The 47745-nt window shown below is 44.5% G+C and carries 42 protein-coding genes and 1 pseudogene; 28 read left to right on the forward strand and 15 right to left on the reverse strand.

Annotation, left to right across the window (positions count from 1 at the left end):
- Positions 1 to 561: 561 nt before the first annotated feature.
- From ACED45_RS15825 to ACED45_RS15850, 6 genes are all read left to right on the forward strand, one after another.
- Positions 562 to 936: a c-type cytochrome gene (locus tag ACED45_RS15825; RefSeq protein WP_048660315.1), complete on the forward strand. Its 375-nt coding sequence runs from the start codon at positions 562 to 564 to the stop codon at positions 934 to 936.
- Positions 937 to 973: 37 nt separating this feature from the next.
- Positions 974 to 2398, forward strand: a complete 1425-nt coding sequence (ccoN, locus tag ACED45_RS15830) for a cytochrome-c oxidase, cbb3-type subunit I (protein WP_371714433.1) — start codon at positions 974 to 976, stop codon at positions 2396 to 2398.
- The gene (locus tag ACED45_RS15835; protein WP_146490171.1) at positions 2399 to 3013 is read left to right on the forward strand and encodes a cbb3-type cytochrome c oxidase subunit II; all 615 of its coding nucleotides are present in this window, start codon (positions 2399 to 2401) and stop codon (positions 3011 to 3013) included. It begins immediately after the preceding gene.
- Positions 3010 to 5166 carry a c-type cytochrome gene (locus ACED45_RS15840; RefSeq protein ID WP_371714434.1) on the forward strand — a complete coding sequence of 719 codons (2157 nt, stop codon included), beginning with the start codon at positions 3010 to 3012 and terminating at the stop codon, positions 5164 to 5166. Before ACED45_RS15835 ends, ACED45_RS15840 begins: the two co-directional genes overlap by 4 nt.
- Before the next feature lie 297 nt (positions 5167 to 5463).
- On the forward strand, positions 5464 to 5691 hold the full coding sequence (locus tag ACED45_RS15845) for a PAS factor family protein (RefSeq protein WP_004730426.1): 228 nt from the start codon (positions 5464 to 5466) through the stop codon (positions 5689 to 5691).
- 226 nt (positions 5692 to 5917) lie between these two features.
- Positions 5918 to 6100: a hypothetical protein gene (locus tag ACED45_RS15850; RefSeq protein WP_004730424.1), complete on the forward strand. Its 183-nt coding sequence runs from the start codon at positions 5918 to 5920 to the stop codon at positions 6098 to 6100.
- A gap of 108 nt (positions 6101 to 6208) precedes the next feature.
- Here the strand turns inward: ACED45_RS15850 and ACED45_RS15855 are convergent, their stop codons facing one another.
- The 7 genes and pseudogenes from ACED45_RS15855 to ACED45_RS15885 all read right to left on the reverse strand — a co-directional run bounded on the left by ACED45_RS15855 (position 6209) and on the right by ACED45_RS15885 (position 15752).
- Positions 6209 to 7501 (reverse strand): alpha/beta fold hydrolase, encoded by a 1293-nt coding sequence (locus ACED45_RS15855; RefSeq protein WP_371714435.1) that lies wholly within the window; start codon positions 7499 to 7501, stop codon positions 6209 to 6211.
- 383 nt (positions 7502 to 7884) lie between these two features.
- Positions 7885 to 8622: a DUF3726 domain-containing protein gene (locus ACED45_RS15860; protein WP_048660319.1), complete on the reverse strand. Its 738-nt coding sequence runs from the start codon at positions 8620 to 8622 to the stop codon at positions 7885 to 7887.
- Positions 8619 to 10423, reverse strand: a pseudogene (locus tag ACED45_RS15865) (hypothetical protein). Before ACED45_RS15865 ends, ACED45_RS15860 begins: the two are co-directional and overlap by 4 nt.
- A 227-nt stretch (positions 10424 to 10650) precedes the next feature.
- Positions 10651 to 12258, reverse strand: a complete 1608-nt coding sequence (locus ACED45_RS15870; RefSeq protein WP_371714436.1) for a BCCT family transporter — start codon at positions 12256 to 12258, stop codon at positions 10651 to 10653.
- A 230-nt stretch (positions 12259 to 12488) separates the two neighbouring features.
- Positions 12489 to 13484, reverse strand: a complete 996-nt coding sequence (locus ACED45_RS15875; RefSeq protein WP_371714437.1) for a membrane dipeptidase — start codon at positions 13482 to 13484, stop codon at positions 12489 to 12491.
- A 209-nt stretch (positions 13485 to 13693) separates the two neighbouring features.
- Entirely contained in the window at positions 13694 to 15154 is a 1461-nt protein-coding gene (locus ACED45_RS15880; protein ID WP_285954672.1) for an aldehyde dehydrogenase family protein, read from the reverse strand.
- A 199-nt stretch (positions 15155 to 15353) separates the two neighbouring features.
- Positions 15354 to 15752: a RidA family protein gene (locus ACED45_RS15885; protein WP_017060835.1), complete on the reverse strand. Its 399-nt coding sequence runs from the start codon at positions 15750 to 15752 to the stop codon at positions 15354 to 15356.
- A 157-nt stretch (positions 15753 to 15909) separates the two neighbouring features.
- Here ACED45_RS15885 and ACED45_RS15890 point away from each other — a divergent pair, with 157 nt between their 5' ends.
- From ACED45_RS15890 to ACED45_RS15935, 10 genes are all read left to right on the forward strand, one after another.
- Positions 15910 to 16791: a LysR family transcriptional regulator gene (locus ACED45_RS15890; protein WP_146490164.1), complete on the forward strand. Its 882-nt coding sequence runs from the start codon at positions 15910 to 15912 to the stop codon at positions 16789 to 16791.
- 718 nt (positions 16792 to 17509) lie between these two features.
- The gene (locus ACED45_RS15895; protein WP_371714438.1) at positions 17510 to 17911 is read left to right on the forward strand and encodes an ATP synthase subunit I; all 402 of its coding nucleotides are present in this window, start codon (positions 17510 to 17512) and stop codon (positions 17909 to 17911) included.
- Position 17912: 1 nt separating this feature from the next.
- Positions 17913 to 18683: a F0F1 ATP synthase subunit A gene (gene atpB / locus ACED45_RS15900; RefSeq protein ID WP_048608583.1), complete on the forward strand. Its 771-nt coding sequence runs from the start codon at positions 17913 to 17915 to the stop codon at positions 18681 to 18683.
- A gap of 45 nt (positions 18684 to 18728) precedes the next feature.
- Complete coding sequence (gene atpE, locus ACED45_RS15905; protein WP_004730405.1) at positions 18729 to 18965, forward strand: F0F1 ATP synthase subunit C; 237 nt, start codon at positions 18729 to 18731, stop codon at positions 18963 to 18965.
- A 54-nt stretch (positions 18966 to 19019) separates the two neighbouring features.
- Entirely contained in the window at positions 19020 to 19490 is a 471-nt protein-coding gene (locus tag ACED45_RS15910; protein WP_017060839.1) for a F0F1 ATP synthase subunit B, read from the forward strand.
- An 11-nt stretch (positions 19491 to 19501) separates the two neighbouring features.
- The gene (locus ACED45_RS15915; RefSeq protein WP_048608584.1) at positions 19502 to 20053 is read left to right on the forward strand and encodes a F0F1 ATP synthase subunit delta; all 552 of its coding nucleotides are present in this window, start codon (positions 19502 to 19504) and stop codon (positions 20051 to 20053) included.
- 9 nt (positions 20054 to 20062) lie between these two features.
- Positions 20063 to 21604, forward strand: coding sequence for a F0F1 ATP synthase subunit alpha (gene atpA, locus ACED45_RS15920; RefSeq protein ID WP_371714439.1), 1542 nt, complete (start codon positions 20063 to 20065; stop codon positions 21602 to 21604).
- A 46-nt stretch (positions 21605 to 21650) separates the two neighbouring features.
- A complete protein-coding gene (gene atpG, locus ACED45_RS15925) occupies positions 21651 to 22520 on the forward strand; it encodes a F0F1 ATP synthase subunit gamma (protein ID WP_371714440.1) in 870 nt (289 codons plus the stop codon).
- Positions 22521 to 22563: 43 nt separating this feature from the next.
- The gene (gene atpD, locus ACED45_RS15930) at positions 22564 to 23949 is read left to right on the forward strand and encodes a F0F1 ATP synthase subunit beta (protein WP_019820615.1); all 1386 of its coding nucleotides are present in this window, start codon (positions 22564 to 22566) and stop codon (positions 23947 to 23949) included.
- Positions 23950 to 23963: 14 nt separating this feature from the next.
- Positions 23964 to 24407 (forward strand): F0F1 ATP synthase subunit epsilon, encoded by a 444-nt coding sequence (locus tag ACED45_RS15935; RefSeq protein ID WP_048660327.1) that lies wholly within the window; start codon positions 23964 to 23966, stop codon positions 24405 to 24407.
- Between the two features lie 184 nt (positions 24408 to 24591).
- Here the strand turns inward: ACED45_RS15935 and ACED45_RS15940 are convergent, their stop codons facing one another.
- The 5 genes from ACED45_RS15940 to ACED45_RS15960 form a co-directional block, all read right to left on the reverse strand.
- Positions 24592 to 25128 carry an RNA-binding S4 domain-containing protein gene (locus ACED45_RS15940; protein ID WP_371714441.1) on the reverse strand — a complete coding sequence of 179 codons (537 nt, stop codon included), beginning with the start codon at positions 25126 to 25128 and terminating at the stop codon, positions 24592 to 24594.
- Positions 25129 to 25245: 117 nt separating this feature from the next.
- Complete coding sequence (yejF, locus tag ACED45_RS15945) at positions 25246 to 26868, reverse strand: microcin C ABC transporter ATP-binding protein YejF (protein WP_371714442.1); 1623 nt, start codon at positions 26866 to 26868, stop codon at positions 25246 to 25248.
- A 9-nt stretch (positions 26869 to 26877) separates the two neighbouring features.
- Positions 26878 to 27900, reverse strand: coding sequence for an ABC transporter permease (locus ACED45_RS15950; RefSeq protein ID WP_048608646.1), 1023 nt, complete (start codon positions 27898 to 27900; stop codon positions 26878 to 26880).
- A gap of 31 nt (positions 27901 to 27931) precedes the next feature.
- Entirely contained in the window at positions 27932 to 29020 is a 1089-nt protein-coding gene (locus ACED45_RS15955) for a microcin C ABC transporter permease YejB (protein ID WP_371714443.1), read from the reverse strand.
- Between the two features lie 12 nt (positions 29021 to 29032).
- Positions 29033 to 30928, reverse strand: coding sequence for an extracellular solute-binding protein (locus tag ACED45_RS15960; RefSeq protein ID WP_371714444.1), 1896 nt, complete (start codon positions 30926 to 30928; stop codon positions 29033 to 29035).
- Between the two features lie 384 nt (positions 30929 to 31312).
- On the opposite strand from ACED45_RS15960, the gene ACED45_RS15965 reads away from it, so the two are divergent.
- Positions 31313 to 32356 carry an endonuclease/exonuclease/phosphatase family protein gene (locus ACED45_RS15965; RefSeq protein WP_371714445.1) on the forward strand — a complete coding sequence of 348 codons (1044 nt, stop codon included), beginning with the start codon at positions 31313 to 31315 and terminating at the stop codon, positions 32354 to 32356.
- A gap of 150 nt (positions 32357 to 32506) precedes the next feature.
- On the opposite strand, the gene ACED45_RS15970 is transcribed toward ACED45_RS15965, so the two are convergent.
- A complete protein-coding gene (locus tag ACED45_RS15970) occupies positions 32507 to 33124 on the reverse strand; it encodes a porin family protein (RefSeq protein WP_048663435.1) in 618 nt (205 codons plus the stop codon).
- 405 nt (positions 33125 to 33529) lie between these two features.
- On the opposite strand from ACED45_RS15970, the gene ACED45_RS15975 reads away from it, so the two are divergent.
- The 8 genes from ACED45_RS15975 (at position 33530) to ACED45_RS16010 (ending at position 42984) form a co-directional block, all read left to right on the forward strand.
- On the forward strand, positions 33530 to 33844 hold the full coding sequence (locus tag ACED45_RS15975; RefSeq protein ID WP_285954605.1) for a winged helix-turn-helix domain-containing protein: 315 nt from the start codon (positions 33530 to 33532) through the stop codon (positions 33842 to 33844).
- Between the two features lie 200 nt (positions 33845 to 34044).
- On the forward strand, positions 34045 to 34464 hold the full coding sequence (gene rbsD, locus ACED45_RS15980; protein WP_146490154.1) for a D-ribose pyranase: 420 nt from the start codon (positions 34045 to 34047) through the stop codon (positions 34462 to 34464).
- A 62-nt stretch (positions 34465 to 34526) separates the two neighbouring features.
- Complete coding sequence (gene rbsA, locus ACED45_RS15985; RefSeq protein ID WP_371714446.1) at positions 34527 to 36032, forward strand: ribose ABC transporter ATP-binding protein RbsA; 1506 nt, start codon at positions 34527 to 34529, stop codon at positions 36030 to 36032.
- Positions 36029 to 37015, forward strand: a complete 987-nt coding sequence (gene rbsC, locus ACED45_RS15990; RefSeq protein WP_017060855.1) for a ribose ABC transporter permease — start codon at positions 36029 to 36031, stop codon at positions 37013 to 37015. The genes rbsA and rbsC overlap by 4 nt, the downstream gene beginning before the upstream one ends.
- 127 nt (positions 37016 to 37142) lie before the next feature.
- Positions 37143 to 38021 carry a ribose ABC transporter substrate-binding protein RbsB gene (gene rbsB / locus ACED45_RS15995; RefSeq protein ID WP_371714447.1) on the forward strand — a complete coding sequence of 293 codons (879 nt, stop codon included), beginning with the start codon at positions 37143 to 37145 and terminating at the stop codon, positions 38019 to 38021.
- A gap of 239 nt (positions 38022 to 38260) precedes the next feature.
- Positions 38261 to 39205, forward strand: a complete 945-nt coding sequence (rbsK, locus tag ACED45_RS16000; protein ID WP_371714448.1) for a ribokinase — start codon at positions 38261 to 38263, stop codon at positions 39203 to 39205.
- A 95-nt stretch (positions 39206 to 39300) separates the two neighbouring features.
- Positions 39301 to 40302 (forward strand): substrate-binding domain-containing protein, encoded by a 1002-nt coding sequence (locus ACED45_RS16005; RefSeq protein WP_108208732.1) that lies wholly within the window; start codon positions 39301 to 39303, stop codon positions 40300 to 40302.
- Between the two features lie 222 nt (positions 40303 to 40524).
- Positions 40525 to 42984, forward strand: coding sequence for a CHASE3 domain-containing protein (locus tag ACED45_RS16010; RefSeq protein ID WP_371714449.1), 2460 nt, complete (start codon positions 40525 to 40527; stop codon positions 42982 to 42984).
- A 93-nt stretch (positions 42985 to 43077) separates the two neighbouring features.
- On the opposite strand, the gene ACED45_RS16015 is transcribed toward ACED45_RS16010, so the two are convergent.
- Positions 43078 to 43869 carry a carbon-nitrogen hydrolase family protein gene (locus ACED45_RS16015; RefSeq protein WP_371714450.1) on the reverse strand — a complete coding sequence of 264 codons (792 nt, stop codon included), beginning with the start codon at positions 43867 to 43869 and terminating at the stop codon, positions 43078 to 43080.
- Between the two features lie 332 nt (positions 43870 to 44201).
- On the opposite strand from ACED45_RS16015, the gene ACED45_RS16020 reads away from it, so the two are divergent.
- Positions 44202 to 45773, forward strand: a complete 1572-nt coding sequence (locus ACED45_RS16020) for an EAL domain-containing protein (RefSeq protein WP_371714451.1) — start codon at positions 44202 to 44204, stop codon at positions 45771 to 45773.
- A gap of 96 nt (positions 45774 to 45869) precedes the next feature.
- Complete coding sequence (locus ACED45_RS16025) at positions 45870 to 46268, forward strand: hypothetical protein (RefSeq protein WP_248641684.1); 399 nt, start codon at positions 45870 to 45872, stop codon at positions 46266 to 46268.
- 184 nt (positions 46269 to 46452) lie between these two features.
- Here ACED45_RS16025 and ACED45_RS16030 read toward each other — a convergent pair whose 3' ends face one another.
- On the reverse strand, positions 46453 to 47148 hold the full coding sequence (locus ACED45_RS16030; protein ID WP_248384366.1) for a 2'-5' RNA ligase family protein: 696 nt from the start codon (positions 47146 to 47148) through the stop codon (positions 46453 to 46455).
- A 247-nt stretch (positions 47149 to 47395) separates the two neighbouring features.
- Here ACED45_RS16030 and ACED45_RS16035 point away from each other — a divergent pair, with 247 nt between their 5' ends.
- Positions 47396 to 47725, forward strand: a complete 330-nt coding sequence (locus ACED45_RS16035; RefSeq protein ID WP_371714452.1) for a hypothetical protein — start codon at positions 47396 to 47398, stop codon at positions 47723 to 47725.
- The last annotated feature ends 20 nt before the right edge of the window (positions 47726 to 47745 follow it).

Genomic DNA, 47745 nt, shown 5'->3' on the forward strand with positions numbered 1-47745 from the left:
ATAATCACCCATACTGGCCGTTTCTATCTGAGATCCAATTAGGAAACAAAGCCCCTAGATGGTCAAATACAGTGAGTTGCGATGCAGCGAAAATAGAAAATGAACACAATGAAAGTACAAACAACAGTGCAGTTCTCATTTTAAACTCCGTTTTAAAAAGGTCACTAACCTGAGTTTAGTCCATATTGGCCATTTGACTTGCTTAGACATTGCCTTATTTTTGATTCGTACAACTCAACCCTGACTAAATAACATTTCACCTTATAATCCAGCGCGAACACAACCTTTGCTCCTTCCCAGATAATCATTCGCTCACGTTTATCTAGTAGAAATCTCTGCTTTTTAAACACCTTGAGTAATCCAATCCAGCCACTGAATACGTAGTGACCAATAAAAATGAGTCAGCAAGTAGCGAGAATGCCTGTCGCTGCATAACCTTTAATCGAACGTAAGCAGTTTTAAGAGCCTGTTTATCTGGTATCTGTCGCTTCATATTACGCCAGCCGATATCGAGCGTCGCTCTTAGAAAGCTAACTCACTTCATAATCAAGGGAATCGATAATGAGTTTATACAAGCGAAAATTTAACCCCATGACGACACTTTCTACCTTAGTAATGACGCTGGTCATGTTTCCTGTTTCTGCTGAAGTTGATCAAGAGCAATTCGAATTGGGTAAGCAAAAAGCCAAAGTGTGTATGACCTGTCATGGCGTTGATGGTATTTCTACACAAGACCCTTACCCCAACCTTCGCGGCCAAAAAGTGGGTTACCTAATCTCTTCACTGAAAGATTACCAGACTCGAGAAAGAACCAGTGGTTTAGCGATTCTCATGCAGCAACAAGCCGACACGCTCTCAGACCAAGATATCCGCGACATTTCCTATTTCTATTCAATGCTTGGTAACGATTCGAGCGAAATCGGCGATTCAAATTAAGTCAGCGGTTCAAACCCCCTAGGCAAGGAGCCTTGTTATGGAACAAGTGACAACGCAATACAGCATTAAGGTCGTGAAGTACTTCATCGTCGCATCCTTAGTGTGGGCGATTGTAGGTATGATCATCGGCGTGATTCTCGCCGCGCAATTATATTGGCCAGTCTTAAACTTTGATTCTCAATACTTCCAATTTGGTCGACTGCGTCCGCTACATACATCAGGAGTGATTTACGGCTTCGTCGTGAATATCTTGATGGGGACCTCATTGTACATTGCCCAACGAACGGGCCATTGTGACTTGTTCAATAAAAGCCTTTCATGGATGGTATTTTGGGGCTGGCAATTCATCCTGTTGCTTGCAGTCATTTCCTTACCCGCAGGCCACACTACTTCAAAAGAGTATGCGGAGCTTGAATGGCCAATCGACTTAATGATTGTGCTGGTTTGGGTGCTTTATGCGGTGTTGTTCTTTGGCACCCTTGCTAAGCGGAAGGTCAGCCATATCTTTGTGGCAAACTGGTTCTTTGCTGCTTTCATTATCGTCGTTGCCATGATTTTCATCGTCAACAACCTCGCGATACCAGTGTTGGCGATGAAGTCCTACTCTGTATTTGCTGGGGCTCAAGATGCAATTGTTCAGTGGTGGTGGGGACATAATGCCGTCGGTTTCTTACTGACCGCTGGTGTGATTGGTATGAATTACTATTTCATACCCAAAGCGGCGGATCGACCTATCTATTCGTACCGTTTGTCTGTGATCCATTTCTGGGGCTTGGTTGGCTTCTACACATGGGCCGGAACGCACCATTTAGTTTATTCTTCCGTTCCTATATGGATTCAGAACATCGGTATCGTGATGTCATTAATCCTATGGCTCCCTTCTTGGGCCGGTGCGTTCAATAGCGCAATGACCCTTTTACAAAACAAGGAAAAGCTGAAATCCGACTACATTCTTTTATTCTTTTTCTCAGCGATTCTTTACTACTGTTTGGCGACATTCGAAGGTCCACTGCTTGCCATTCGTTGGTTCAACATGGTGGCACACAACACCGAGTGGATCATAGGACACGTACATTCCGCAGCTCTTGGATGGGTTGGGATGTCAGGGATAGCGGTTTTTTACTATTTCATTCCACGCTTATGGGGCCAAACCGACCTTTGGTCGCGACGACTGATTAAATGGCACTTTTGGCTCGCTCATGCTGGCGTCGCCATCTATGCAATAGCACTTTGGATCGCAGGCATCGGTGAGGGTTATATGTGGCTCGCTCAAAATGAAAATGGCGAACTGATTTACAGTTTTGTAGAAGCTATGGACTTTAAAGCACCTTGGCTATTCATGCGTTTCTTTGGCGGTGCGCTGTTTGTACTTGGATTGTTCTTAATGGCATTCAACTTGTACAAAACGGTTCGTATGCCAACCGTACATGACGCTAAACACACCGTTAATGAGGGGGCTTAAATGATGAGTAAAGACTTTACACATTCAATCGTCATTTTAATTTTGACCACCGTTGTTGTCGCCTCCTTCTCTTTATTAGTTTGGGTAGTACCAAGCATTGTCCGTGGAGACGATATTGCCAAAGGCAGTTTAGCGATGCCGCTCACACCTATTGAGTTAGCAGGCCGAGACATCTACATCAGTGAAGGCTGCCATGTTTGTCACACACAAATGGTTCGCCCTCTTGAGCCAGAAGTGAAACGAAATGGTCGCCCGAACCAAGAAGCAGACGATATCTATGAGTTTCCTAACTTGTGGGGCTCTAAACGTACTGGCCCAGACCTCACTAACTTAGGTAGAAAGTATTCTGACCAATGGCATGTTATTCACTTAATTGATCCTCGAAAAGTCGTACCGACATCGATCATGCCCTCTTACCCGTGGCTGTTTGAGCAGACTCTGACTGGCGATGATATCAGCGCCAAAATGGAAGTGTTACGTACCTTAGGAGTGCCTTATACCGATCAAGAAATTGGTGAAGCCCGTTTGCAAGTAAGAGGCAAAACCAAAGGTGAAGCGCTGATTCGCTATTTACAAAGCCTGGGTAAAGATACGTCACAGGAGGTATCACAATGAGCACATTCTGGAATCTATGGGCGGTACTCTTAACCTTAATATTCTTTGTTCTGATGGTGTCTGTTGTCGTTAAATACTGGCGTAGCAATCACAAGGCCGATCACGACCACACCATTGGCACCTTTGATGGCATTGAAGAGAAAGACGCACCACCACCTAAACTGCTGTTTGTCAGTTATGCGGTCGCGTTCTTACTCTCAGCCGGTTACTTGGTGCTATACCCGGGGCTTGGTGAATGGGAAGGCTTGGTCGATTGGGAGCAGAGCGACGATAAGCTCAGTTCACCATCTACCACTCTCAATGAGCAATTTTCACAAACCAGTGACACCACGTTAGAAGGATTAGCTGCGGTCCCAGAGATTGTGAACAGCGGTAGGATTCTGTTCCAAACTCACTGCGCCGCTTGTCACCGAGATAATGCTCAGGGACAAAAGCACTTTCCCAATCTGATAGACCAAGAATGGCTTTATGGTGGCAGTGATGAAGCTGTGATTCATTCGATAGCTAAAGGTCGGAACGGTGCTATGCCGGGTTGGAGTGAAATCATGCGCCCAGATGAGGTGGCAAAAGTCTCCTACTATCTAGCCTCTCTCAACCAACGTCATACCGATGTGCCGGAGATTAAAGTCGAGCTCGGTAAAACCTTGTTCGTCAAATACTGTTCGTCTTGTCATGCCGATGGTGCTGTCGCTAATCCAGCGATTGGCGTACCTGATCTTTCCGATGATATCTGGCTTCACGGCGGAAGTATTGAAGAGATTCAGCACACCATCAATTACGGTTTGAACAACCTAATGCCTGCGTTTGATAAGCAGCTCACCGAGAACGAAATACTCGCGCTTGGGGCTTATATACGACACGCTGGTGAAGTAGAGCAACAAAGGCTCGCGAGTTTGAAAGCATCATCTGTTGAGCGCGGAGAATATCTCGCTTATGCCGGTGACTGTGTGGCTTGTCATAGTGCAGAAGGTGGAGAACCCTTTGCTGGCGGCCTGCCCTTTGTTACCCCTTTCGGCACCGTGTATTCAACCAACATAACGCCACACACCACCGAAGGTATTGGGACTTATGACTTCGATGATTTCCGAGCCGCGTTAGTTGCAGGTAAAGGTAAGAATGGTTACCTGTACCCTGCAATGCCTTACACCTCTTATCAATACCTCACCGACCAAGACATGGTTGATTTATGGGAATACATGCAGTCAATCACCGCCGTGCCGCGACGCAATGATGACAACAGCATGATGTTTCCATCCAATATTCGCTTAGGTTTGCTTGGCTGGAACATCGTCTTTATGGATACAGACCCTATTGATTACGAAGTACCAGAGGAACTTAAGGGAGAAATTGATGATGTCGATAAATGGCAACAAGGCAAATATTGGGTCGCAGGTCTTGGTCACTGTTCTGAGTGCCATACCCCACGAAATATTGCCCAAGCTCTAATACCAGAACGTATTTTCCAAGGTAACTTAATTGATGGTTGGAATGCGCCTGATATCACAGCCAATGAGCTCTATATCGATGGTTGGGATGAAGCAATACTCACCGACTTCTTACACACAGGTCATTCAGACAAAGGAACTGCTTTTGCGGGTATGGCTGACGTAGTAAAGAACAGTCTGAGTTTGATGACGCGTGAAGACGTTGAATCGATGTCTTATTACCTTCTCAGCGGAGACGTCAACAACACCATCGCTAGTGACGCAGTACCGTTACAACCTAAAGGGTTTGATGAGGCCGCGTATAACAGAGAAATCTACGCCACATATCGTCAAACCTGTGGGGCGTGTCATGGTGACGATGGTAAAGGTCGCGACCCTATCGCCCCTACTCTGTTGAACAACGGTATCATCATGCACAGCGACCCATTCAACACCATTGCGGTAACTGTTCGCGGTTTACAACCGACCTACCTTGACAAGGATAGAAACTTCATGCCAATGGCAAGCTTTGAAGATGTCCTATCGGATCAGAGACTGGCTGAGTTGATCACCTTCGTCCGATTGTACCTTGGAGACAGGCAAGAACCAGTAACCGCAGAGCATGTTCGAGAGGTAAGAGAAACACTTGAAGCAGCAGGTTATGCGGGCGGATTACACACCACGCCTGAAATGTACGAAAATCGAGATAAGAACATTAACATTCGCTAGGTTCTCGACGTATTCGATTAGCTCAGCAAGTAGCAAGTAGCAAGTAGCAAGTAGCAAGTAGCAAGTAGCAAGTAGCAAGTAAGTTTAAATATTGATTAATAAACCCAAAGGAGACCAGTGCGTCTCCTTTTCTTTTTGCCATAACCCGAGTTTTCGATACCTTGCCGTACAACACAATTGTAACTAACTGATTACACAATTAAGCAGAGCTGCACATAATGCGATCAATCTCGCAGAACAAAGATGACACCAAGTGCATAATATGCAAAATTTTCTAAAGATGTACTAAGGACAGTTATGGATACAACTACACTCATCTACGATACGTTGGAAGGCCTGTCGAGCGCAAAGCCACAGCAACACGCTCAAATCCGCCAAAATCTATATAACCAATTAGATTTATCATTTGAGAAGCAGTTGGCTTTATATTCATCAGTTCTTGGTCCAGCAAGTGCTGGTAGATTGACCGACTTGGATAGTGCAGTGATGTCTGCACGCAAGATTGTTGGCCTAGAAAACAGCTAATCAATCTTCAACCTATCTCTACTTTAACGCTGCCATTGTGCAGCGTTTTTTTATGGACGCGATTTACGATAAGGACGGTTGGTTACGATAAGTGCAATAGGGCCTTTTTTTCAAGTTACTCGCATTCTCATTTGGTTAATCTTATGTTCCATTTTTAACAGGTGTGCAACCTCAATAATGGCGCTAATGTTAGTAGCACGTTAACCACACATCCGATGGAAGAATCATGAGAGTACTAATTGAATATACACAAACAGGCAAATATCGTGACCATGCGTGGGAAGCATTAACGATTCGTTCAAAAGGCGAAATTCAAGCTGTGACTCCCTCTTATGCGGCTCAGCTTATCGAACAGAACCGCGCCAGCTTATCGACCACTGAAAATCAAGATATCGTCATCCAACCTTAATGGCTTCAAGGGCTACCCCTCCTAGTTCCTTAAATCGAATAGTTCGATGACATAAAAAAAACGCTGCACGGATGCAGCGTTTTCTTGTTTCTGGCAGGGAAAAATTAATTATTTTGGCAAGTTTTCTAATGCATCAACCATCGTCATTAACTTATCGACGATTCGTTCGCCATCCACTCTCAAACCATTGTGCTCATACTCGTTGGTAATCCACGCTTTCGAGTTTGGAATATTAGCCAGTGTTTCGCGGCTGTAATCCAGTTCTACGTACATGTCATCTGCGTAAACTGCACACGCCATTGGAACCGTATTCTTACTTAGCTGTTCTGCGTTGTACAAAGTGCCCCAGTCCGACTTTTCAGCCAGCATGTTCGCCGCTTCACGCAGTGGCTTCAGTGTTTCTAATTGGTCGAACATCCATGGATAAACCATTTCGCCAGTAAACCAGAATTCACTGCCCGATTGATAGTTGAAATGCGGATACTGCTCACGCACGCGATGTGCCGACCAGTTAGACGCTGTGCCTTGGCAGTAAATCGATTCATGCAGAATCGCGTAAATAGGGTTTGTTAGGTAGCCCTGCTCTTGCTGCATTTGATTTAGGAAGCTGTAGCTCAGCTGCTTGTTACCGTTCACTTCAACAAACGCACTCTCTAGTGTGAAGTACATAGGAAGGTTTGCTTCACCGCCACCAAGGTTAATACCAATCAATTGGAACTGTTCAACCGTAAACACCTGACCGTTTGGCAGTCTCACGTCGTTGTTAAGCAGGTAATCAGAGATCTCACGACACATAGCTTGCGCTTGTGGGAACTGAGCAAAGAAGGCTCTGTTTTTGTCTTCTACACGCTTGTAGGTCGCACGATACACATCGTCAGCTTCGCGTTCGATAGAAGGTATACCGCCCGTGACATAACAGCACTTTAGGCTTTGTGGGAACAGCGACAAGTAGCTCAATGTGCAGAAGCCACCAAAGCTCTGGCCAATCGTCGACCACTGTTTAACACCGAACTGCTCACGAATCGCTTCCGCGTCACGAACGATGTTATCGGCTCTGAAATGAGTTAGGTATTCAGCTTGCTGCTCTGGAGACAGGTGCGCCAATGTTTCGTGGCTGATCACCGTACTGTTGCCTGTACCACGTTGATCAAGAAGCAGAACACGGTAGTTTTGCAATGCACGCTTTAGCCAACCTGATTGGCCGCTAACACGTGGAGAAGGAAAACCCGGGCCGCCTTGAAAGTAGATCAACCACGGCAGCTCTTGCGCATCTTTAGCGAGATCAACCAGCTCGCGTGCGAAGACTTGGATCTGTTGTCCATCTTTTGCTTGGTAATCGAGTGGCAACTCAAAAGAGTGCTGACGATACAGGGTGGTTCCATCAATAAAGTTAGCTTGCACGCTTCATTCCTTTTTATCTGATTCTAAAGTCATCGGTACGAATAAAAACGGCGCCCATTGGCACCTTTAGTTAGCAAGATACGCATAGTGGCTTGTAAAAGAAACCGTTTGTTTAACATGAATGTGAAGGTGCTACATCTAATCGCTTAATTTACCTTCAACGCGTAACAACTTGTGTCAAAACAGAGAGTTTAAGGTTTGATCTATTGAGAGGAAGAATAAAAAATGCGGCACAAATAAAAAGAGCTTAACGAGGTGAGGATACGTTAAGCTCTTTGGTTTTATCTGTTGTAGATGATGCTTTTAAGTTCAATAAGCTCAGGCTTTATAGGCTCAGTTTCTATAAGCTAAATATCTATAAACTTAGTTTCTATAACTTATAGCTAAGAAGCTTCTAGTTCACCTGCACCTTGAATTGAACGTTGGCTGTTTTCAACAAGGATAGCCGTCGCCGTTTCTTTCAACGCGCCCCACTCTCCATCGTCAACTTCAATGCCTTCATTCCACGCCTTCTCTTGAGTTTTAAAAAGCGCTTCCGATTCAATGTGTGTTTGGTAGCCATCTGACAAACGTTCGATATCGAAATCCTGGACGGAAAGCTCGATGGTCATATTGTGGATATGATCGTCCGATGCCAGAGGCAAATCTGATAAAAACAGTTCTGGTGCAACGCAACCACGGTTGAGCACATACAAAGTGCTCTTAGGGTTGGATCCGTTGTCCCAACGTGCAGTACACGCGATGCCTTTCGCGGCCAGTTTCACAAGCTCGCTATACGCTAGCCAGCGGTTATGACAGTTGTTGAGCTCAATTTTCAACGTCTTCTTGCCGACCATTTTTTCAATCGCGTAATCCATCACCACTGGAAGGTGGCACGCCAAACTTGCCTTGTGCAGATCAACTTCAACCGTGTTATCACTAAGCACTTGAATGTCCACTGGGCAATCGTCTTCTAGCCCAATGAAGTTGCTCGCATTGTTAAAATGACGAACACCATCCAAACCGACCATTTGTAAATCTGCCACCATGTTCGCTATCACATCGGCTTCACCACATGTACGACGCATACCCAGAAAGGCTTTATTGACGGCCGCTACCAGTTCATTGTGAGAAACGATCATAACGATTTACCTCCATGTTGAGCGTTGATGTGTGTAGTAGATTTTTGAGAGTCAGCAAGCTCCGCTTCACTTGGTAAGACTGGGAACACCCATTCGTCCTGATGAATTTCATCAAGCAGTGGTGCACCTTGGAAAAACGTCACTCGTACCCAACGGTCTGAGCGAGGATCAAACTTAGTCGCGCCAAACATCGCAAGCTTGCAACGCAGTAAATGCATTGGTGGCGAATCTTGATGCAGCACATTCATTTGAATGTCGCCCATCGCCTTGTTGCCTAGCGTCCATACACGACGAGCTATCGCACGGTGCTGAGGTTGCTTAACAAGGAACTCAGCTAATGAAAGCTCTGGCGCAAACTGCAATAAAGCATGGTACAAACGGTAAGCTTGACGACCTATATCCAACGGCAGTTCACGCTCTTCACCTAGCTCCTCACCTCGCACTCCAAGCCTTGGCTCTTCTTTGTCTTGAGAGCGATACCAAAACCAGTAGTTGTTCTGTGCTTTGGTAAAATCAGTCGTGATCGCCCAACGGTACTTTTCTTCTAATACAACAAGAAGGTCTTGAATCTTTTTGCCACTAGGAAGCGACAGTGTTTCGCTGCAATTCATATGCTCTTGATGGGCGTCCACTAATTCTGGGTACAATTCCATCAAGCATGAGATAAGGATTTCTTGGGCTTCCATACTCATGTGCTTAGATTGTTCAACTAGCTGCGCCCATGTATCACATTGGCTGACAGACTCTTCTAGCGATTGCTCTGCGTGTTTCAACTCATCCACAGCTTCTTTGTTCAGATCTTGCTGGTTTTCATTGATGGTAACGACTTGTTCTAAATGACAAATCGCTTTTTTAACTAATGTACGTAGTGGTTCAATCAATGCCTTCTCCGTGTGACTAGCTAACACGTCAGCTAATGCATGTTCACGAGTAGTCATCCATTGATCGACAATACTTGGGTGGTTAATCAAATATGGCGCCATGCCTAAACCAGTAGCATTACCCACACCTAGGTAGCGTTGTAAACCTCTGTGCAAGGTAATCGCCTGTTCTCCGCCTTGTTGCTCCGCTAGGTAATGAACCCAATCTAGGCTGAACTCACGCAGCATATAAACCGCACACATTTGCGCACTAAACGACTGATTAAAATCTTCATTTTTCTCTAAGACTTTAAAGTCAGCAATTCCAAATTTTCCATTGCCGTATACCGCTGTCGTTCGCAGGATGTAACCCACTTCAGCCAGCTCTTTTGGTGTTGGTTGAACACCTTTAGCCAAGTGACTAACGATATGTTCAAACACACGTACACTTTTGTTTGCACGCGCTAAAACAAGCACATTGTTAGGATTACGGCCGGCTTCTTGTAGCGGTACATTCGCACGAAGTCTCTCAAGTAGGGTGACATCAACATCACCAAGAACAAGAGCAAACGTTACGTCCCACTTTTCAGCAATTACACGGTCATTTCGTTCGTCGTCTGCAATCTCATCGCAGAAAACAACCAAATGATAAACATGATTTGGCGTCTCTAGCTTATAGATAACATGACCAAATCCTTGAGTGTCTAGTTGCCACTCATGCTTAGTCACTTTCCATTGCTGTTGTGCCATTTTACGAATCAGAGTTCTTACGAAGCTGATGCGTGTTTGGTGCATTGCACCTAGCCTTTCCGGTGCCATGACGACCGTTGCGTCACGTAGTGCTGATTCAGTGTAGGTAGAACGATGTGCATCCATTTTGCTCACCACCTTTGTAGTTATAAGGGTTTTGCTAGCCATTCAGAACCGATCGTTGCCGTCATTTGAAGCATTGTTGCGACAGTATGTTGGTTAGCTTTCACGTTTTTTGAGGCAAGCGAACTCACCCCTTATTATTTGTCCTGACTAGATCGATTGACCTAAATACGTGCCGCCCGGTGTATCTTCACCAGTACGGTTTTTCTGTTCCTTTCGGAATCTTGCATCAGCCTTCTTTCAAAGGCTGATTTGTTCTTATTTAATCAGTTTCTTGTTTTACAGAGCCTTATCTTTAGAGTCCCTGCTCTTTTGCCATCTTGATTGCGATTTGAGGCGCATTCCAAAGTGATGGCAGCAAGATTAAGGACACCGGTACCGCGGTGATAACAATGAACGATTGCAGCGCTGAAATACCGCCGGCTCCTAGGGAAATCAGAATTAACGCTGTTACCCCCATCATCACCCCCCAAAAGGTACGAATAATTGCATTCGGTTCTGTCTCACCACTGATCACCACACTGATGGTGTAAGTCATTGAGTCACCAGTCGTTACGATGAAGATCGTGGTTAAGATCAAGAACAGAATTGAGATAAGCATTGGCATTGGTAGCTGCTGAGTTACCGCCAGTAGCGCACCTGGTAAGTTAAAGCCTTCGAACGCCTTACTTACGCTGCCCGGATCTGCAATCTCAAACGCAAGGCCAGAGCCGCCAACAATTGTGAACCAGAAACAAGTTACAAACGGTGCGATAAGGCTAATGGTTGATACCAATTGGCGAATACTACGACCGCGTGAAATACGAGCGATGAAGATAGCCATCATTGGGCCGTAACCTAAGAACCAACCCCAGAAGAACACTGTCCACCAGCTCAACCAACCTTCGTCACCACGGTATGTTGCCATTGGGATGAAGTTATCAATCATGCTGCCTACACCTTGGATGTAGCCATTGAAGATGAAGTTTGTTGGGCCGAAGATCAGGATGTAGACCATCAATGCCATTGCCAAAATTACGTTGTAACGGCTTAGCATTTGCATTCCGCGGTTAAGACCACTTAATGCCGATAATGTGTATAGAACGATAGCGAACAGGATGATGATCAACTGCGTTGAGAAGCCATCTGGAATATCAAACAGCGCGTTCAGTGCATAACTCACTTGCAAGCCTAGGAAACCGATAGGACCAATGGTGCCCGCCGCTACTGCGACAATACAACATGCATCAATCAGTGCACCGGTGTGGCCTTTCAGTGCTCTTTCGCCTAATACAGGGTAAAGCAGAATACGAGGTTTAAGCGGTAAGCCTTTGTCGTAGTGAAGGTGCATAACCACTATAGACGTTAAGCTACCCACAATAGCCCATGCTAGGAAACCCCAGTGCATGAATGATTGCGATAAAGCATTCACCGCGCCTTGCTGCGCATTTTCTTGCGCGCCATACAATGGTGGTGGGCTAACGTAGTGAGCGATAGGCTCTGCTGCGGCCCAAAATACACCACCGCCTGCAAGTAGCGTACAGAAGATGATAGCCATCCAACGGAAACCATCCATTTCCGGTTTAGCGATGCCGCCTAGGATAACCTTGCCTGTTCGCCCTGCAGCTAAGCCAAGACCAATAAGAAAAGTCAGAAGAAGAAGCATTTGCCAGTAAGGACCAAATACTTTTACAGACCATGCAAAGCCCGCATTTACTAGGCTTGATAACAGCTCGCCATCAAATAGAGCAAGTGCCACGAACAGAGCGATAAAACCGCCGCTGTACCAAAGTGCTGGGTTGGATAGTCCTAATTTGTCTGACGTAGACTCAGACTCGTTTGTGTTGCTTTTTGCATTAATTGCTGTGTGTGCTTGACCCGCATTTAAGCTAGAAGATTTCACGCTATTGGTTAAATCAGACATACTCTGACTCCAGAGGTTTCTTTGCAGCTGTCATTTAAATGATGACTACAAGGGTGTATTTAACACCTGCCCTATTATTTTTTGTGTTGGGCAGGCTAATCCATGTTTGGGTTACCGCGTTGCGAAATAGACCGTTGTTCCTTTTGAATAGTGAAATTGGTGTAAGCAGCACTTGCTCATTGAACGTTTGTTACAAGGCTGCTAATTCGATGATGGCTCGCGAGAAACCATTAACCCTTGGTTTGAGGCTCTAGGCCATCTTTCAAGAAGTTAAACCAGTTTTCTCCCAAGACTTGCCCAGCTTCAGACTCGCTGAAACCATGACGCATCAATCCGTTATATATGTTTTCCATACCCGCACTACCGCAGAACCAAGGCAACGCATCTGGCCAACCTGAGTTGTTCGCAGAGCCTTCGCCATAGTCCATTGCTTTAGACCAACGACCATTTCTCATCCATTCAAGAACGGCTTGAGGTTGGTTTAAGCATAGGTCACTACCAATACCGAGGTGCTCTACGCCGACCATGTCAGCGGTAGTCGCAACCATTTGGCAGAAGTCTTCCAACGTACATTGGCTGCCGTTTGGTAGGTGAAATGGGTATAAGCTGAATCCGATTAAGCCACCGCGTGCAGTTAGGGCTTTAATCACATCATTTGATTTGTTTCGTAGCGCATCATGAGCAAACGTTGGGTTCGCATGGCTGATACAAATAGGACGAGAAGACAAGTCAATCGCCTCAAGCGTTGAACGCTCGGCACTGTGAGACATATCGATGATCATGCCCACTCGGTTCATCTCTTCGATAGCTTGTTTACCAAAGCGAGTAATACCGGTGTCGTTCTTTTCGTAGCAACCCGTTGCCAATAAGCTCTGGTTGTTGTACGTCAGTTGCATGATCAAAAGACCTTGCTTACGCATCACTTCGATAAGACCGATCTCATCGTCGATTGGAGAACAGTTTTGAGCACCAAGGAAAATGCCGACTTTGCCAGTCGCTTTTGCAGCCTCTACATCAGCCATTGAGTGAATCGGCATGATAAGGTCTGCGTTCTGCTCGAATCTTAAGTTCCACTCTGCAAAGCGAGATAAGGTTTCACGAGCTGTCTCGTGGTAAACCGCGGTAGCGTGAACTGCTGTAATGCCGCTCGCCTTTAGTGTTTGGAAATATTCTCTGTTCCAATTGCAGTATTGCAATCCATCTATAACAATCCGTTGCTGGTACATAACCACTCCTATTGAAAGCTCAGTGTTCTAGCTCGGTTTTGAAAACACGCTCAAATAACATGTTTTCAAAAATGGGTTAAATCACTTATATAAGTTCGTTGCTGCTTTGGTTTTAATGTTGGCCTGACTCTGTGAATCAGGCCAATTCGATAGCTGGATAGCTAGGAAGTTAATATCTTCAGCTATCCAATTCTTATTTAGAAAGTGGATTAGTAAGGACGCTGGTAAGCTGTCTTCACTACTGTGTAGAACTCTTTCGCGTATTGACCTTGCTCACGAGGACCGAAGCTAGACTCTTTACGGCCACCAAACGGTACGTGGTAATCCGTGCCTGCTGTTGGTAGGTTCACCATCACACAACCGGTTTGCGCTTGTTGCTTGAACATCGCGCTAGTACGTAGGCTCTGAGTGATGATGCCGCCCGTTAGACCAAAGCGAGTATCGTTGGTTGTCGCGATAGCCTCTTCTAGGTCAGCAACACGAATCACACTTGCCATTGGTGCAAACACTTCTTCTTGGTTCACTTCCCAATCGTTCTTAGTGTTCAAGAACAGCGTTGGAGACATGTAAAAACCTTCGTGTTGCATGCTCAAGCGTTCACCACCAAATGCCAGCTCACCGCCGCTTTGACGTGCTTTCTCAACCCAACCTAGGTTTGCTTCAAGTTGGTTGCCGTCAACAACAGGCCCCATGAACACGCCGTCTTCTAGTGCGTGACCGACTTTCAGTTCGCTCATACGTTTGATCAGTGCTTCAACGTATTGGTCGTGAATGCCATCCATAACCACTAGACGAGAAGATGCTGTACATTTTTGACCCGCACCAGAGAACGAACCTGCGATAGTCGCATCAACAGCTGTTTGGATATCAGCATCATCAGCAACCACAAGTGCGTTCTTACTGCCCATTTCTAGTTGGCAACGAACGAAGTTTGGCGCTGTAGCAGCTGCAACCTTACGACCTGTATCAACAGAACCAGTAAAGCTCACACCGTTCACTTCTTTAGAGTTGATCAGTGCATCACCTACCGTTGAACCGCTACCTAGTACAAGGTTAAACGTACCTGCAGGGATACCTTGGCGGTGGATGATCTCAGTAAGCGCAACCGCACTTGCTGGTGTTAGGTTTGCTGGTTTCCAGATAACGCTGTTACCGAAAGCCAATGCAGGAGCAATTTTCCAAGCAGCCGTTGCTGTCGGGAAGTTCCAAGGAGAGATGATGCCGATAACGCCTACCGCTTCACGAGTCACTTCTACAGAAACGCCTGGGCGTACTGAATCCGCGTTGTCACCAATTTGACGAAGCACTTCAGCCGCAAAGTATTGGAAGAACTGACCAGCACGGTAAATCTCACCACGACCTTCAGGAAAAGGCTTACCTTCTTCACGAGAAAGAAGCGTGCCTAGCTCATCACAACGTGCAATCAACTCATCACCAATCGCTTGAAGCACCGCTTGCTTGCGTTCAATCGGCGTTTTTTCCCACTCTGGTTGAGCGTGCTTCGCCGCTGAAATCGCTTGTTGAACTTGTTCCGCACTTGCTTGTGCAAAGTTACCGATGTTTTCAGAAATATCTGATGGGTTAATGTTCGCAACGGTACTTACACCCGCTTGCCATTCGCCGCCGATGTAAAGTGCATTTTCTGCTTGAACATTCTGTAATTGAGTCATCATTCTGTCCTTGTAACGGTTAGGTTGCGGTTGAGTCTGGCAACCATCTGGTTAATTAATAAACTGTTAATATTCAGGTAATTAATTGCTAAAATAAGTCGTACATTTTGTATCTAAAGTAAACCCGATCGCTTGTATCAATAAACCGCTTTAATTCAAAAGAGTTTTGATCCGCAAATAGCCTTAGTTCACAGTCGAATTATTCAGGTTGAGACGCCGATGCATAAACCACAAACTCGACTAACATCTCTTCTCTTGCTAGCCCTGCAACAACGACTGCTGCACGATTTGGATAAGGTGCGTTGAAGTATTCTCCGTATACGCTGTTTACCGTTTTCAGGTATTCACGGTCAGTCACGTAAATCAGAACCTGCAGCACAGAATCCATCGATTCGCCTGCACACTCCAAGGTATGAACAAGGTTGTTAAAAGTCTGACGCGTTTGCGCTTCAATACCGCCTTCTACTACCGCGCCCGTTTCATCGATTGGAATCTGCGCAGTGTATAGAGTGCCGTTATTAACGATTGCCCACTCTAGTGGTGCTTTTGAAGCAAAAAGAGAGGTTTTTACTGGGTGTTTTTTAGTTTGTGCGTTCACGATTTCATCCAACTTTGTAACAACTATGTTTCAAGATGGTTAAATACTGCACCTTGACGCCTGATAAATCTAACGGTAAATTTTGTGCATTTGATAAATAAAATCTATCACCTTTCAAAAAGTAAGGTATAGCAAGAGCTAGAGAAGGATCAGTGCCATGAGTATTAAGCTACAACAGTTAAAACATTTTGTTTTAGTGGTCGAAGAAGGGGGATTTCGAGCAGCATCTCACCGAGCAAATCGCTCGCAAGCGGCACTTTCTACATCGATAAAAGAGCTGGAAAAAATACTCGGCCAACCTCTGTTTGAAACAGGCAACAAATCGACACTGACGCCTTTTGGAGAAATATGCTTGCCAAAAATCATTCAATTCTTGAATGTTTACAAAGCATTAGACAATGACCTACGCGCAGCGGCGGCTGGACAACAAGGAAGAGTTCGAATAGCAAGCGTGCCTTCGGTAGCCGCAAAACTAATCCCTAGTGTTTTAGGGGCTTTTTGTGAACAGTACCCAAATGTAGAAGTGAGTTTGATTGATGATAATGCGGCAGGTGTAGAAGCAAGATTACTCTCTGGAGAGGTGGATGTTGCCCTCGGTAATAGCTCCCATTTAGAAGAAGAGAACATCGACTTCACGCCTTTGCTTTCTGATCCGATCGGTGTGGTGTGCCTAAAAGACAATCCTATTGCCTCTCAACGGGAAGGAATCGAATGGCAAACATTGTTAAAACAACCCTTCATTCGTAACGGGACTTGTACCCTACTTGACCCAACACCCGCACGCATGCTCAGCGAACAAGCTTTGTATTCAGTAGAGAACATTACCTCGCTGTTTTCGGTGTTAGAGCTCGGAATAGGCGTAACTACGCTACCTAAACTGGCTTTCCCAACCAACGAAACCCGCTTAGTGTGGATTCCATTAATTGACCCGCCCTTGCAACGACAAATTGGTATTTTCAGATTGTCTGATCGTACGATCTCACCACAAGCACAGGCTTTCCATGACTTATGTGTTCAATACCTCAGTTATGAAGAGTAATAAGAGAGCCTAGATTAAGTAAATTAGGCAGCACTTTGCTGCCATTTACTTCCTCAAAACTCGGTGTCTCTTCTCCCAACCATGCTTCTCACACACCCAATCATCACCATCACTCCTATAACATCAACATTTAGGCGCTGAATTTTCACGCTCGCGTACGCAAATAATGACAAAGTGACAACAATATAAAAAATATTCATTTATTGATAAGGAGCGACGTACGTTTAATATCCCAGACAAACGAAACCTTCCATCCTTGCCTCAAACAAGCGTAATCTCTCTCAAACCACACTTGGCAATTCAGCTTACAAATGAGCCTAAGTGTTTGAATAGTCTTAATTGATAAGATCATAAGTTGATAATTTCGCTCGCAGAACCCTTCCCAAAAGTCCCTCTTTTCCATATGGATAAAGCATCTTAAATATTCATGAATAAAGTAATAAAACGATTACTTTCATAAATGAAAAACTCTCATTTCAAAAATGGAATTATTGATATCAATATTTGTCGTTTTGATCACATAATTTTAGGCGTAATTTATATTTTGTCGAAACGATAGCGAATTAGCTTAATTCGTTTAATTTCGTCAGGAGATATAAAACCAGCAAGGGTTTTTCTTTAAAGCAAATCAAGTGTTATTAACAAGTGAAATGTAGTAACAAGTTAAATTTAAACTGTGTTTTATATTAACTTACACTGTTTAACATAAGGTTTTATTATGAGGCTTAATGGGATTAGTAGCGACATCCTTGTTGCCGCTAAAAGAGTTGTTCTCTGCCAAATAGTATTAGCCATCGGTGTAGTTTTATATGAAGTGTTTTTTGGTAATAAAGTAGATATGGAATCATCAGCTTTGGGCATCGTAATTGCGATGTTGCCACCGCTGTTTGGATTTATATATGCAAGCCTAAAGGTGCGTAAGAATCCTAATTATAGTTTACGTGACTTAATGCAAATGAGTCGTGTCGTAAAAATAACATATACGTTTTTAATGTTTATCTTGGCGTTCCAGTTTTTCAAATTGGATAACCCAGTAATATTATATGCGTACATCTTTACTATGGTTGGATACCTCTTAACACCGTTTATTACCGCCTCTAATAGATCGGAGTACGCGTAGTATGGATCAAGTAACTACCGCTCACGAATACATAGAGCATCACTTAACCTTCTTAACTACAGGTGATGGTTTCTGGGCGTTTAACATTGACTCGATGTTGGTATCTTGGATTACAGGTTTACTTTTCATCGGTGCATTTCGGTATGTAGCCACTCGTGGCACTAGCGGCGTTCCAGGTCGTTTTCAATGTTTTATCGAGCTTGTCTTTGACTTCGTCAATAATCTCGTCAAAGAGATTTTTCAAGCGGAAGATAAATTAATAGGACCACTGGCATTAACCACTTTTGTTTGGGTGCTGTTAATGAATGCAGTCGACCTATTACCCATTGATTTAATCCCGGGGTTAACTCGAGCTGTGGGTCTAGAGCACTTTAGAGACCTACCAACGGCAGACGTAAATATACCAATGTCGATGGCACTCGGTGTGTTTATTCTACTGTTAACCTATACATTTAAAAATAAAGGTTTGAAAGGCTTTATCAAAGAGCTAACTACTCAGCCATTTGATAACCCTCTTTTATATCCTGTTAACTTAGTTCTTGAATTAATAACATTAATTTCAAAGCCAATATCACTAGGCTTACGATTATTCGGAAATATGTATGCAGGCGAGATGATATTCATCCTTATTGCACTAATGCCTTGGTGGATGCAGTGGGCACTGAGTGTACCTTGGGCCTTATTCCACATATTAATCGTATTCTTACAAGCATTTATATTTATGGTACTGACCGTTGTTTATTTAGGAATGGCAACAGAAGAACACCACTAATTAATAACTAAAAAATTAACTAACAAATTATTTTCGGAGATACAAATGGATATCGTAAGCGCAGTTTTATATGTAGCAGGTGCATTACTGATCGGTTTAGGTGCAGCAGGTGCAGCATCTGGTATTGGTAACTTAGCAGGTAAATACCTTGAAGGTGTTGCGCGTCAACCAGACCTTACTCCAATGCTTCGTACTCAATTCTTCATCATGATGGGTCTTGTGGATGCAGTACCGATGATCGGTGTTGGTATCGGTCTATACATCATCTTCGCCGTGGCTTAATCAAACCGCTTTGAAAGATCGATTTATACATAATCAAGATTTAGTGAGGAAGGTATGAACTTAAATGCAAGCATGTTTGGACAAGCAATCTCATTCGTGATTTTTGTTTGGCTGTGCATGAAATATGTATGGCCCCCTCTCACCGCGATGTTAGACGAGCGCCAAAAAGAAATCGCTGATGGTTTACGCCACTCAGAGAACGCTGCGAAAGAGCTAGAACTAGCAAAATCAAATGGCGCGCAACTCATCGAAGATGCAAGAAAAGATGTGACTGAACTGGTTGAGCAAGGCCGAAAACGCCGTAACGAAATCATCAGCTTAGCGCAACAAGAAGCCGAGCAAGAAAAGGCACGCATCTTAGAACAAGGTAGAGCTGAGCTAGAAGGCGAACGCCAAAAGATACGCCGTGAACTTCAGGCGGATATGGCAGATGCAGTGATTCAAAGTGCACAGAAACTGATTAGCAAAAACCTAGATTCCGCAACGAACCGAGCGCTAGTTGACCAAATGATTAGCGAACTCTAAGGAGAGGCAATATGTCAGATTACACCAATATTGCTCATCCCTACGCCAAAGCATCGTTTGAATTTGCTTTAGGTGAAAACCAGTTACAAGAGTGGCACTCAATGCTGTCCATTCTTGTGGCTGTCGCGGAAGAAGAAACGATCGCTAGTCAGATTTCTTCAGCTGAAGGGGCTTCTACACACCAAACAGAAGAGCTGGCAAACCTCATCATTCATATTTGCCAAGGACTCGTTGATGACCACGTCATTAATCTTATTAGAGTCTTGGCCGAGAACGGCCGTCTTTCTGTTGTAAGAGACCTGTTTGAATTGTTCTGCGAGCTAAAGGACGAACATGAGCGTGTAGTGCCTGTCACTGTCACCAGTTCTGAAATGCTGACACAAGATCAAGTTACGTCATTAACAGCTGCACTTGAGAAGAAATTAGAGCGTCAGGTTGAAATGAAGCAGGTTATTGATGACACGTTAGTGGGTGGAATGGTCATCAAGGCGGGTGAAACCGTTATCGATGGTTCTTTAAACACATCAATTGACCGATTGGCTCATCAACTTCACGCGAGATAGGTAACAATTATGCAATTAAACTCAAATGAAATCAGCGATCTAATCAAAGAACGCATCTCGAAATTTAATGTGAGCACCGAGGCTCGCAACGAAGGCACTATCGTATCGGTTCGTGATGGCATCATCACAATCAATGGCCTTGCTGATGTTATGCAAGGTGAGATGATTGAGCTACCAGGTGGCAAATACGCACTCGCACTTAACCTCGATACCCATTCAGTAGGTGCGGTGGTTATGGGCCCCTACACTGACCTCTCTGAAGGTATGAAAGTGAAAGGTACAGGTCGTATCTTAGAAGTACCTGTAGGTAACGGACTTCTTGGCCGTGTCGTGAACACATTAGGCGAGCCAATCGATGGCAAAGGCCCAGTGAGTTGTGACCGACTCGACCCTGTAGAAGTGATTGCACCCGGTGTAATCGAACGTAAGTCTGTTGATCAACCTATTCAAACTGGCTACAAAGCGGTTGATACCATGGTGCCAATCGGTCGTGGTCAACGTGAACTTATCATCGGTGACCGTCAGACGGGTAAAACAGCGTTAGCTATCGATGCGATCATCAATCAGAAAGATTCTGGCATCAAATGTGTGTATGTAGCGATTGGCCAAAAAGCCTCCACTATCGCTAACGTGGTTCGTAAACTCGAAGACCACGATGCGCTTAAAAACACCATCGTAGTCGTGGCATCAGCATCAGAGTCTGCAGCGCTTCAATACCTAGCCCCTTATGCGGGTTGCACCATGGGTGAATACTTCCGTGACCGCGGTGAAGATGCACTGATCATCTATGATGACCTATCAAAACAAGCCGTTGCTTACCGTCAAATCTCATTGCTATTGAAACGCCCACCGGGTCGTGAAGCCTTCCCTGGCGACGTATTCTACCTTCACTCACGCCTACTAGAACGTGCAGCACGAGTGAATGCAGAGTATGTAGAGAAGTTCACTAACGGTGAAGTGAAAGGCCAAACAGGCTCATTAACGGCGCTTCCGATCATTGAAACTCAAGCGGGTGACGTATCAGCGTTTGTACCAACCAACGTAATCTCAATCACCGACGGTCAGGTTTTCCTTCAAACCCAATTGTTTAACTCAGGCTTACGTCCTGCAGTAGATCCAGGTATCTCGGTATCTCGTGTGGGTGGTGCGGCGCAATGCAAGATCATCAAGAAACTGTCTGGTGGTATCCGTACTTCATTAGCTCAATACCGTGAGCTAGCGGCATTCGCTCAGTTCTCTTCTGATTTAGATGAGATGACCCGAAAACAACTCGACCATGGTGAGCGTGTAACCGAATTAATGAAACAAAAGCAATACTCTCCTATGTCGGTCGCTGAGCAAGCAACGGTTATTTACGCAGCAGAGAAAGGCTATCTCGCGGGTGTTGAACTAAACAACATAGCCCGTTTTGAAGAAGAGCTGATCGCTTACGCCAAAGGTCAAAACCCAGCATTATTCGACAAAATTAACGCGACTGGCGATTACAACGACAACATCGAGAGTGCTCTTAAAGAGATTCTAGATGGTTTTGTTGGAATGAAAGCTTGGTAAGTGCTCCGGTTTGTTAGCTGGAAATCAAAACAAATAGGAGCAGATTATGGCAAGTACTAAAGAAATTCGCACCAAGATAGCCAGTGTTAGTAACACTCAGAAAATCACCAGTGCAATGGAAATGGTTGCAGCAAGTAAGATGCGCAAAGTTCAAGACAACATGACGCAAACGCGGCCTTACGCCGAGAACATGCGCCAAGTTATCTCTCATGTCGCATCGGGTTCACTGGAGTACCAGCACCCATACCTGCAACAGCGTGAACCAAAGCGTGTTGCTTACATCATTATCTCGTCCGATCGAGGCTTGTGTGGTGGCTTGAACTCAAACTTGTTCAAGAAAGTGTTAGAGGAAATGGAGCAATGGCGCACTAAAGGAGTCGAGGTAGAGACAACCTTAATTGGCTCGAAAGCTATCTCGTTCTTCCAACGCGGCGGCAATGTCATCGCACAAACGTCAGGCCTTGGCGATACACCTAAACTAGAAGACATTTTAGGTACGGTAAATGCGATGTTAGGGCATTACGACGAAGGCAAAATCGATAGCTTGTATCTCGTTTACAACCAATTCGTCAACACCATGGTTCAAGCGCCAACGACGTTACAATTGCTCCCCCACCCTTCAGAAGCTGAGGCTGGTAGTGAGCCTAAAAAAGCGCGTCGTTGGGACTACATCTATGAGCAAGCGCCCAAAGACATACTCTCAGAACTGTTACATCGATACATCGAATCACAAGTGTATCAAGGCATCGTTGAGAATGTAGCCTGTGAGCAAGCAGCCCGAATGGTCGCCATGAAAGCGGCAACCGATAATGCAGGCCAACTGATTGATGATTTGCAGTTGGTATATAACAAAGCGAGACAGGCTGCGATTACCCAAGAGCTGAGTGAAATAGTCTCAGGTGCCCAAGCTGTATAGGGGCAGAAAAGAGTGGGTCAGAACAGAATTTGAGGATTTAAGAATGAGTGTTGGAAAAATAGTTAAAGTAATCGGCGCTGTGGTTGACGTCGAATTCAGCGGCGGCAACAGCCCTCGCGTTTATGATGCATTGAAAGTCACCAGCGACGAAGCAAGCTCGTTAGTATTGGAAGTACAGCAACAACTGGGTAGCAATATCGTTCGTTGTATTGCAATGGGTACTTCAGATGGCTTACGTCGTGGCCTAACGGTTGAAAACACAGGCTCACCAATCACGGTTCCTGTCGGCGAAGAAACATTGGGCCGTATCATGAACGTGCTTGGTCAACCTATCGATGAGTGTGGTGAAATCGGTCAGAAAGAGAACTACGAGATTCACCGTGAAGCCCCTTCTTATGAAGAACAAGCAAACAGCACTGAGCTTCTAGAAACAGGCGTGAAGGTTATCGACCTTATCTGTCCATTTGCTAAGGGTGGTAAAATTGGTCTGTTCGGTGGTGCCGGCGTAGGTAAAACCGTCAACATGATGGAGCTTATCAACAACATCGCTAAAGCTCACTCAGGTCTTTCAGTATTTACCGGTGTTGGTGAACGTACTCGTGAAGGTAATGACTTCTACTACGAGATGAAAGAAGCCGGTGTACTAGACAAAGTAGCCATGGTTTACGGCCAAATGAACGAGCCACCGGGAAACCGTCTACGTGTAGCACTTACAGGCCTAACTATGGCTGAGCGCTTCCGTGATGAAGGTCGTGACGTACTGTTGTTCATTGATAACATTTACCGTTACACACTTGCCGGTACTGAAGTATCAGCTCTGCTAGGTCGTATGCCTTCTGCAGTAGGTTACCAACCAACACTGGCTGAAGAGATGGGTGTGCTTCAAGAGCGTATCACTTCGACTAGACAAGGCTCTATCACGTCTATCCAAGCAGTATACGTACCTGCGGATGACTTGACCGATCCATCGCCAGCAACAACCTTTGCTCACTTAGATGCGACCGTTGTACTGTCTCGTAATATCGCGGCATTGGGCCTCTACCCTGCGATTGATCCATTGGATTCAACCTCTCGCCAGTTAGACCCACTTGTGGTTGGCCAAGAGCACTACGACATTGCACAAAAAGTACAAACAACACTGCAACGCTACAAAGAGCTAAAAGACATCATCGCGATTCTTGGTATGGATGAGCTTTCAACTGAAGACAAACAGACCGTATCTCGCGCTCGTAAGATTGAACGTTTCTTAACTCAGCCTTACCACGTAGCCGAAGTGTTTACCGGTCAGAAAGGTGTCTTTGTACCGCTAAGCGAAACACTAAGAGGCTTTAAAGGTCTGTTAAGCGGTGAGTATGACGATATTCCAGAGCAAGCGTTCTTGTACTGTGGTTCTATCGACGAAGTGCTTAACAAAGCGAAATCACTCTAACAGGTAGGTGCACAATGGCTATCGGAATCACAGATAATACATTTCAACTTAATATTGTAAGTGCGGAAGGTACGCTGTTTTCAGGTCCAGCGTATGCCCTAGCCGTTTCTGGCGCTGATGGTGAACTGGGGATCCGCCCCGGTCACTCCCCGCTTCTCAGTAAGATCAAACCGGGCGTAACCGTGTTTGTCACGGACCCTAAATCAGAAGGCCAAGTGCTTTATGTCTCGGGTGGGATGCTGGAAGTTCAGCCAGATGTGGTAACGGTTTTGGCCGATACTGCCTTGCATGGTAAAGACATTGACCGCGCTCGCGCAGAAGAGGCGAAATATGCGGCTCTAGAGAACATCAACAAGGGCAACATAGACATTAACTTCGCACAAGCTCAGCTTGAATTGGCGAAAGCCGTTGCTCAGCTTCGCGCATCAGAACTGACGTCTTCTCGCACTCGACACTGAGAATAAGCGTTATTGGCCGTTAGCTGTGCTAGCAAACAAATACAAAAAAGGCTCACTAACTAGTGAGCCTTTTGATATCTGCGTAACGTAAAACCTAGGTCTAACGTTGCTTGATGTTCAAACGAATAGTTTTAAAAGATTCGTTTTAGAAAAGCAGTTTAGAGCAGTCGTTTAGAACTGTAGTTTAAAAGAATTCAATCGAGTTACGGCCGCTTTTGTCGTCACGAGTTGGCTTTGGCGTATCCGCTTTCTTTTTCGGTTTCTTCTCTTTTTTCTCTTTCTTCGGTTCAGCCTTTGCGCTTAGCATTTCAGCTTTGCTTTTCTTAGACTCTTTCTTCTTAGAATCCTTTTTAGACTGGCCTTTCTTCGCCTTGTTATTTTGTTTAGGCGCTTCTTTCTTTTTCGGCTTTTCTGATTCTTCTTGTACTGGCTGATCACACACTACTACATAGTATTCTTGGTTGAATTCAAAGAAGTCGCCATCGTACATTTTACGACGCTTACGCGTTTCCAGCTCACCATTTACCGCTACGTAGCCTTCAGAGATGATGTGCTTAGCTTCACCGCCACCACTCACTAGGTTAGCAATTTTAAACACTTTGTAGAGCTCGATTGGCTGTGATGAAACATCAATACCAATTGCTTCAATTTCAATCTCTTCGCCTTCTTCGCCCAGGTCTTGGCCTTCGTAATCAGCGTCTTCGTAATGTTCTTGGTCCATGGTGACCTCTACCTAAATATGTACTTCTGAAATATTGGGCGCAGTGTAATCTTAAAACAACTAAATGACCATGTTGAATTGATCAGGTCATCATTTACTTTAGTGCTAACACCTACGCTATAGAGCACCACCAACATTCGAGAGGCTGACAAGTTGCTTGGTATATTCATGTTGCGGATTACCAAACAAAGTCTCAGTGTCACCCTTCTCAATCACCTCGCCAGCTTTCATGACAATGGTGTAATGACACAAGGATTTCACGACATTCAAATCATGACTGATAAACAAATAGGTCAGGCCATACTTTTCTTGAAGTGACTTGAGTAGATCTAACACTTGCGCTTGTACCGTTCTGTCTAATGACGATGTTGGTTCATCTAGCAAGATAAACTCTGGCTTAAGGATCAGAGCTCGTGCAATGGCGATACGTTGCCTCTGCCCGCCAGAAAACTCATTCGGGTAACGGTGGCGAGTTTCTGGGTCTAAGTCGACCTCTTTCATTACGTCACAGATACGTTGGTCGAGTTCGTGCTCATCCAATTGTTGATGCACTAACAAACCTTCGCCAATCACCTGAGCGACCGACATTCTCGGGTTTAGCGCAGAAAACGGGTCTTGAAAGACTACTTGCATACGGCTTCTAAACGGAAGCATCTGTTTTCGATCTAAACCTTGAAGCTGTTCACTCGAGTAGGTGATTGACCCTTCACTATCTACCAGCTTAAGTATCGCCATACCGGTCGTCGATTTACCAGAACCACTTTCGCCAACCAAACCGATTGAGTGCCCTTTCTTCAAATTGAACTCCATGTCGGTCACAGCTTTAACATGAGAAATTGTGCGCTTGAATAAACCGCCCGTGATCGGGAACCAAACACGAAGTTGATTTACATCGAGTAGCGGTTTGCTTTCGGGTGACACAGGAACGGGCAAACCTTTCGGATCAGAGTTAATAAGTTTTTGAGTGTAAGGGTGAGCAGGCGCGTTAAACAGGGTATGACAGTCGTTACTTTCGACCAAGCGACCATCTTTCATTACTGCTACTCTGTCGGCAATCTTACGAACGATACTCAAGTCATGAGTAATGAAAAGCATTGCCATACCCAGCTCTTGCTGCAGGTCTTTTAGAAGGTCGAGGATCTGCGCTTGCACCGATACATCCAAAGCCGTTGTCGGCTCATCAGCAATAAGCAGCTCTGGTTCATTGATCAGTGCCATCGCGATCATCACGCGCTGGCGTTCTCCACCAGATAGCTCGTGCGGATAGGCTGAAATCTTTTGCTCAGGATAGCGAATGCCAACCTTTGAAAGCCACTCTATCGCCAAGGCTTGTGCTTTGTTGGTTCGCATACCACGATGAATTGCTAAGGTTTCAACCAGCTGCTTACCGACTCGATGAAGCGGATTAAGCGAAACCATGGGTTCTTGGAAGATCATGCCGATGCGACCACCACGAATCCCGCGCAGTTGCCTTTCTGAACAACTCAGAATATCGGTACCAGAGAAGTTAATCTTACCGTTTAAGTAGTGCGACGAGCCTTTAGGCAGCAGTTTTAACACTGAATTAGCGGTAACCGATTTGCCTGAACCACTCTCGCCCACCAACGCTAATGTCTCACCTTTGTATATTTCTAAAGAGACATCTTGCGTCACTTGTTCTATCGAGTTTTTCCGTCCGAAACCGACAGACAGTTTGTCTATCGTCAAAACTGGAGAAGCAGGAACTGTATTTGAAGTCATAACCTATCCTTACTTCTGTTGATGTGGGTCGAAGGCATCACGTACTGCTTCACCAACGAAGACAAGTAACGTCAACATCAGTGAAAGTACGACGAAAGCAGAAATGCCAAGCCAAGGCGCTTGCAAGTTAGCTTTACCTTGCGCCAATAGCTCACCTAATGAAGGCGAACCCGCAGGAAGACCAAAGCCCAAGAAATCTAACGAAGTTAACGTGGTCACTGAACCTGAAAGAATAAACGGCATCATGGTTAACGAAGCGACCATCGCGTTGGGTAGCATGTGACGAAGCATAATGCGTTTGTCATCAACACCCATCGCTTGCGCGGCTCGTACGTAATCAAAGTTTCTACAGCGTAAGAATTCAGCTCGAACAATCCCAACCAAACTCATCCAACTGAATAGCACCATAATTCCAAGCAGCCACCAGAAGTTCGGCTCTATAAAACTCGACAGAATGATCAACAAGAATAAGGTCGGCATACCAGACCACACCTCAATGAAGCGCTGCCCGAATAGATCAACCCAGCCACCGTAGTACCCTTGTGTTGCACCGACAACCACACCTATCACGCTCGACACAATCGTCAGAATAAAACCAAACAAAACAGAGATACGGAACCCATAAATGATGCGAGCCAATACGTCTCGCCCTTTATCATCAGTTCCGAGCCAATTCACTGAATCAGGTTCCGAAGGCACAGCGCCTGAAATATCGAAATTTATCGTGTCGTAGCTAAAGGGAATGATTGGCCACACGATATAACCACTGTCTTCAATGAGTTCGATAACATACGGGTCTTTGTAGTCGGCCTCGGTTTCAAACTCACCACCAAATTCCGTCTCGGCGTATTCATTGATGACGGGCACAAACCACTGATTATCATACGAAACCAATAATGGTTTATCGTTGGCAATGATCTCAGCGAACAAGCTCAATCCAAACAATATGGTAAATATCCAAAGGGAGATAAAACCACGCTTGTTTGCTTTAAAACGTAACCAACGAGCTTCAGCTAAAGGGTTGTTAAACATTTATTATCAATACCTTGTTATTCATTCGCCATTAACGCGCTTCAAAATCAATTCGAGGATCAACCCAGGTATAAGTCAGGTCGGAGATAATGCTCAGCACCAAGCCAAGTAAGGTCATAATATACAAAGAGCTAAATACCACTGGGTAATCACGTTGAATAGTGGACTCAAAGCCAAGCAGACCAATGCCTTCGAGTGAAAACATTACCTCAATCAACATAGAACCCGTGAAGAAAATACTAATAAATGCGCTCGGGAAACCGGCAATAATAATCAACATCGCGTTACGGAAAACGTGCTTGTAGAGAATGCTGCTCTCGTCCAAACCTTTCGCTCTCGCGGTCACCACATATTGCTTATTGATTTCATCAAGGAAGGAGTTTTTGGTCAGCATGCTGAGCGTGGCGAAGCCGCCGATGACCATGGCGAAAATAGGCAACGCTAAGTGCCAGAAGTAGTCGCCAATTTGCTGAGACCAGTTAAGCTGGTCGAAGTTACTCGAGACTAACCCGCGCAATGGGAACCAACTGAAGTAGTTACCACTCGCGAATAAGATAATCAGAATAATCGCAAACAAGAATCCCGGCACCGCATAACCAACAATCACCACCGCACTCGACCAAATATCAAAGCGCGAGCCGTGATGTATCGCCTTCATGATGCCTAAGGGTATCGAAATCACATAGATGATTAACGTACTCCACAACCCTAAGGAAATGGAGACAGGTAAACGCTCAATGATCAAATCAATCACGTTTCCGCCCTTAAACAGGCTTTCACCAAAGTTAAAGGTCGCGTAGTTTTTCAACATATCAAAGTAGCGAACGTGAATCGGCTTATCAAAACCAAACTGCTTTTTGATCTCTTCAACCACTTCCGGATCAAGCCCTCGAGAGCCTTTATAACCACTGGCAGACGCTTGGTCACTTTCGCTTAAATCAACTTCTTGTCCACCACCAGAAAAGCGCTCCATGATACCGGAGTTGTGCCCTTCTAACTGAGCCACGGCTTGCTCTACCGGACCACCTGGCGCGATCTGAATAATAAAAAAGTTGATGGTGATGATCGCCCACAGCGTGGGGATCACCAACAGTAAACGCCGAAATATATACGCGGCCATGCTAACTAACTCCTAGCGACGTTTTTCAGGAAGCAAAGCCGCCTTCTCTTCTGAAATCCACCATGTATCGATGCCTAAATCGTATTTAGGTAATACATCCGGACGCTCAAACTTGTCCCACATCGCTACGCGGTATTCGCCAACGTGCCATTGAGGGATGTTGTAAAAATTCCACTGCAACACACGATCAAGCGAGCGACCCAGCGTAAGTAGCTTTTCAGGGTTCTGCTGGTTACGTGCGATTTGTTCTGTTAACGCATCAACCACAGGATCCATCACACCTGCCGTATTGTAAGTAGAATCAATGTAGTTAGAGTTCCAAACGATCATTAAGTTCGGGCTTGGATAAGGGTTTGCAGAAAATGACGACGAAACCATGTCGAAATCACGATCACGCAAGCGCTTAATGTATTGCGTCGTATCGATGGTACGGATCTTCATCTCAATACCCATACGCTTCAGGTTCTTTTGAACTGGCGTTGCAATACGCTCCGTGGTTGGGCTGTAAATCAACAACTCGAAAGACATCGGCTTGCCAGTCTTTTCGTTGGTCATGACTTTGTCTTTCAGAACCCAACCCGCTTCCTTCAAGAGTTTGAAAGCTGTACGCATTTGGCTACGAATACGGCCACTACCATCGGTGACCGGAGGTTGGAATTCTTCTGTGAAAACTCTCGGTGGAATCTGATCTTTGTATTGAGACAGCAACTCTACTTCAGCTTCGCTTGGTAAGCCTTTCGCTTCATAGTCTGTGTTTTGGAAGTAACTACGAGTACGTTTGTATTGACCGTAGAACATGTTCTTGTTCATCCACTCAAAGTCCATCGCGTAGGTTAATGCTTCGCGCACCTTAGGATCAGAAAACACAGGAGATTGAATGTTGAAGACAAAACCTTGAGTCGTTTCAGGCTTCTCATGGTTAATCTCTTCTTTGATGATGTAGCCTTTGTCGAAGTTCGCGCCTGTATAAGAGTTTGCCCAGAACTTAGCGGAATTTTCAGTTCGAAGGTCGAACTCCCCAGCTTTGAAGGCTTCCAGCATTACGGTGTCGTCACGGTAGTAATCGTATTGCACTTGCTTGAAATTATTACGACCAACGTTAACGGGTAAATCGGCTGCCCAGTAGTTTTCATCTAAACCGTAAGTCACGCTTTGACCCGATTTATAGCTGATGATCTTATATGGGCCACTTCCCACAGGCGGTTCACTTAGAGGCTCAGACAGTTTTCTGTCTTTCCAATAATGCTCTGGTAATACGCGGGTACTTTGGGCAAAGCTAAACAACTTCTCGCGGTTTGGCTTCTCCATCTCAATACGAACCACTAAATCAGAAACTGCGGTAACTGATTTAATTTCTTTGTAATACACACGGTATTGAGGAACACCCTCTGTTGAAAACTTATTAAAGGTAAATGCCACATCATGAGCCGTAATAGGCTCGCCATCATTGAATCTAGCTTTTGGGTTGATATCGATTTCCATCCAAGTGAAATCACTGGCGTAGCGAACCTTTGAAGCGATCAATGGATAATAAGCATCAATCTCGTCGCTCGGAGAAAACATCAAGGTATCGTAGATCTCTCCAGTATAACTTGCAGCAACGCCGCGAGAACCGAATCGATTAAAGCTATCGTAAGTACCTATGCTGCCATAAGTCACTTTGCCCTGCTTTGGCGCATCAGGATTAACGTAATCAAAGTGAGTGAAGTCGGCTGGATATTTTGCTTCGCCAAAACCAACCAGTTGTGTGGTTTCAATTACGGTGACAGCAGGTGTTGATTGGGTATCAGAAGCGTAAGTAACGGAGGGTTGTAAAGCAATAAGCGGCAACATGATTGCACATGACTTCAAGTTAAACCTGAAAAACTGAGTGCGTTGCGAGGCTTTGCGTCGAAAAACTGTTCCCATTTGACTCTCCCTTCAAATGTCATGAATTCTATATTCAAGTTGATTAATCGGCTTTGAATGCGCACCGCTAAATCAAGTATAGGTTCAAATCTAACATCATGTAATAACTAATAAAACCATCAGCACTCTATCTCTGACGGTTTATTTACAAATTACTCGTCACCGCTCGAAGTTATTGGATGCCGTTAGCTTTGATTGCGTTGATTACTTTAGTGGCATTGGAAAGTACAGAAGCACGGAGATTGCTCTAGCGTGAATGACACAAGCCTCCACGGCTTAGATTCTCTTTAATTCACTTCTAAAGTGAAATTTAGGTTCTAAATAATCAACAAACTATACTTTACTGGAGTATCCTTGCTGCCTAGGTCTAAATGGAATGACACTTTGAACAAACCAAACCAAATAACATTCGCAACGTTCAACCTTTTGAACTATCTCGAGCCACCGAATGCTTATTATGATTTTGAGAACATCTACAGCTTCGAAGAATGGCAAAAGAAGCAACATTGGATGGCTGAAGCGATTCGTTCATTAGATTGCGATGTGATTGGCTTCCAAGAGATATTTAGCCCTGAGTCTTTAGAGCAATTAGTGAAAGAACTGGGTTACCCTTACTTTGCAGTGGTCGATAGCGCACATGTTGAAGATGATTACCTGTACACCTCTCCTGTCGTTGGTATTGCATCGCGCTACCCAATTGAAAACGTGGAGCCTGTGGCACCAGATTCAGAGCTACTTTCAGCCTTCAACCTTAGCGACAAATTTTCATTCAACCGAACGCCTGTCCACGCGACCATTACTCTGCCTCACTTAGGCGCGACCGATTGTTATGTTGTGCACTTCAAATCTCAGCGTCCGACCGAACCCAAATCTGAACCGCTAGATTCCAGTGGCAGTTCAACAGATAAAAAGCCGCAAAGCGACGCCTTGGTTAAGCTTCATCAGGAACAACTAGGATCGTGGTTATCGAGTGTTCAACGTGGTCTAGAAGCTCAAATGCTGCATAAATACATCACCAATCAACGCTACCAAACTGATCAACCAGTTGTATTGATGGGCGACTTTAACAAGCCCCTATTCAACGATGAGTTCAAAGGGTTACTCAGCTATTCATTGAATCGAGATGAAGCGAGCAGACATTGGCTATCACATTTCCGATTAAGAGACAGTTGGGATCTTTACCATCAACTGCATGAGGAAGACTTGCTTGAGCAGCGTAAACCAACCCATTACTACGGTGCTTCAGGGTCTGTACTAGATTACATTTTGATGTCGAACGAGTTTGATTGCCAGAACTCATCAAGCTTGATGGAGATCTCGAGCTACACAGTGTTAGACCATCACCTGACCAATCCAAGCTTTGAACACGACCAATTCAGTACTGATCATGCCGTCGTCTCTGCTACTGCGCATATCCGTGAAGCCTAGCGATTCGATGACGTTCTCACTCAAGATTCACCAAAGATAAGCATTAAAAAAGCCGCAGTTCAAAACTGCGGCTTTCCACTTTAGCCAAACGGGTTGAGCCAACCGACGCCCCATTTAGAAACCGATTTACCGTTTAACAAAGTGTGAAACTTAGAAGGTGTACATCGCACCAAGGTAGAACGAATCAAGTACAACTGTCTTTTCAGTTTTATATCCATAGTCATAACTATCAACATTAAAAGCATCAGCCTCATACGCTAATCGGAAGCTCAACGCAGACATGGTTGGTGGCGTGTATTCAACCCCAACTCCCATGCGGATTCCATCACCAGTATCATCAAATCCATTACCTGATGGTCGCGATCCATCTGCAAGCTCCATATCTAAGTCAATCGTAGATAAACCAATCGTACCAAATGGACGCACGCCATTATCAAACGTGTAGCCAAGGTTAGCCGTTACAGAAAAGATTTGAGGTGTCCAAGTGAAAACCTTGTCTCCAGAATTGGTTTTAAGAGCAATATCACCAAAGTCTGTATATTGAGCCTCAATCGACACAATGCGGTTAAACTTGTAACCAGCAATTAATCGGTAAGTATTGTCTTCTGCTTTAAAAGTAACAGGAGCTTGAGAATCAATTAACCCTCCATCATCAATACCAGAAGTACCGATTGCACCACCTAGATAAAAACCACTATCGGATGCCATTACATTGCTTGCCGCCACGGCTGACATCAGCGCGATGCTTAAAATTAATTTGTTGTTCATTACTGCTTGACCTTACTTATTGCAAATCAAGATTGTTACGCCTTCCTCTGCTGCACAATCTTGTTAGAGTTATCCGACACCCCGTCGAATTCGCAAGCAGGTTAAGCTCACAGAAAACAAAAAAATAAATAAAAATGTAATCACTTTGTCATTTCAAACAACACAATCAGTAATACCCAAATAAACACATGAATAATAAAGAAATAAAAATACGTCTTTTCTAAATAAAACCTTCAACTCAATTTTCAAACCATCCCATTTTTAGATTTTATTTGCGCAGACTTACGAACGCTTACTTTCAAGAGTGGTGTTATTTCGCATAATCCGCGCGCTTTGAATTACTAGCACCCCTAACGAACTACCCAATCAATCTCCACCATTCAAAAGAAGACGAATAGAAACACGATGACCCACACCATAAACCTCAACGGCTTAACCCTTGATATCGACGCTCGAACTATCACTAACTCACAGGGAAACAAAATAACGTTGCGCCCTCACCTTTTGGCAGTGCTCTGTTTGCTGATAGAAAATATTGGAAGGCCGGTTTCAAGAGAGCATATTGTTGATGTGTGTTGGGACGGGCATCTCTCGTCACCTCATGCTCTGGCTAATGTGGTTTATAACCTACGCAATGTCTTCGCGCGATTGAGAACACCAAATGTCCAGATAATAACCATCAGTAAGTTTGGCTATGTGCTATCAATTGAACCCACGTAGCCAAATTTATGCAATCAATGGCGTTGACTGAGATCACTAAAAAACGCCCCATCGAAACGTTTCGATGATCGTTATCACACTCTAAAACAATCAAACGTGCAAATGATAAATCAGACACTATTATCACTATCGAAACGTTTCGATGGCTTTTCTTGAGTTGTTCTCAACCCATCAAACGTTATTTTTCGATAGGTCGTGATATGAAAAAAAGTACTCTAATAAACTCTGAACTCTCTTACCTAGTGGCGACTCTTGGCCACACAGATGAAATCACGATTTGTGACGCAGGCTTGCCGATTCCAGACCACGTAACTCGCATTGATCTTGCACTGACTCATGGTGTACCGAGCTTTCAACAAACAGTAAAAACCCTATTAGATGAATCTCAAATTGAAGGCGTTGTGATTGCAGAAGAGTTTGCGAAAGTAAGCCCAGAACATCACGCATCACTGATTGATTTAATCAAGACAGAAGAAGTACGTTGTGGCAAATCGCTTTCGATTACTTACATCACTCATGAAGAATTTAAACAGCGCACCCATGATAGCCGTGCAGTGATTCGCACTGGGGAGTGTACACCATACGCAAATGTTATTTTCCAAGCTGGCGTAACGTTTTAAAAAAAAGCTAAACCAAACACAGACACAACCAAATACAACTGGCCCCGAGTAAAGGAACCGACATGACTCAAGCCATTTTAGAACTTAGCTCAATTGAGAAAGCCTTCCCTGGTGTTAAAGCACTGGATAAGGCAAGCCTCAACGTTTATCCAGGACGCGTAATGGCGTTAATGGGTGAAAACGGTGCGGGTAAATCAACACTAATGAAAGTGCTTACGGGTATCTATCACTTGGACGGCGGCACTATCGCCTACCAAGGAAAACCTGCAGCATTTAAAGGGCCGCGTGATTCTCAACAAGCAGGTATTAGCATCATTCACCAAGAACTGAATCTAATCCCTGAGTTAACCATCGCCGAGAACATCTTCTTAGGTCGTGAAATCACGAGCACCATGGGTCGCATCTTGTGGAACGAGATGTACCAAGAAGCCGACAAACTACTTAAACGCCTTAACGTAAAACACAGCTCCAAAACACCACTAGGCGAACTGAGCCTAGGTGAGCAACAAATGGTAGAGATTGCGAAAGCCCTATCGTTTGAGTCTAAGGTCATCATCATGGATGAACCAACAGATGCCCTAACCGATACTGAAACCGAATCTCTGTTCAAAGTAATCAACGAACTGCGCGATGAAGGCTGTGGCATTGTTTACATCTCTCACCGTTTGAAAGAGATCTTCGAGATTTGTGATGACATCACCGTGCTGCGTGACGGTAAGTTCATTGGTCAGTGTGAAGTAAAAGACACCGACGAAGATGGCCTAATCGAAATGATGGTTGGTCGTAAGTTAGACGAACAATATCCACGTATCGGCCAGAGCCATGGTGAAACTTGTCTTGAAGTGATTGGCCTGACGGGTTCTGGTGTTCACGATGTGAGCTTTACGCTAAAACGCGGTGAAATCCTGGGTGTAGCTGGCCTAATGGGTGCTGGCCGAACTGAACTGATGAAAGTGATTTACGGTGCCCTTCCAAGTGAACGCGGCGTCATCAACCTAGAAAATAAAACCATCAACCCTGTAAGCCCGAAAGACGGCTTGGCCAATGGCATTGCTTACATCTCTGAAGACCGTAAAGGCGATGGCTTAGTTCTAGGGCTTTCTGTTAAAGAAAACATGTCGTTATGTTCACTAGACCTACTAACAAAGAGCGGTCAAATCCAACATAAAGACGAAGTGATTGCAGTAGATGACTTCATCAAGCTATTCAACATCAAAACCCCGACGCGCGAACAGATTATTGGCAACCTTTCTGGTGGTAACCAACAGAAAGTGGCTATCGCTAAGGGCTTGATGACCAAACCAAAAGTACTGATTCTCGACGAGCCAACCCGTGGTGTCGATGTCGGTGCTAAGAAAGAGATTTACCAACTCATTAATAAATTTAAAGCCGACGGCATGAGCATCATTTTAGTCTCATCTGAAATGCCAGAAGTGTTAGGAATGAGTGACCGCATCATGGTGATGCATGAAGGCCGTGTAAGCGGTGAATTTGATGCTAAAGAAGCAAACCAAGAATTATTACTGGCGTGTGCGGTCGGTAAAAAGATCAACGAGGACGCAGCATGAGTACTAAAACCATGAGCAAAACAACTGAAGCTCCAAAGAAAAAACCGTTAATCAGCAAAGAGTGGCTGATTGATCAAAAGTCATTGATTGCTTTGCTCTTCCTGATTGTTGTCGTTTCTTTCTTAAACCCGAACTTCTTTACTGTCGACAACATCCTAAACATTCTGCGCCAAACCTCGGTTAACGCAATTATCGCTGTAGGTATGACGCTGGTTATCTTAACCGCGGGTATCGACTTGAGTGTTGGTTCTGTACTGGCGCTTTGTGGTGCGTTCGCAGCCAGCATGATTGGCATGGAAATCCCTGTGATGATCGCAGTACCAACCGCTCTTGTAGCAGGTGCAGCATTAGGTGCGATTAGTGGTGTGATTATCGCTAAGGGTAAGGTTCAAGCCTTCATCGCAACGCTTGTCACCATGACACTACTTCGCGGCGTAACCATGGTTTACACAGATGGTCGTCCTATTTCAACAGGCTTCACAGACACAGCAGACGCATTCGCTTGGTTCGGTACTGGCTACGCAATGGGTGTACCGGTTCCAGTATGGATCATGGTCGTGGTATTCGCAGCAGTATGGTACCTACTTAACCACACACGCTTTGGTCGCTACGTTTACGCACTGGGTGGCAACGAATCAGCAACTCGCCTATCAGGCATCGACGTAGACAAAGTAAAAATCGGTGTTTACGCAATCTGTGGTCTGCTAGCTGCAGTGGCAGGCATCATCGTGGCATCGCGTTTGTCATCTGCTCAACCAACCGCAGGTATGGGTTATGAGCTAGACGCTATCGCAGCCGTGGTTCTTGGCGGCACAAGCTTAGCCGGCGGTCGTGGCCGCATCATGGGCACATTGATTGGTGCATTGATTATCGGCTTCCTAAACAACGCCCTAAACCTATTAGACGTATCTTCTTACTACCAGATGATTGCAAAAGCAGTGGTTATTCTTCTGGCGGTATTGGTCGACAACAAAAACAAATAAAACCTATCCACACTCTAGGTTAATACAAGTAACACCCTGCTTTACCTTTAAATATTAGAATCTATAAATAATGTAACTACGAGCTAGGACTCACCTCCTAGCTCACCCTACACAAAGGACTTACACCATGAAAAAATTAGCGACTCTTATTTCTGCTGCTCTTCTTTCTACAACAGTATCTGTGTCTGCACAGGCGCAAGATACAATGGCAATCGTTCTGTCTACATTGAACAACCCATTCTTCGTAACCATGAAAGATGGCGCAGAAGCGAAAGCTGAAGAGCTAGGCTACAAGCTTATCGTTCTTGATTCTCAAAACGACCCAAGCAAAGAGCTTTCGAACATTGAAGATCTAACCATTCGTGGTGTTAAGGCAATCCTGATCAACCCAACGGATTCAGACGCTGTGTCTAACGCAATTCGCATGGCTAACCGCTCTAACATCCCAGTACTAACACTAGACCGTGGCGCAAGCCGTGGTGACGTAGTGAGCCACATCGCATCTGATAACGTAATCGGTGGTGAAATGGCGGGTCACTTCATTATGGAAAAAGTGGGCGAAAAAGCGAAAGTAATTCAACTTGAAGGCATCGCAGGTACTTCTGCAGCTCGTGAACGTGGTGAAGGCTTCATGAACGCGGTAAACGGCAGCGGCCTAGAGCTTCTAGCAAGCCAACCTGCTGATTTTGACCGTACTAAAGGTCTGAACGTAATGGAAAACCTACTTGCAGCGAACCCAGATGTACAAGCAGTATTTGCTCAAAACGATGAAATGGCACTAGGTGCACTTCGCGCAGTTCAAGCATCTGGTAAAGACGTAATGATCGTTGGCTTCGACGGCACTGAAGACGGCATCGCAGCAGTTAACCGTGGCCTACTTGGCGCAACCGTTGCACAACAGCCAGACCTAATCGGCTCTCTAGGTATCGAGATGGCAGACAAAGTGCTTAAAGGCGAAACAGTAGACGAGTACGTACCAGTACCTCTAAAAATCATCGCTAAGTAACTCTATTTAATCACTCAGTTTAGCGCTGGAATCTAATTTAAGCAGGGAGTCCCCTATCTCCCTGCTCATTAGCTCGCTGGCTCAAGACCAAAAACAAAAATACCGACAGTGCATCGCTGTTTCTCATACGCCGTCTAACAAGGCGAGCGATTTACGTAACGAGAATTAACGTAATGTGAATTAACGTAATGAGAAAGACCCATGCATTTTCAAATACGATATATCATAAGGCTCGTATCATGACTCAACTGATTGTTTTAGGTAGCGTTAACGCAGACCACGTACTACAAGTTCCTTCTTTCCCTCGCCCGGGTGAAACCTTGATTGGCGGTAACTATCAGGTCATTCCTGGCGGTAAAGGCGCAAACCAAGCGGTCGCGGCTGCGCGCTTAAACGCAGATATCGGTTTTATCGCCTGTGTTGGTGACGACCCATTTGGCATCAACATCCGTCAAGACTTCGCTAAAGATGGCATCAACATCGACGGTGTTATCGTTGCAGACAACACACCAACTGGCATTGCAATGATCCAAGTATCCGCAACCGGTGAAAACAGCATTTGTCTTTCTGCAGAAGCCAACAACAAGCTGACTTGCGATCAAATCGAACCGCATCTAGAGAAGATTCGCAGCGCTAAATACCTGCTGACTCAGCTCGAAACGCCAATTGAAGGCATTGAATACGCAGCAAAAACCGCAAAAGAGAGCGGAACTCACGTAATTCTAAACCCTGCACCTGCTCGCCCTTTGTCAGATTCACTGCTTGCTTGTGTTGATATAATTACGCCAAACGAAACCGAAGCGGAAGTACTGACGGGCATTACCGTAACCGACAGCGCATCTGCTCACCAAGCGTCTTTGGCTTTGCATGCTAAAGGCATCGAGACTGTGATGATCACACTTGGCGCTAAAGGTGTTTGGGTAAGTCATCAAGGTCAAGGGAATGAAGCAGGTGAAGGCGAGTTGATCGCAGGCTTCCGTGTTGAAGCGACTGACACCACCGCTGCAGGTGACACCTTTAACGGCGCATTAGTTACCGGTTTGCTTGAAGACATGCCGCTAGAGCGCGCTATTAAGTTTGCTCATGCAGCGGCTGCAATTTCTGTGACTCGCTTTGGCGCTCAAACGTCGATTCCAAGCCGAGCTGAAACAGACGCGTTTTTAGCAGAACGTTTATCGGCTTAGTAATTAGCTCTCAAACTATAAATAAGTAAGCATAAGCCCCTGTTTTCAGGCAGAATATCGCGCAACGTGGCAAGTTACTCCCACAAGGATTTTTTATGGCAACAATGAAAGACATCGCTCGGGTTGCAAAGGTTTCAACGTCTACCGTGAGCCACGTGATGAACAAGTCACGTTTTGTCAGTGAAGAGATTGCTGAGCGTGTTAACAGTGCGGCTAAAGAACTCAACTATGCGCCGTCTGCATTAGCTCGCAGCTTGAAAATGAAGCAAACCAAAACCTTGGGCATGCTGGTTACTACCTCTACCAACCCATTCTTTGGCGAAGTGGTGAAAGGTGTTGAGCGTCGTTGCTACGAAAAAGGCTACAACCTCATCTTATGTAACACCGAAGGCGACAGCGAACGCATGAAATCCTCTATCGATACCTTGCTACAAAAGCGTGTCGATGGCTTGATGCTGATGTGTTCAACGCTTGAAGGTCAACATATCGATGTATTCGAGCGCTACCCAGAGTTACCTGTCGTGGTAATGGACTGGGGCCCAATGCTGTTCGCAAGTGATAAGATCCAAGACAATTCGCATCAAGGTGGCTACATGGCAACCAAACACCTGATCGATAATGGTCACTCGGATATTGGCTGTATTACTGGCCCACTGCATCGCAACCAAGCTTCTTCTCGTTATCAAGGCTATAAACAAGCAATGGAAGAAGCGAATTTAGAGATCAACCCTAAGTGGATTGTTGAATCAAACTTCGAATGCGATGGTGGCTTTGATTCTTACCAAACATTGAAAGCTCGTGGTCAAATGCCTTCGGCCTTGTTCGTTAGTAACGACATGATGGCGATGGGTGTGATTCATGCGGCAGCTCAAGATGGCACATTGATTCCAAATGACCTGTCTATCATTGGCTACGATGACATCCACTTATCTAAGTACATGACACCCGCTTTAACCACAATCCACCAGCCAAAGCACCGTTTAGGTAAAGCGGCGGTCGATACCCTGTTAAGCCGACTACAAACGCCAGACGCCTACCCGCAAGTCGTTGAACTAGAACCGACTCTTGTAGAGCGAAGCAGCGTAAAAGCGATTTAGGGCTCAACCCGCCCATGATACAGTTGAAAGCTAGCTTATTCGGGCTAGCTTTTTTGTCTTTGAAACATAATAACGCCGCTTAATCGCCCCTAAAATGCCGTTAATATACGAAACTTACACGCTAAAATATGTATTTACGCACTCAGCAACTATTTGCGCACTTAACGACTGATTATCATCTACACTAACAGTGAATAACAACGACATGGAGAGCGCTGTTTTATGATCGCGGGTTGGTTTGACAATATATCCCTACAGAAAAAGCTATTAGTCAGCTTTTTGATTCCTATCGCTTTGATGCTTATCGTGGCTTTTTCTGTCCATGAAAACACCCGAACGGTTGTAAAAGACAATAATTGGGTTGTACACACACATAAAGCCATCGCTCGGGCTCAAGAACTTCTCAGCTTAACGGTCGACATAGAAACGGCTGAACGTGGTTACTTGATCACGGGAGATCCTGTTTTTTTAGAACCCTACCATTTAGCGCTTGATGTATGGCCTCAAAAACTCCAAACCCTTGCGACTCAAGTGAGTGATAACCCACCTCAAGTAGAACGCCTATATAGAATCGAGGATATTCATAAAACATGGCTGAAACAGTCTGGAGAGAAAGAGATCAATCAACGCAGCCTTGTCAATAAAGGCGAAGCTGGAATACAAAGTGTCATCGACCTCACTCAGCAGCAAACCGGAAAAAAATTGATTGATGAGGTCCGTCAAGAGATTGCTCAATTTATTGAAATTGAACAACAACTTATCAGTGTCAGAGTCGCCAAGTCCGAAAGCTCAGCCAATCAAACCAGTTATGTACTCATTCTGGGAACACTGTTTTCGGTGTTTATCTCACTCCTTGTCGCTACGTGGTCGTCCAAGCGAATTAAACGAAGATTACACACTCTACTTCAAGCAGCGAACCAAGTTGCCGCTGGCCATTTGACACAAGGTGCTGCGACTCTCGAACTTGGTTCAAAGAACGACAGCCAAGACGAAGTGGCTCTCCTCACACAAAGCTTTCAAAAAATGACAACAAACCTCGTAAAAAATGACAGCGAAATGCGAGAGAAAAATCAGGAGTTAGTCGAAGAAAGAACCAAAGCAGAAGCGGCGGTAAAGGCTAAGAGCGAGTTTCTGTCGACCATGAGCCACGAGATTCGAACGCCAATGAATGGAGTACTTGGTATCTCCCAGATCATTGCCAGCCAAACCCAAGAGCCGGAAACAAAAGAGAACATCGATCTCATTCTCGATTCTGGCCATCATTTAATGACGATACTCAACGACATATTAGATTTCTCGAAAGTGGAAGAAAATAAACTTGAGTTAGACTTTGCACCCTTTAATTTTGTCCAAGTAATACAACCTGTACGTAGCGCGCTTAAACCTTTGGCCGATGAAAAAGGCATTCGCCTGTTAATCGAAAATAATATACCAACAAGCATCCAGCTGATCGGAGACTGTGCAAGATTACGTCAGATCATGTTCAACTTGGGCGGTAATGCGACCAAATTTACCAAAGAAGGTCACGTATCCATTCAAGCGGATCTCAACAGACCAAACAACCAACTTATTCTCACGGTAACAGACACGGGTATTGGCATTCCAAAAGACAAACACGAGCAAATTTTTAATTCGTTTGAACAAGCTGACACTTCAACCACAAGAAAGTTTGGCGGGACGGGGCTTGGCCTCGCGATCGTTAAGAATCTAGTCAGCCTAATGAATGGTGAAATAACACTGACGAGCGCTGTTGGGCTTGGCACAAAATTCCAAGTTTCTCTACCTATCGCATGGCAAGAAGGAAAAACAGGCGATGTCGTCACACCAGTAATCAATACAGAAAACCTGACTTGCGATTCATTGCGTATTTTATTGGTGGAAGACAATCGTATTAATGCGATCGTGGCACAAGGCTTCTGTGAAAAGCTCGGCCACCATGTTGATCTTTCGGAGAATGGCAAATTGGCAATTGAACGCCTCAAAACCAATCAATACGATCTGATCTTGATGGACAATCACATGCCGGAAATGAACGGGATCGAGACCACTCAGTACATCCGCGAGAAACTAAAACTCGACACCTTGATATTCGCCTACACGGCCGATGTTTTCCGTGAAGCTCATGACAACTTCATTCAAGCCGGTGTCGACCATATTCTGACTAAACCTCTGCAACAAGAGAGCTTTTTCGACGCCCTGCAACAATTTTCGAATCGATTACCTAAGCAAATAAAAACCGAAGGCTCGAGTGACATCGAAAACATCGTCGAACTTCATCGCAAGCCAATTGAAACACTGAGATTAACAGAAGAAGAGATAAGTCAGTCAGAAGTGATACGCATACTTAAAGACGACACGGAAGGATTCAGCTTACTTATCGATTCAACCATTATTGAGTTCGAACAGTCTGTTGATCGAGTCATCGAATACTATTTATCGAAGGAGTTAGAGCCACTATGTCGCACCTTGCACTCCATTAAAGGTATGTCGCTAAACTTAGGTCTCAACATGCTTTCTAAGCAGGCATTAGAGCTAGAAGTACAGGCAAAAGATCAGCAACTGCCTGATATTGAACTGCTGCAAAAGCTGCTCAATCGACTGACGGTCAACATACATCAAGCTCAGCGGATGAAAGCGGTTAATTCGATTGAGCGCCAGACTCAAATGAATGATAAAACTTAAAAAAATTCACTCTCAAACCAAAGCGCAAGGTTTAATCACTTTGCGCTTTTCGATCTTATGTCGCTCTAGTCTTTGTTCTAACGATTTAACGGTCTAACGGTTTAACAGGGCGGTTATGTGCTGGATCTCATCTTCGACATCAATACCATTGTATTGCGGCGCAATCGAGAGATCTTGAATACTCACAGTTTCTACAGATTGCTTGTCGTTGAGCTGAAGCATTAAGTCTCCCTTTGGTGAATAGGTTCTACTGCTACCACAATAAGTCGCGGTAAACGCATCAACCACATCCTGCCCAACGCGATTACACGTCACGACATGACACCCCTCTTCTAAAGCTCTCGCTTGAGCAATAGCAAAGCTGTGGTGACCGCCAAAGTTGGCCGGGTGCAGAATAACGTCGACCGACTGATACGCTCTCATGATCTCCGGGAACCAAATATCAAAGCAAATCGCAACACCAAACTTTAAGCCCTTGAGCTCAAATGTAAGGAGCTCACACCCACGTGAAAAATACTGTTTGTCGAATTTGGTTTGACTGATTTTTCTGTATTTATGAAGTAAACCTGAACCATCAACCACCACGACGCTATTGTAATATTGCCCGCTATCTTTCTCTACAATACCAGCAACAATCAAGGTGTGATGCTTCGCTGCCATCTGAGTTAATGAATCAATAGTAGTACTGTCGTTGAAGTCTTCAGCCAGTTCATGAATTTCTTCAGCATCGTTAAAAATATACCCAGTAGTGAACAATTCAGGCAACAGAGTGATATCCCCGACTGTCGATTCCGCTTCCAAAAGATCAGATACCGACTCAATGTTCTTTTGTGTGTTTTTATATTCAACTTCAAGCTGAACAAGGGTGACGCTGACATTATTCAAAATTGAATCCTTACTCGGTAACACTTATCGGAGGCAGAGTAAGACAATCCCCTACTGCTTTCTTATTCGAAGCCCAACACTTGAAGCAAGCGCACACTCCAAAGGCCGTTCAGCCCATCTACTCCATAAACTTAGGCTCTAGCAACACAGCGCCCTACTAAACTTTCTAGAGGTGTATAACACTCTGATTTTTATACTAAGAGCATAAAATACGCTATTTCAATGCATAACACATGCGTGCATTCACAATATTTATTATTACTCTTGCTACATAATCGTTAAATTTATAAATTAAATCGAATGCTCATCCAATCGGTAACGCTTTTCCAACTATGGATATTAAGTACCAACATTTTGCCAAGACCACATTCTACTTTGCCATTTCTTTCATTTTGTCGATGGCATTACTCATACCTTTTACACCGTCTCACTACAATGCGTTAACCGAAGAGTCTTCACAGCTAGTGGAAACAAGGCTTGAAGAAATCCAGGTGAGGTTTGACCGTTTTCTCTTAGGGATCACACCCGATCTATCTTGCGATACCATCGTGACCGAGCTTCGTCAAAATGTATTCAATGCCGATTGGGTAAAAGAAGCCGCCGTATTCAATGAATACAACCGCTTTTATTGCTCAACCACGGATGGTGATGTGTCGTTTCGCTTATATAGCACCATTCGAGAAAGGCTCAATGAAGATCCAAATTTAACCACTCTGTCTTACTCGAGTGCAGCGATTACTAAAGTACAATCCATCATGCTCATTTTCTCGAACAAAGAAGAAGCCGGGGTGAGCCTTATGATACCGCCACACTTCATCTACGACCTTGTAGAATCGAGCCTGAGTAGCCATGGTATAAACTCTAAGGTTGAAGTGATTAAAAGAGATATCCACCCTACCGATCTCGGCTCATATTTCGCAGAAGTACGCATACAATCAGATGCCTACCCGTTGGCCATTACCTCCTACATCGGACACCAGTACTACATACACTTCCTCATGAGCTTTTCATGGTTTGGATTTCTCATGGCGGGAATCACCACTATCTGCCTGCTCTCTGCTAAACACAAAAAGCAGAGCCAGCGTAGCTTAGAGTATTCACTTTCAAGCGCGCTAAAAAACAAACACCTACATGTACACATGCAACCCATCGTTAACCAAAACACCAACGAGATCGTCGGCTGTGAGTCACTATTACGATGGAACGACCCCATTGAAGGTAACGTCTCCCCTGCCATTTTCATACCGCTTGCTGAAAGCTTAGGCTTGATTGAAGAACTGACCTACTTCGTATTACGCAAAGTCTTAATAACATTGAAAAACAATCAAGATGTATTTGAGTCAAAGTACATTAGCGTCAACATCAGCCGAAACGTCGTGTCTAACAGTAACTTCTCTAACAATGTGCTTAGCATATTTAAAAGACACCCTGAGATTCTCAAACAGGTGGTATTTGAAGTAACAGAGGATGGTGAATGTTCTGATGCCGACATGGTCAAAATTAGAGACAACCTAACCAAACTATCGAACATGGGCGTAAGAGTCGCGATTGATGACTTTGGTACTGGTTACGCAGGGTTAGACTTTGTCAGGCAATTCCCGTTCAGCATTCTCAAAATTGATCGTGTATTCGTGAAAAACATTTCAGACGAGTCCAGCCTTGGTATCCCTTTGCTTGAATCCATGCTGCAACTTTCTCAAACTCTGGGCATGCAAGTTATCGTTGAAGGTGTCGAGTACGAATCCCAAGTGAACATCTTGTCTAAACTGGGCGTCGATTATATTCAAGGCTTCTATTTTTATAAGCCGATGCCGATAAACCTGACTATCAGCTTACTCAAGCAACAGCATTTTGAGTCCGATAACGTTGAGGAACAAACCAACCAGACATTTCCTGTTACATAAGCCACTGAAAAACTGCGAAAGAAAACGCGAAGGCTATGGGTCTCCTTTGATGAACATTTAAATCATCGCATCATTGAATGCATCACAAGGGATATCATGGAAAAGACACTTCAAACCAAACTGGCAACTAGCCTACTACTGCTGAGAATCGGCATTTTTATCGTCTTCTTATTCTGGGGCTTGGATAAGATCCTTGTCCCTGAGCACGCGACAAAAGTACTGTCTGGCTTTTACGGTATAGACATCTCGAACAATGCGATGATGGCTCTGGGTGTCGCGCAGCTCGGATTTTTAGGCGCATTCGTTGTAGGCATGTGGAAAAAGTACACCTACGGAGCCATTTTAGTCCTGCATGCAGGCTCAACCTTTTCCTCTTTTGGAAAATACATGGACCCGTTCAACAACCTTCTATTCTTCGCTTCTTGGCCAATGCTCGCAGCTTGTATCGCAATCTTCTTACTTCGTGACTACGACACTTACAGCGTTGCCAACTAATACGAAGGGCGCCGTTATTGGCGCCCTGTTTGGTTTACTTTCTACAAAACAACAAACCCAACATTGACATAAAGTGCCAAGCGTTGGGGTTTCTGATTTAGTTGTTTGTTTTTTTGAAATCGTGCACTGGATATTTGATGATGTGGGGTTTAGGCTGACTCTTAGGTACTTGTTATAGGCGCGTTTAGTCTAACAAAGAACCTCTAGCCAAAGACTTCGTTACTGCCAAGTTTTGATACCAGTTGTTAAACACCAGTTCAAAGTCTTTCAGTACGATGCTACCGAAATCATAATTTCGATACTGCTGACACAACCTAAAAAGCTGCCGACTATCACTAATTGGAACTCTGAACCGAATTAATGAACTGTGCGCTGTAACCAACTTATAACGGCTGTCAAAAGTTACCCTTAACCCCGCTTCGCTTAATTGAGTTCTAAGTTCATTTCTAAACTGTTCCAAAGAATCACTGACAGGAAAACCTTGCAGTAGAATGCAATTGGGGGACGCACTAACACCTTGATATTTTATTTCTATCTGTTGATTTGAACTCAAGACCGAACGAAATATTTCGGTATAAGAATGAATATTGATTTCGCTGAGTTCAAACTCTGGTGCGCATGAAATTACCGACAGAACGGTTAGGTGCAGTTCTTCAAGCGGATGGTAGTATTGGTTGGGTTCTATTTCACATACTGCTTTCTGAAAGCTCATGATTTCATCAAGAACAGAACGATTAGCATGCTTTAAATATGCCAAAGCTGTAATCCCCCTTCGGGTATCACTAGCAATATCTAATAGATTCGAGTCTAGCTCATAATCGTTGTGAGTTGATGCTAGCTCAAACCTTTGCCACATCTCGTCATAAATACTCTGAATCATTAGTTCCTCAAAGCGTATAAATACCAATTTAGGTGCGAACAATGCTACCACCTAACCTAAACCAATGCGCCGTAAACACGAAACTCAGTAATGGAATATCAGATGCTAAGCGTTAGGAGTCACGACTTAAGTTCTTCGTTAGAATAATTCTATCTAAACGACAAAAAGTTACTTTTGAACTCTAATTTTAAATCAATAAGATGCACGCTCACTAAAATTGAATATACACCGATATTTTATTAGACCAATGATTAAACATATTAAAAACCTTGTAATCTTTCTTACAGTAATTTTAGCAGGATGCGCTCGCTTTCAAGGCAACCAAACACCTACTCACGAAGCTCCCAGCAATACCATTGGAGAGTTCACAACTGTTACTTACCTAATTAGAGGAAACGTCGAAAGTAAAGACGAACGACTTTTAAAAGAAATAATGTACAGCTACGGCATTAAATTGGAATGGGGGCAGATTCGCGAGGACGGCACACCTCATCTTGATATCGACTTTTCTTTTAGACGCAATGGAGCTGCCGTAGTTCCAGGGCTTTGTTTCCTAAATCAGGGAACTAATGCTTAAAGCTACGATCAGATCATCTA

Source organism: Vibrio crassostreae, assembly GCF_041439375.1.
GTDB classification, from domain to species: Bacteria; Pseudomonadota; Gammaproteobacteria; order Enterobacterales; family Vibrionaceae; genus Vibrio; species Vibrio crassostreae_D.

Coding starts and splice junctions, on each gene's coding strand:
- ACED45_RS15955 (WP_371714443.1), bottom strand. CDS start 29,020: ATGGCCGCGTATATATTTCGGCGTTTACTGTTGGTGATCCCCACGCTG.
- ACED45_RS15825 (WP_048660315.1), top strand. CDS start 562: ATGAGTTTATACAAGCGAAAATTTAACCCCATGACGACACTTTCTACC.
- ACED45_RS15860 (WP_048660319.1), bottom strand. CDS start 8,622: ATGATCGTTTCTCACAATGAACTGGTAGCGGCCGTCAATAAAGCCTTT.
- atpD (WP_019820615.1), top strand. CDS start 22,564: ATGAGTGTTGGAAAAATAGTTAAAGTAATCGGCGCTGTGGTTGACGTC.
- ACED45_RS16030 (WP_248384366.1), bottom strand. CDS start 47,148: ATGATTCAGAGTATTTATGACGAGATGTGGCAAAGGTTTGAGCTAGCA.
- ccoN (WP_371714433.1), top strand. CDS start 974: ATGGAACAAGTGACAACGCAATACAGCATTAAGGTCGTGAAGTACTTC.
- ACED45_RS15870 (WP_371714436.1), bottom strand. CDS start 12,258: ATGTCTGATTTAACCAATAGCGTGAAATCTTCTAGCTTAAATGCGGGT.
- atpE (WP_004730405.1), top strand. CDS start 18,729: ATGGATATCGTAAGCGCAGTTTTATATGTAGCAGGTGCATTACTGATC.
- atpA (WP_371714439.1), top strand. CDS start 20,063: ATGCAATTAAACTCAAATGAAATCAGCGATCTAATCAAAGAACGCATC.
- ACED45_RS15940 (WP_371714441.1), bottom strand. CDS start 25,128: ATGGACCAAGAACATTACGAAGACGCTGATTACGAAGGCCAAGACCTG.
- ACED45_RS15915 (WP_048608584.1), top strand. CDS start 19,502: ATGTCAGATTACACCAATATTGCTCATCCCTACGCCAAAGCATCGTTT.
- ACED45_RS16005 (WP_108208732.1), top strand. CDS start 39,301: ATGGCAACAATGAAAGACATCGCTCGGGTTGCAAAGGTTTCAACGTCT.
- ACED45_RS15935 (WP_048660327.1), top strand. CDS start 23,964: ATGGCTATCGGAATCACAGATAATACATTTCAACTTAATATTGTAAGT.
- ACED45_RS15840 (WP_371714434.1), top strand. CDS start 3,010: ATGAGCACATTCTGGAATCTATGGGCGGTACTCTTAACCTTAATATTC.
- ACED45_RS15960 (WP_371714444.1), bottom strand. CDS start 30,928: ATGGGAACAGTTTTTCGACGCAAAGCCTCGCAACGCACTCAGTTTTTC.
- ACED45_RS16025 (WP_248641684.1), top strand. CDS start 45,870: ATGGAAAAGACACTTCAAACCAAACTGGCAACTAGCCTACTACTGCTG.
- ACED45_RS15850 (WP_004730424.1), top strand. CDS start 5,918: ATGAGAGTACTAATTGAATATACACAAACAGGCAAATATCGTGACCAT.
- ACED45_RS15835 (WP_146490171.1), top strand. CDS start 2,399: ATGATGAGTAAAGACTTTACACATTCAATCGTCATTTTAATTTTGACC.
- rbsK (WP_371714448.1), top strand. CDS start 38,261: ATGACTCAACTGATTGTTTTAGGTAGCGTTAACGCAGACCACGTACTA.
- ACED45_RS15975 (WP_285954605.1), top strand. CDS start 33,530: ATGACCCACACCATAAACCTCAACGGCTTAACCCTTGATATCGACGCT.
- ACED45_RS16010 (WP_371714449.1), top strand. CDS start 40,525: ATGATCGCGGGTTGGTTTGACAATATATCCCTACAGAAAAAGCTATTA.
- atpG (WP_371714440.1), top strand. CDS start 21,651: ATGGCAAGTACTAAAGAAATTCGCACCAAGATAGCCAGTGTTAGTAAC.
- ACED45_RS16035 (WP_371714452.1), top strand. CDS start 47,396: ATGATTAAACATATTAAAAACCTTGTAATCTTTCTTACAGTAATTTTA.
- ACED45_RS16020 (WP_371714451.1), top strand. CDS start 44,202: ATGGATATTAAGTACCAACATTTTGCCAAGACCACATTCTACTTTGCC.
- rbsC (WP_017060855.1), top strand. CDS start 36,029: ATGAGTACTAAAACCATGAGCAAAACAACTGAAGCTCCAAAGAAAAAA.
- ACED45_RS15910 (WP_017060839.1), top strand. CDS start 19,020: ATGAACTTAAATGCAAGCATGTTTGGACAAGCAATCTCATTCGTGATT.
- rbsA (WP_371714446.1), top strand. CDS start 34,527: ATGACTCAAGCCATTTTAGAACTTAGCTCAATTGAGAAAGCCTTCCCT.
- rbsD (WP_146490154.1), top strand. CDS start 34,045: ATGAAAAAAAGTACTCTAATAAACTCTGAACTCTCTTACCTAGTGGCG.
- atpB (WP_048608583.1), top strand. CDS start 17,913: ATGGATCAAGTAACTACCGCTCACGAATACATAGAGCATCACTTAACC.
- rbsB (WP_371714447.1), top strand. CDS start 37,143: ATGAAAAAATTAGCGACTCTTATTTCTGCTGCTCTTCTTTCTACAACA.
- ACED45_RS15875 (WP_371714437.1), bottom strand. CDS start 13,484: ATGTACCAGCAACGGATTGTTATAGATGGATTGCAATACTGCAATTGG.
- ACED45_RS15895 (WP_371714438.1), top strand. CDS start 17,510: ATGAGGCTTAATGGGATTAGTAGCGACATCCTTGTTGCCGCTAAAAGA.
- ACED45_RS15890 (WP_146490164.1), top strand. CDS start 15,910: ATGAGTATTAAGCTACAACAGTTAAAACATTTTGTTTTAGTGGTCGAA.
- yejF (WP_371714442.1), bottom strand. CDS start 26,868: ATGACTTCAAATACAGTTCCTGCTTCTCCAGTTTTGACGATAGACAAA.
- ACED45_RS15845 (WP_004730426.1), top strand. CDS start 5,464: ATGGATACAACTACACTCATCTACGATACGTTGGAAGGCCTGTCGAGC.
- ACED45_RS15880 (WP_285954672.1), bottom strand. CDS start 15,154: ATGACTCAATTACAGAATGTTCAAGCAGAAAATGCACTTTACATCGGC.
- ACED45_RS15970 (WP_048663435.1), bottom strand. CDS start 33,124: ATGAACAACAAATTAATTTTAAGCATCGCGCTGATGTCAGCCGTGGCG.
- ACED45_RS15950 (WP_048608646.1), bottom strand. CDS start 27,900: ATGTTTAACAACCCTTTAGCTGAAGCTCGTTGGTTACGTTTTAAAGCA.